Source organism: Micromonospora parva (assembly GCF_040649675.1).
Classification (GTDB): domain Bacteria; phylum Actinomycetota; class Actinomycetes; order Mycobacteriales; family Micromonosporaceae; genus Micromonospora; species Micromonospora parva.
The window spans coordinates 1-56531 of sequence record NZ_JBEZFX010000008.1; the positions used below are offsets into that span (position 1 = coordinate 1).

At 73.0% G+C, this 56531-nt stretch carries 54 protein-coding genes, 1 rRNA gene and 1 riboswitch (1 of these 56 running past the window's edge); of the genes, 12 read left to right on the top strand and 43 right to left on the bottom strand.

Features of this window, described 5'->3' with window-relative positions; all coding sequences use genetic code 11:
• Together AB0C03_RS20415 and tyrS are read right to left on the bottom strand one after the other, a co-directional pair.
• Positions 1–89: ribosomal RNA gene (locus AB0C03_RS20415) — 16S ribosomal RNA — on the bottom strand; the annotation flags it as partial.
• 649 nt (positions 90–738) lie between these two features.
• Positions 739–2031 carry a tyrosine--tRNA ligase gene (gene tyrS / locus AB0C03_RS20420; protein WP_030335768.1) on the bottom strand — a complete coding sequence of 431 codons (1293 nt, stop codon included), beginning with the start codon at positions 2029–2031 and terminating at the stop codon, positions 739–741.
• 100 nt (positions 2032–2131) lie between these two features.
• On the opposite strand from tyrS, the gene AB0C03_RS20425 reads away from it, so the two are divergent.
• On the top strand, positions 2132–2521 hold the full coding sequence (locus AB0C03_RS20425; RefSeq protein ID WP_030335766.1) for a PaaI family thioesterase: 390 nt from the start codon (positions 2132–2134) through the stop codon (positions 2519–2521).
• A 22-nt stretch (positions 2522–2543) separates the two neighbouring features.
• On the opposite strand, the gene AB0C03_RS20430 is transcribed toward AB0C03_RS20425, so the two are convergent.
• The 5 genes from AB0C03_RS20430 to AB0C03_RS20450 all read right to left on the bottom strand — a co-directional run bounded on the left by AB0C03_RS20430 (position 2544) and on the right by AB0C03_RS20450 (position 7278).
• Entirely contained in the window at positions 2544–3875 is a 1332-nt protein-coding gene (locus AB0C03_RS20430) for a hemolysin family protein (protein WP_030335764.1), read from the bottom strand.
• 152 nt (positions 3876–4027) lie between these two features.
• Complete coding sequence (locus tag AB0C03_RS20435) at positions 4028–4669, bottom strand: hypothetical protein (RefSeq protein WP_030335762.1); 642 nt, start codon at positions 4667–4669, stop codon at positions 4028–4030.
• Between the two features lie 9 nt (positions 4670–4678).
• Positions 4679–5179 (bottom strand): GNAT family N-acetyltransferase, encoded by a 501-nt coding sequence (locus tag AB0C03_RS20440; RefSeq protein WP_030335760.1) that lies wholly within the window; start codon positions 5177–5179, stop codon positions 4679–4681.
• Positions 5180–5217: 38 nt separating this feature from the next.
• Positions 5218–6693 (bottom strand): serine hydrolase domain-containing protein, encoded by a 1476-nt coding sequence (locus AB0C03_RS20445; RefSeq protein ID WP_357638389.1) that lies wholly within the window; start codon positions 6691–6693, stop codon positions 5218–5220.
• A gap of 69 nt (positions 6694–6762) precedes the next feature.
• Complete coding sequence (locus tag AB0C03_RS20450) at positions 6763–7278, bottom strand: ArsR/SmtB family transcription factor (RefSeq protein WP_357638391.1); 516 nt, start codon at positions 7276–7278, stop codon at positions 6763–6765.
• Between the two features lie 170 nt (positions 7279–7448).
• On the opposite strand from AB0C03_RS20450, the gene AB0C03_RS20455 reads away from it, so the two are divergent.
• The 3 genes from AB0C03_RS20455 (at position 7449) to AB0C03_RS20465 (ending at position 12042) form a co-directional block, all read left to right on the top strand.
• Positions 7449–10064, top strand: coding sequence for a cation-translocating P-type ATPase (locus AB0C03_RS20455; RefSeq protein ID WP_307857898.1), 2616 nt, complete (start codon positions 7449–7451; stop codon positions 10062–10064).
• 54 nt (positions 10065–10118) lie between these two features.
• Positions 10119–11009: a universal stress protein gene (locus AB0C03_RS20460; RefSeq protein ID WP_030335753.1), complete on the top strand. Its 891-nt coding sequence runs from the start codon at positions 10119–10121 to the stop codon at positions 11007–11009.
• Between the two features lie 154 nt (positions 11010–11163).
• Positions 11164–12042 (top strand): universal stress protein, encoded by an 879-nt coding sequence (locus AB0C03_RS20465; RefSeq protein WP_030335751.1) that lies wholly within the window; start codon positions 11164–11166, stop codon positions 12040–12042.
• On the opposite strand, the gene AB0C03_RS20470 is transcribed toward AB0C03_RS20465, so the two are convergent.
• The 5 genes from AB0C03_RS20470 to AB0C03_RS20490 all read right to left on the bottom strand — a co-directional run bounded on the left by AB0C03_RS20470 (position 12035) and on the right by AB0C03_RS20490 (position 16067).
• A complete protein-coding gene (locus AB0C03_RS20470) occupies positions 12035–12670 on the bottom strand; it encodes an FMN reductase (RefSeq protein WP_030335749.1) in 636 nt (211 codons plus the stop codon). The genes AB0C03_RS20465 and AB0C03_RS20470 overlap by 8 nt on opposite strands.
• Positions 12667–13809: an LLM class flavin-dependent oxidoreductase gene (locus AB0C03_RS20475; protein ID WP_030335748.1), complete on the bottom strand. Its 1143-nt coding sequence runs from the start codon at positions 13807–13809 to the stop codon at positions 12667–12669. Before AB0C03_RS20475 ends, AB0C03_RS20470 begins: the two co-directional genes overlap by 4 nt.
• Before the next feature lie 164 nt (positions 13810–13973).
• Positions 13974–14249, bottom strand: coding sequence for a ubiquitin-like small modifier protein 1 (locus AB0C03_RS20480; protein ID WP_030335746.1), 276 nt, complete (start codon positions 14247–14249; stop codon positions 13974–13976).
• Between the two features lie 2 nt (positions 14250–14251).
• Positions 14252–15337 (bottom strand): WD40/YVTN/BNR-like repeat-containing protein, encoded by a 1086-nt coding sequence (locus tag AB0C03_RS20485; RefSeq protein WP_210861121.1) that lies wholly within the window; start codon positions 15335–15337, stop codon positions 14252–14254.
• Between the two features lie 88 nt (positions 15338–15425).
• Positions 15426–16067, bottom strand: coding sequence for a DNA-3-methyladenine glycosylase (locus AB0C03_RS20490; RefSeq protein ID WP_357638394.1), 642 nt, complete (start codon positions 16065–16067; stop codon positions 15426–15428).
• 133 nt (positions 16068–16200) lie between these two features.
• On the opposite strand from AB0C03_RS20490, the gene AB0C03_RS20495 reads away from it, so the two are divergent.
• Complete coding sequence (locus tag AB0C03_RS20495; RefSeq protein ID WP_036412188.1) at positions 16201–16641, top strand: hypothetical protein; 441 nt, start codon at positions 16201–16203, stop codon at positions 16639–16641.
• 77 nt (positions 16642–16718) lie between these two features.
• Positions 16719–17072, top strand: coding sequence for an MmcQ/YjbR family DNA-binding protein (locus AB0C03_RS20500; RefSeq protein ID WP_030335740.1), 354 nt, complete (start codon positions 16719–16721; stop codon positions 17070–17072).
• Positions 17073–17116: 44 nt separating this feature from the next.
• Here the strand turns inward: AB0C03_RS20500 and argH are convergent, their stop codons facing one another.
• The 16 genes from argH to AB0C03_RS20580 form a co-directional block, all read right to left on the bottom strand.
• Positions 17117–18580, bottom strand: coding sequence for an argininosuccinate lyase (gene argH, locus AB0C03_RS20505; RefSeq protein ID WP_357638397.1), 1464 nt, complete (start codon positions 18578–18580; stop codon positions 17117–17119).
• A 76-nt stretch (positions 18581–18656) separates the two neighbouring features.
• Complete coding sequence (locus AB0C03_RS20510) at positions 18657–19172, bottom strand: arginine repressor (protein WP_210863518.1); 516 nt, start codon at positions 19170–19172, stop codon at positions 18657–18659.
• Positions 19169–20107, bottom strand: coding sequence for an ornithine carbamoyltransferase (argF, locus tag AB0C03_RS20515; protein ID WP_030335733.1), 939 nt, complete (start codon positions 20105–20107; stop codon positions 19169–19171). The genes AB0C03_RS20510 and argF overlap by 4 nt, the downstream gene beginning before the upstream one ends.
• Positions 20104–21333 (bottom strand): acetylornithine transaminase, encoded by a 1230-nt coding sequence (locus AB0C03_RS20520; RefSeq protein WP_030335731.1) that lies wholly within the window; start codon positions 21331–21333, stop codon positions 20104–20106. The genes argF and AB0C03_RS20520 overlap by 4 nt, the downstream gene beginning before the upstream one ends.
• Positions 21330–22235 (bottom strand): acetylglutamate kinase, encoded by a 906-nt coding sequence (argB, locus tag AB0C03_RS20525; protein WP_357638400.1) that lies wholly within the window; start codon positions 22233–22235, stop codon positions 21330–21332. Before argB ends, AB0C03_RS20520 begins: the two co-directional genes overlap by 4 nt.
• Positions 22236–22290: 55 nt before the next feature.
• The gene (gene argJ / locus AB0C03_RS20530) at positions 22291–23463 is read right to left on the bottom strand and encodes a bifunctional glutamate N-acetyltransferase/amino-acid acetyltransferase ArgJ (RefSeq protein WP_357638402.1); all 1173 of its coding nucleotides are present in this window, start codon (positions 23461–23463) and stop codon (positions 22291–22293) included.
• A complete protein-coding gene (gene argC, locus AB0C03_RS20535; RefSeq protein ID WP_030335725.1) occupies positions 23460–24461 on the bottom strand; it encodes an N-acetyl-gamma-glutamyl-phosphate reductase in 1002 nt (333 codons plus the stop codon). The genes argJ and argC overlap by 4 nt, the downstream gene beginning before the upstream one ends.
• 204 nt (positions 24462–24665) lie before the next feature.
• A complete protein-coding gene (gene pheT, locus AB0C03_RS20540) occupies positions 24666–27215 on the bottom strand; it encodes a phenylalanine--tRNA ligase subunit beta (protein ID WP_357638405.1) in 2550 nt (849 codons plus the stop codon).
• Between the two features lie 40 nt (positions 27216–27255).
• Positions 27256–28323: a phenylalanine--tRNA ligase subunit alpha gene (gene pheS, locus AB0C03_RS20545; RefSeq protein ID WP_030335722.1), complete on the bottom strand. Its 1068-nt coding sequence runs from the start codon at positions 28321–28323 to the stop codon at positions 27256–27258.
• A 218-nt stretch (positions 28324–28541) separates the two neighbouring features.
• Positions 28542–29339: a TrmH family RNA methyltransferase gene (locus AB0C03_RS20550; protein WP_051708749.1), complete on the bottom strand. Its 798-nt coding sequence runs from the start codon at positions 29337–29339 to the stop codon at positions 28542–28544.
• Between the two features lie 83 nt (positions 29340–29422).
• Entirely contained in the window at positions 29423–29815 is a 393-nt protein-coding gene (gene rplT / locus AB0C03_RS20555) for a 50S ribosomal protein L20 (protein ID WP_030335718.1), read from the bottom strand.
• 32 nt (positions 29816–29847) lie between these two features.
• Complete coding sequence (gene rpmI / locus AB0C03_RS20560) at positions 29848–30042, bottom strand: 50S ribosomal protein L35 (protein WP_007458415.1); 195 nt, start codon at positions 30040–30042, stop codon at positions 29848–29850.
• A gap of 20 nt (positions 30043–30062) precedes the next feature.
• Positions 30063–30710, bottom strand: coding sequence for a translation initiation factor IF-3 (gene infC / locus AB0C03_RS20565; protein WP_030335715.1), 648 nt, complete (start codon positions 30708–30710; stop codon positions 30063–30065).
• A gap of 557 nt (positions 30711–31267) precedes the next feature.
• Complete coding sequence (locus AB0C03_RS20570) at positions 31268–31741, bottom strand: PH domain-containing protein (protein ID WP_210859252.1); 474 nt, start codon at positions 31739–31741, stop codon at positions 31268–31270.
• A gap of 467 nt (positions 31742–32208) precedes the next feature.
• The gene (gene hisG / locus AB0C03_RS20575) at positions 32209–33054 is read right to left on the bottom strand and encodes an ATP phosphoribosyltransferase (RefSeq protein WP_030335711.1); all 846 of its coding nucleotides are present in this window, start codon (positions 33052–33054) and stop codon (positions 32209–32211) included.
• Between the two features lie 48 nt (positions 33055–33102).
• A complete protein-coding gene (locus AB0C03_RS20580) occupies positions 33103–33366 on the bottom strand; it encodes a phosphoribosyl-ATP diphosphatase (protein WP_030335709.1) in 264 nt (87 codons plus the stop codon).
• A gap of 133 nt (positions 33367–33499) precedes the next feature.
• Here AB0C03_RS20580 and AB0C03_RS20585 point away from each other — a divergent pair, with 133 nt between their 5' ends.
• Genes AB0C03_RS20585 through AB0C03_RS20595 form a run of 3 tightly spaced genes read left to right on the top strand, consistent with a single transcriptional unit; the run spans position 33500 to position 35952 of the window.
• Positions 33500–34363, top strand: coding sequence for an ABC transporter substrate-binding protein (locus AB0C03_RS20585; RefSeq protein WP_030335707.1), 864 nt, complete (start codon positions 33500–33502; stop codon positions 34361–34363).
• Entirely contained in the window at positions 34360–35205 is an 846-nt protein-coding gene (locus AB0C03_RS20590; protein WP_374224328.1) for an amino acid ABC transporter permease, read from the top strand. The genes AB0C03_RS20585 and AB0C03_RS20590 overlap by 4 nt, the downstream gene beginning before the upstream one ends.
• A gap of 3 nt (positions 35206–35208) precedes the next feature.
• The gene (locus tag AB0C03_RS20595) at positions 35209–35952 is read left to right on the top strand and encodes an amino acid ABC transporter ATP-binding protein (RefSeq protein WP_030335704.1); all 744 of its coding nucleotides are present in this window, start codon (positions 35209–35211) and stop codon (positions 35950–35952) included.
• A gap of 17 nt (positions 35953–35969) precedes the next feature.
• Here AB0C03_RS20595 and ribH read toward each other — a convergent pair whose 3' ends face one another.
• From ribH to rpe, 7 genes are all read right to left on the bottom strand, one after another.
• Positions 35970–36470, bottom strand: a complete 501-nt coding sequence (gene ribH / locus AB0C03_RS20600) for a 6,7-dimethyl-8-ribityllumazine synthase (RefSeq protein WP_030335701.1) — start codon at positions 36468–36470, stop codon at positions 35970–35972.
• A 2-nt stretch (positions 36471–36472) separates the two neighbouring features.
• Positions 36473–37738: a bifunctional 3,4-dihydroxy-2-butanone-4-phosphate synthase/GTP cyclohydrolase II gene (locus AB0C03_RS20605; RefSeq protein WP_030335699.1), complete on the bottom strand. Its 1266-nt coding sequence runs from the start codon at positions 37736–37738 to the stop codon at positions 36473–36475.
• Positions 37735–38418 (bottom strand): nicotinamide riboside transporter PnuC, encoded by a 684-nt coding sequence (gene pnuC, locus AB0C03_RS20610; protein WP_210859248.1) that lies wholly within the window; start codon positions 38416–38418, stop codon positions 37735–37737. The genes AB0C03_RS20605 and pnuC overlap by 4 nt, the downstream gene beginning before the upstream one ends.
• On the bottom strand, positions 38418–39062 hold the full coding sequence (locus tag AB0C03_RS20615) for a riboflavin synthase (RefSeq protein ID WP_357638411.1): 645 nt from the start codon (positions 39060–39062) through the stop codon (positions 38418–38420). The genes pnuC and AB0C03_RS20615 overlap by 1 nt, the downstream gene beginning before the upstream one ends.
• A 1-nt stretch (position 39063) precedes the next feature.
• Positions 39064–40125, bottom strand: a complete 1062-nt coding sequence (gene ribD / locus AB0C03_RS20620; RefSeq protein WP_357638413.1) for a bifunctional diaminohydroxyphosphoribosylaminopyrimidine deaminase/5-amino-6-(5-phosphoribosylamino)uracil reductase RibD — start codon at positions 40123–40125, stop codon at positions 39064–39066.
• 167 nt (positions 40126–40292) lie between these two features.
• Positions 40293–40463: riboswitch (FMN riboswitch) on the bottom strand.
• Positions 40464–40541: 78 nt separating this feature from the next.
• Entirely contained in the window at positions 40542–41498 is a 957-nt protein-coding gene (locus tag AB0C03_RS20625) for a GGDEF domain-containing response regulator (RefSeq protein ID WP_030335691.1), read from the bottom strand.
• Position 41499: 1 nt separating this feature from the next.
• The gene (gene rpe / locus AB0C03_RS20630; RefSeq protein ID WP_030335689.1) at positions 41500–42180 is read right to left on the bottom strand and encodes a ribulose-phosphate 3-epimerase; all 681 of its coding nucleotides are present in this window, start codon (positions 42178–42180) and stop codon (positions 41500–41502) included.
• A gap of 253 nt (positions 42181–42433) precedes the next feature.
• Here rpe and AB0C03_RS20635 point away from each other — a divergent pair, with 253 nt between their 5' ends.
• The gene (locus AB0C03_RS20635; RefSeq protein WP_030335687.1) at positions 42434–43327 is read left to right on the top strand and encodes a septum formation family protein; all 894 of its coding nucleotides are present in this window, start codon (positions 42434–42436) and stop codon (positions 43325–43327) included.
• Positions 43328–43409: 82 nt separating this feature from the next.
• Complete coding sequence (locus tag AB0C03_RS20640; protein ID WP_030335686.1) at positions 43410–44300, top strand: septum formation family protein; 891 nt, start codon at positions 43410–43412, stop codon at positions 44298–44300.
• Positions 44301–44349: 49 nt separating this feature from the next.
• On the opposite strand, the gene AB0C03_RS20645 is transcribed toward AB0C03_RS20640, so the two are convergent.
• From AB0C03_RS20645 to AB0C03_RS20660, 4 genes are all read right to left on the bottom strand, one after another.
• Positions 44350–45828 carry an RsmB/NOP family class I SAM-dependent RNA methyltransferase gene (locus AB0C03_RS20645; RefSeq protein WP_435823376.1) on the bottom strand — a complete coding sequence of 493 codons (1479 nt, stop codon included), beginning with the start codon at positions 45826–45828 and terminating at the stop codon, positions 44350–44352.
• Entirely contained in the window at positions 45783–46709 is a 927-nt protein-coding gene (fmt, locus tag AB0C03_RS20650) for a methionyl-tRNA formyltransferase (protein WP_030335684.1), read from the bottom strand. Before fmt ends, AB0C03_RS20645 begins: the two co-directional genes overlap by 46 nt.
• Positions 46710–46714: 5 nt before the next feature.
• A complete protein-coding gene (gene def / locus AB0C03_RS20655) occupies positions 46715–47272 on the bottom strand; it encodes a peptide deformylase (protein ID WP_030335682.1) in 558 nt (185 codons plus the stop codon).
• A gap of 111 nt (positions 47273–47383) precedes the next feature.
• Positions 47384–49849, bottom strand: coding sequence for an ATP-binding protein (locus AB0C03_RS20660; RefSeq protein WP_357638419.1), 2466 nt, complete (start codon positions 49847–49849; stop codon positions 47384–47386).
• 238 nt (positions 49850–50087) lie between these two features.
• On the opposite strand from AB0C03_RS20660, the gene AB0C03_RS20665 reads away from it, so the two are divergent.
• On the top strand, positions 50088–51368 hold the full coding sequence (locus AB0C03_RS20665; protein ID WP_357638421.1) for a chymotrypsin family serine protease: 1281 nt from the start codon (positions 50088–50090) through the stop codon (positions 51366–51368).
• Between the two features lie 79 nt (positions 51369–51447).
• Here AB0C03_RS20665 and AB0C03_RS20670 read toward each other — a convergent pair whose 3' ends face one another.
• From AB0C03_RS20670 to coaBC, 4 genes are all read right to left on the bottom strand, one after another.
• The gene (locus AB0C03_RS20670) at positions 51448–52431 is read right to left on the bottom strand and encodes an AAA family ATPase (RefSeq protein WP_030335676.1); all 984 of its coding nucleotides are present in this window, start codon (positions 52429–52431) and stop codon (positions 51448–51450) included.
• A gap of 256 nt (positions 52432–52687) precedes the next feature.
• Entirely contained in the window at positions 52688–54661 is a 1974-nt protein-coding gene (locus tag AB0C03_RS20675) for a primosomal protein N' (protein ID WP_435823377.1), read from the bottom strand.
• On the bottom strand, positions 54658–55851 hold the full coding sequence (gene metK, locus AB0C03_RS20680; RefSeq protein ID WP_030335671.1) for a methionine adenosyltransferase: 1194 nt from the start codon (positions 55849–55851) through the stop codon (positions 54658–54660). The genes AB0C03_RS20675 and metK overlap by 4 nt, the downstream gene beginning before the upstream one ends.
• A gap of 87 nt (positions 55852–55938) precedes the next feature.
• Positions 55939–56531: the 3' end of a bifunctional phosphopantothenoylcysteine decarboxylase/phosphopantothenate--cysteine ligase CoaBC gene (gene coaBC / locus AB0C03_RS20685; protein WP_030335668.1), read on the bottom strand. 616 nt of this gene lie beyond the right edge of the window; the window shows 593 of its 1209 coding nt (coding positions 617–1209); the start codon falls outside the window, past its right edge; the stop codon is at positions 55939–55941.

Sequence of the window (56531 nt, forward strand, 5' to 3'; positions counted from 1 at the left end):
GAGTACCCCGAAGGGCCTTTCCGCTCGACTTGCATGTGTTAAGCACGCCGCCAGCGTTCGTCCTGAGCCAGGATCAAACTCTCCAACAAAAAATTAGTTGAACAGCTATCCCGACAACAAACAAATTGTTGCCAAAGGAATCCCAACCAGCCAAACCAAAAGGCCTGACCAGTCCGGGGTATAAATCATAATTGGCACTGGCTTTACAAGCACCCTGTTGAGTTCTCAAAGAACAACCACACACCAGCCGCAAGCCCCACCCAAGTGGAACCCCAACCGGGGCATTTCCCGCTCTCACACCCGGCGCTTTCAGCACCAGGCACTTTTACTACGTTACCCGCTCGTTTCCACCCTGTCAAACCGATATTTCGCGGTTCGTCATGCTTCAACAATATTGCGGGCACCATGTCGCTACCGGCTTGCGCCGTTCTCGTCATGGATTCGACAGGCCGGCCAGTCGCGATTTCCCGCGACCCGCCCGGTGCCCCGCCGGCTCGTAACCATACCCGGTCGGTTTCGCCGCGCCAAATCCGCCTCGCGGCGTTTCTGGTGGCACCTCCCGGTCGGGGGTTCCGGTGGGCGAGCCCGCCCGACCCCCAGGCCGTTGGCCCGCGCTCCGGCCGTTTCAGGCTTTCGCCTGTTTCGTCCGTTCCGCGCTGGCAGAGAGAAAGTTACGCGTCCGGCGGGATGATCGTCAAATCCGCCGGACGCGTCCCCCGTCACATCGTCGACAGACGACTATTCACCCAGCTCAACGCCCGCGAACGAGCGCTTCCCCCGGCGCAGCACCAGGTATCGGCCATGCAGCAGATCGGCCGGCGACACCACAGCGTCCACAGCGGTCACCCGGTTGTTGTTGACGTAGGCGCCGCCCTCGGCGATCACCCGTCGGGCTTCCTTGAGGCCGGTCACCAGGCCGGAGTCCCGCAGCAGACCCGCCACATCCGGCAATTCGCCGGTGAGGCGTACGAGGCCCGCCTCGGTCAGGGCCGCGCGCAGGGTCTCCGGCGCCAGGTCGTCCAGTGAGCCGCGGCCGAAGAGCGCCTGGCTGGCGGCGATCGCCTGTCGGGCCTCGTCGGCGCCGTGCACCAGGGTGGTCAGCTCCTCGGCGAGCGCCCGCTGCGCCAACCGGGCCGCCGGCCGTTCGGCGGTCGCCTTCGCCAGCTCCTCCAGCTCATCACGGGAGCGGAAGCTGAAGTACCGCAGGTAGCGGTCGACCTCCTGGTCCTCCACGTTGAGCCAGAACTGGTAGAACGCGTACGGGCTGGTCATCGTCGGGTCGAGCCAGACCGCACCGCCCTCGCTCTTGCCGAACTTCGTACCGTCGGCCTTGGTGACCAGCGGCGTGGTGAACGCCTGCACCGGCCCCACCCCCCGCCGGCGCACGTAGTCGACGCCGGCGGTGATGTTGCCCCACTGGTCGGAGCCGCCGAACTGGAGCTGACAGCCGTGCCGGCGGTGCAGCTCGTAGAAGTCGTTGGCCTGCAACAGCTGGTAGCTGAACTCGGTGAAGCTGATGCCGGTCTCCAGTCGGGCCCGCACCACCTCCCGCGCGAGCATCTTGTTCACCGGGAAGTGCTTGCCGACGTCGCGGAGGAACTCGACGATCGACATCTCGCCGGTCCAGTCCAGGTTGTTGACAAGCTGCGCAGCGTTGTCCCCGGTGTACGACACGAAGGGCGCGAGCTGCTCGCGGATCCGCTCGACCCAACCGGCGATCACCTCGGTCGGGTTGAGCGCCCGCTCGGCGCTCTCTTTCGGGTCGCCGATCTGCCCGGTGGCCCCGCCGACCAACAGCAACGGGCGATGACCGGCGAGTTGCAGCCGGCGGGCCATGAGGACCTGCATGAGGTTGCCGACGTGCAGGCTCGGCGCGGTGGGGTCGAAGCCCACGTAATAGGTGGCGGCACTCCCACCGTCGAGCAGCTCGCGCAGCTCGTCGAGGCCGGTCGAGTCCTGGATCAGGCCACGCCAGAGCAGGTCATCGGTCAGGGAGGCCCGCCCGGGGGGCGGGAGGCTGCTGTCGGTCACGGTCACCGATTCTCCCCCATCGCCGGCACGGACCCGTACCGGGTTTGGCCCAACCCGCCCCGGCTAGGCTTGCGCCGCGTTGATCGAGGAGGGCTTTGCCATGGAGATTCCGGATCTGACGGGTGGCCTGGTCGCCCTGCTCGGCCTCACGTTCGAGGAGGCGAGCGCCGACCGGGTGGTCATCAGCTGGCAGGTCCGCCCGGAGTTGCACCAGCCGTTCGGCATCCAGCACGGCGGGGTGTACTGCGCCGTCGTGGAGTCCGCGGCCAGCGTGGGTGGTGCCCTCTGGCTGGCCGACCGGGGCACCGTGGTCGGGGTGTCGAACCAGACCGACTTCCTGCGGGCCGTGCGGGACGGCGAGCTGACCGCCGTCGGCACCCCGGTGCACCGGGGTCGCAGCCAGCAGCTCTGGCAGGTGGAGATCACCGACGCCGACGAGCGGCTGGTCGCCCGTGGTCAGGTCCGGTTGCAGAACCTCTCGCCCGCCTGAACGTCCGGCCGCACCGGACGGGTCAGCTGCGGGCCTCGTCCAACACCGGTTCCGCGGCCTCGTCGACGTCCGCGTCGGTGTCCTCGGGTACGCGGCTGAGCCGTACCTCGGTGATCGCCCGGTGGTCGATGCCGGCCACCATCAGCACCCAACCGTCCAGCGTGACGTCCTCCCCGGCGACGGTGGGGATGTGCCCGAGCCGGGCCAGCACCAGCCCCGCGACTGTGGTGTAGTCACCGGCCGGTCGCGACGGCAGCTCCACGCCGATGTCGGGAAGGTCGTGCACCGGGAAGGTGCCGGGCAGCAGCAGCGCGCCGTCGGCGTCGCGGCGTACCGAGTAGCCGTCCCGGTCGGTCTCGTCGTAGATCTCGCCGACGATCTCCTCCAGGATGTCCTCCAGCGTCACGATCCCGTCGACGGCGCCGCGCTCGTCCACGACGAGCGCGATGTGCTGACGCTCGGCCTTGAACTGACGCAGCGCGTCCACCACCGGAAGCGAGTCCGGCAGCAGCATCGGCGGTCGGGCGATCTCGTCGACCGGCCGGTCGTCGGGCACACCCACCAGGTCACGCAGGTGGATCACTCCGGCCGTGTCGTCCAGGCCGCCGTGACGCACAACCGGGGCCCGGGAGTGCCCGGTGGCGGCCAGCACGAGCCGCGCGGCCTCCGCGGTGGTCCCGCTGTCGAGCGTGAAGACCTGCAACCGGGGTACGAGCACAGCCCGCAGCCGTCGGTCGGCGATCTCCACAGCGCCCGCGATGATGGTGCGCTGCTCCTTGGTGAAGCCGTGGTTGCCGGCGACGATGTCGCGCAGCTCGTCCGGGCCGATCTCCTCCGGCTCGTGCTTCGGGTTGAGCCCGACCAGGCGGACCACCACGTCGCTGGTGGCGCCGAGCGCCCAGACGGCCGGGCGGGTGAGGCTGGCGAGCAGGTCGAGGGGGCGGGCCACCAGCAGCGCCCACCGTTCGGCGGCCTGCATGGCGATCCGCTTGGGCGCCAGCTCGCCGAAGACCAGGGTGACGAAGGTCAGCGCGAGGGTGACGATCACGATCGCCACCGTCTCGGCGGCGCCGCCGAACACGCCGAGCAGCGGCACCAGGGGTTTGGCCAGGGAGACCGCCGCGGCGGCGGAGGCCAGGAAGCCGGCGAGGGTGATGCCGATCTGGATGGTGGCCAGGAAGCGGTTCGGGTCCTTGGCGAGGCGGGCCAGCACCCGCCCGCCCCGGCTGGTGCGCTCCAACCGTTGGATCTGGCTGTCCCGCAGCGACACCAACGCCATCTCGCTGCCCGCGAAGAGCGCGTTGATCACGACCAGGACTCCGACCAGGGCCAGTTGGCTCCCGTAGCTCTGCACGCCCGGTTCGCTCCCTCGTGGTGGTGGCACCGGCCGGTACGCGCGGTACCCGCCGGTCGGCGAGCCCGCCCGGCGTAGGCGTTGTCTTTGCCCCGTCCGGTGCCGGCCGAATCCTGCCCGGGCGACGCCACGTCGAATCGGACGCGGTGACGCTACCGGGCAGGGGGCGTCGAGGACGCCGGGAGATCGAGGACGTAGGAGTCGCCCTCCGGTCGGAAGCCGAGCCGGTGGTAGTAGGGGGCGACCATCCGGGGCGGGCTGACCACCCGGTGGAAGCCGCGTTCGGTGAACAGGTGGCTGCGCCGGTAGACGAACTCGCCCGGGGTGAAGTCACGGAACTTCGGGGTGACGTAGTCCAGGTCGATCTGGGCGACGCCGGGCGCCTCGGCGTGCGACAGCACCACCCCGACCACCTCGTCGGCAGTGACCACGAGGAACGCCGAGCGCCCGGGCGCGTCCGGATCCCAGTGGAAGCCGGGGTTGAACCGGGCGATGTCGGCGGCGTGCACCCGCAGCGTGTGCGCGAGGAACTGGTCGTCGACGCCGACCTCCACCACCTGGTACGTCGTGTCGTCGTGCCGGGTGGCGAGCATCCCGCGCAGGTACCAGATGTTGATCGCCGCGAGCACCACGTTGAGCCCGACCATGGGCCAGACCTCGATCGCGGCGTTGTAGCCGATCAGCACGACGCAGCCGACGAGGTTGATCGCGCGCAGTCGCAGGACGCGCGACTGCAGCAGCGACCAGACCAGCACCGCGGAGCCGGCCCAGCCGACGAGATCCAACCAGTTCACGCCGCGAGACTAGTGCCCGCCCAGGTCAGGAGCGTCGGCGGGCAGCTCCAGCAGCCACTCCTCGACGTCTTCGCCGCGGCCGTTGGCGTACCCCGAGTCTTCACCGACCACCACGAACCCGCACTTGCGCAGCACCGCGAGCGAGGCGGCGTTGTCCTTGGCGGCGCGGGCGTGCACCGGCCGGGGCAGCTCGCGCAGCAGGGCGGCCAGGGCCGCCGTGGCGTGCCCCCGACCCCAGCGTGCCGGGTCGATCCAGTAGCTGACCTCGGTCTGCTGGTCGACCGGGAAGGCGCTCACGTAGCCGACCACGTCGCCGTCGACCTCGACGGTGCGGACCAGGTTCGCCGGGTTGGTGAGCACCCGGGCCCAGTGCGCGGCGAACTCCCGGCGGTCGGACGGGTCCTTCGGGCCGAACGCGGCCATCCGGTTGGCCTCCGGGTCCTGCTGGTGCCGGAAGAACTCGACGAGGTCGTCCTCACCGACCGGGCGCAGCCGCAGATCAGACGTCATCGGCCGAGGGTACGCAACGGCGGGCCGGCGCGGCTCGCTCAGTCGCTCACGGCGGCGAGCGCCAGCACGGCGGCGAGCAGGGAGCTGGCCACCGACAGCAGGCGACGCCACGGCACTCGCGCGTCGACCACCGGCAGGGCGGACCAGCGGGTCACGGCCACTGTCGCTGCCGCCACGGACAGACCGGCCCCGAGCGGCCACAGCCACGCCGGCACCACCGACCAGTCGCCCATCCGGTGCGCCAACCCGAGATAGGCGAACGCCCACACCACCGCCGCCACCACTGTGACCCGGTCCAATTCGCGGCGGCGGGCGGTGCGGAGCAGGGACAGGCCGCCGAGGAAGGTGAACGCCACCGCGAGGCCCGCGCCGATCCAGACGGGAGCCACCGGTGCCGCGTCCCCCGCCTCCTCCTCCGGTACGCCGAGCAGTCGCCGGCCGATCGGCTCGACTCCCTTGTCGGTGTTGCCGAGCACCACCACGGCCCGGCCGGTGGCCCGTTCGAGCCCGAGGTAGGACCGGAACCCGCTCGTCGCGCCGTTGTGCCAGATGACCTCGTGGTCGCCGTGGCGGGTGGTGAACCAGCCGTACCCGACGCGGTTGTTCTCGTCCTCGCGGAAGCGGGCGGTGGTGGCGTCGGCACCGGGCGCGGCGCCGGCGAGGGTCGCGGCGGCCAGCCGGCCGAGGTCCTCGGCGGTGGACCAGGGGCCGACGCCGGCCGGCGCGTACCCCACCCCCGACCAGGGGTCGAGCGGCCGGCCAGCGGCCCGGCCGCCGTGGGCGCGGCCGGCCGGCAGGTCGTCGGCGTGGGTGGCGATCACCGTGGCGTTCATGCCGAGCGGCTGGAGCAGCCGCGCCCGCAGCAGATCGGGGTACGCGACGCCCGCCCTGGCGGCGAGGGCGTGGCCGAGCAGGGACGGCCCGAGGTTGGAGTAGTGGACCTCGCCGCGCTCGTCGGCGTCGGGGCTGACCCGGTCGGCGGCGTTCCGGATGGTGTCGATGTCCTGCCCGGCGTAGGGGTTGCCGCCGGAGACGTTGGACCAGAGGATGCGCGCCCAGCCCAGCACGGAGCCGGGGGCGAGCCGGGGCAGGCCGGCGCGGTGGCTGGCCAGCTCGGCGAGCGTCACGGCGCGGGCGGGTCCGGTGAGGGCGGGCCAGGTGGCGCCGAGCCGGTCGTCGGGGTGGACGACGCCGGCGGCGGCCTGGTCGGCCAGGAGCATGCCGGTGAGGACCTTGGTGACCGAGCCGATCTCGAACGCGGTGCCGGCCTCGACGGGTTGGCCGTCGGCGTCCCGGTCGCCCAGGCCGGCGGTGCGGATCCGGCCGTTCTCGACCAGGGCGACGGCGAGCCCGCGGTGCCCCTTCGGGTCGGGCACTGCCATCCGGGCGAGGCGGGCGAGGTCGTCGTCACCGGTGACCTGCGCGCCGAGGCGGGGAACGCGGGGCATCAGCGCCGCCCCGACGAGGCTGGCGGCGAGCGCGACGACGAGGGCGATGACGACTGTTCTCCGCATGGGGGTCCTTCGGTCGAGCGGGCTGTGCGGGTCGGTGGCGCGACGATCGGTGCGGCGACCGGGCCGGCGTCAGCGGCCGGCGGCGGCGGCGAGGATGGCCAGCAGTGGCACCACGCGTTCGGCGGGCACGGCGTAGCGGCCCCGGCCGACGCTGCGCAGCCAACCGGCTGCGGTGAGCTGGCGCAGGTGGTGGTGCAGCTGACCGGTGGTGCCCAGGTCCTCGATCTCGGCCAGCTCGCCGGTGCCCTGCCGTCCACCGAGGACCTCCCGTAGCAGCCGCAGCCGCACCGTGTGCGCCAGCGCGGAGAGTGCGCCGGCCAGTTCCGTCCAGTCGGCGGCGAGCAGGTCGTCGACGGTGCGCCCGTACTGCCAGTCGTAGTGCTGGTCCGCGACGCGAACCGTGCCGGTGTAGAGCACGGCGCCGGTGCCGTCGGCCGGCAGGCGCTGCTTGAGGCCGTCGAGGGCCCAGAACGTGCCCTCCGGCGTGGGCGGCGCGTCGGACGGCGCGGGGGCCGACGTCACGTGCTCGGTCAGGGCGGCGACCTGTGCCTCCAGCGCGGAGAGTCGCTCTTCCACGGTGCTCATACGTCGATACTACGTACATACGTACTTCCACACAAGGGAGGGTGTCGCGGACGGGTCTTTGGTCCCGGGCGCCACAGGTGCAAACGCCTCTGCCCGGGGGTGGTCGGGCAGCGCCATGGTGGGACCCGACGGCGGCCGGTGGCCCGCCGCGAGCGACGGGGAGGTCACTGGTGACGACGATCGGCGGACGGGACGGGATCCTGGTGGACCCCGTTGACCGGGACGTGTCGGTGGGGCTCGACGCGGCCGAGGCAGCCGCCCGTCTGCGCGCCACCGGCCCCAACACCGTCGCTGCGCCACCGCGCCAGCCGGTGACCGCACGGGTCCTGCACCAGCTCACCGACCCGTTGGTGGCGTTGCTGCTCGCCGCGGCGGCCGTCACCGCGGCGCTCGGCGACTACCCGGACACCGCGGTGATCTTCCTGGTCGTCCTGGTGAACACCGTGATCGGCGTGGTGCAGGAGGTACGCGCCGACCGCGCCATCGCCGCGCTGGACCAACTCGCCGCGCCCACCGCACGGGTGGTCCGCGACGGCCGGGAACTGGTGGTGCCCGCCGCCGACATCGTGCGCGGTGATCTGGTCCGGGTCGAGGCGGGCGACGTCGTCCCGGCCGACCTGTCCCTGATCGAGGCGAGCCGGCTGCACCTGGACGAGTCCGCACTGACCGGCGAGTCGGTGACGGTCGGACGTGTCGCCGGTGAGGAGGCGCTGGCCGGGACGGTCGTCACCATCGGCCGGGCGACCGGCACCGTGCTGCGCACGGGAGCGGCGAGCGCCCTCGGTCGGATCAGCGCCCTGGTCGCGGGCACCCGGCCGACCGGCACTCCGCTGCAACGCCGACTCTCCGCCCTGGGTCGGGTGCTCGGCCTGGTCGCGGTGGCAGTGTCCGGGTTGGTCTTCGCCATCGGGGTGGTCGGCGGCCGGCCCGTTGTCGACATGGCGATCACAGCGGTGAGCCTGGTGGTCGCCGCGGTGCCCGAGTCGCTCCCGGCGGTGGTGACGCTGGCCCTGGCCCTGGGCGCACGTCGGATGGCTGCCGCACACGCCATCCCCCGTCAACTGCACGCGGTCGAGACTCTCGGCTCGGTCACGGTGATCGCCTCCGACAAGACCGGCACCCTCACCGAGGGGCGGATGGCGGTGCAGCAGGCGGTCACCGGCGACGGCGCCCGGTACGGGGTCACCGGCAGCGGGTACGCCCCGACCGGCACCGTGCACCGGGACGGGCAGGCGGTGGCCGTACCGGACGGGCTGCGCCACCTGGCGCGGGCCGGGCTGCTCTGCAACGACGCCGCGCTGTCGCCGCCGGACGACGAGCGACCCGAGTGGGGCGCGGTGGGTGACCCGCTCGAAGCGGCGCTCGTCGCCTTCGCCGCCCGCTGTGGCCTCGACCCGCAGGCCACCCGCACGGCGTGGCCCCGGGTCGCCGAGCACCCCTTCGACCAGGCGCAACGCCGGATGGTCACCGTGCACCGCTCCTGCGACCAGCGCTACCTGGTGGTCTGCAAGGGCGCCCCGGAGAGTGTCCTCGGCGCACCGCTGCTCGACGCCACCGACGAGGAGATCGCCGAACTGACCAGCACCGCCCACCGGTTGGCCACCGAAGGGTTGCGGGTGCTCGCCGTGGCCGCCGCCCTGGTGGAGACCGTGCCCGACCCCGCCTCCCCCACCGGGTTGCGGCCGGTGGGACTGGTCGCCGTGGGCGACCCGCTGCGCGAGGGCGCCGCGCGGGTCGCGGACAGCTTCGACACCGCCGGGGTACGGCTGCTGCTGATCACCGGAGACCACCCGGCCACGGCCACCGCGATCGGTGGTCGTCTCGGCCTCTGGCGCGCCGGCGACCCCCTCGCCAACGGCGACGACGACCAGGCGGCGCACCCGGACACCCGGATCTTCGCCCGGACCCAGCCGGAGCAGAAGCTCGACATCATCGCCGGTCTGCAGGCCCGCGGCGAGGTGGTGGCGATGACCGGCGACGGGGTCAACGACGCGCCAGCGCTGCGCCGCGCCGACATCGGGGTGGCCATGGGAGGCGGCACCGAGGTCGCCCGGCAGGCGGCCGACCTGGTGCTCGTCGACGACGAACTGAGCACAGTGGCCAACGCGATCGGCGAGGGCCGGCGCATCTACGACAACATCCGCAGGTTCCTGCGGTACGCCCTCTCCGGTGGGGTGGCGGAGATCCTGGTGATGCTGATCGGTCCGCTGTTCGGTCTGCCCGTACCGCTGCTGCCCGCCCAGATCCTCTGGATCAACCTGCTGACCCACGGGGTCCCCGGGGTGGCACTCGGCGCGGAGCCGGCCGAACCCGGGACGCTACGCCGAGCACCACGCTCACCGCAGGAATCGGTGCTCGGCGCCGGGCTCGGTCGCGACGTCCTGCTCACCGGCGCGCTGATCGCCGCCGTCGTGCTCGGCGCCGGGGTGTTCGCCGCCCAGCGGGAGCTGCCCTGGCAGTCGGTGGTCTTCGTGGTGCTCGGGCTCGCCCAACTCGGTGTGGCGCTGGCCGTCCGGGCACCCCGGCCGGCGGGCACCCGAAGCGGGAACCCCGGCCTGCTCGTCGCGGTCGCGGTGTCGGCGCTGCTGCAGGTCGGTGGGGTGCTGCTCGCTCCGCTGCGGGACCTGCTCGGCACCGAAGCGCTGGCACCGAGCGTGCTGCTGGCCTGCGCGGCGGTCAGCGTACTGCCGGGGCTGGTGCTGCGGCTGACCCGATCGTCGGCCACCGACGCCGACCGGGGCGATGACGGGACCAACGGCCCCCGCCCCCTTACCGTCCGCCCCTGATCGTCGGGCCGGCACGCGGCGAGGATGAAGACGGACGAAACGAAGGAGGACGTGATGACCAGCAGATCCGGTGCCCCCGTGGTGGTGGCCGTGGACGGTTCGACATCCGCGCTGGAGGCGGTGCGGGTCGCCGCCCGGGAAGCCGGGACGCGAGGCCGCCCGCTGCGGGTGGTGCACGCGTTCATCTGGCCGCTCTACGACGTGTCGCTCGCGCCGGCGCCGGGCGCTCCCCCGCACGCCGGGCTTCGCCAACAGGCCGAGCAGGTGGTCGCCGAGGCGGTGACCGAGGCCGGCAAGGTCACGCCGGACGTCGCCGTCACCGGCGCGGTGGTCGACGGCGCGGCCACGCCGGTGCTTCTGGCCGAGGCCCGGGACGCGGCGCTGCTGGTGCTCGGAAGCCGGGGCCTGGGCGGCTTCGGCGGACTGCTGATGGGTTCGGTCGCGGTGCAGGTCTCCGCCCACGCCGACTGCCCGGTGCTCGTCGTCAAGGGTGAGGCCCGCGCCGACGGGCCGGTCCTGGTCGGGGTGGACGGCTCGCCCCGGTCCGACCAGGCGCTGGGTTTCGCCTTCGACGAGGCCTCGTTGCGGGGTACCGAGCTGCTCGCCGTGCACGCCTGGATCATGCCGGTCCCGCCGAGCGACCTCCTGCCGGTGGCGTACGACGTGGAAGCGCTCGCCGCCGAGGAGGAGCGGGTGCTCGCCGAGGCCCTCGCCGGCTGGTGCGAGCGGTACCCGGACGTGCCGGTGCGGCGCCGCGTCACGTACGGCGGGCCGGCGAAGGTCCTCGTCGAGGAGTCGGCCGCCGCGCAGCTCACCGTGGTCGGGGCGCGCGGTCGGGGCGCGCTGGCCGGCATGCTGCTCGGCTCGGTGAGCCACGCGGTGCTGCATCACGCGCACAGCCCGGTGGTGGTCGTCCGGCGTCGCCGCGAGGGTCGGCAGAGCTGACACCGCACGGCCCGGGCGGCGCGCACCGGTGCTCCGACGCCGGCTCCGGGTGCTCCGACGCGGGCTCAGGCGGCGGCGGTCGGTCGGCCCGGGCCGGCGCGTTCCACGGCGCGGCGGCCGGGCAACGCCGACAATGACCTGACCGACCCAGGGAGTGCCGATGAACCGACCTGTCGTGGTGGGTGTGGACGGATCGCCGTCCAGCCTCGTCGCCGCCGAGCACGCGGCCCGGGCCGCGCAGCTCCGATCCCGGCCGCTGCTGGTGGTGCACGGTTACCTGCATCCGTTCGGCTACGGCGTGCCGCTCAACCCGTACGAGATCGGCGTGCCGGCGCCCTCCGAGGAGGCGCAGAAGATGCTGGAGCGCACCGCGGCCGAGCTGGGCGAGCGGTGGCCCCGCCTCGCTGTCGAGGCGCGTCAGGTCACCGGGGGCCCGGGCGCCACCCTGATCGAGGAGTCCCGCCGGGCGGAGCTGGTGGTGGTGGGCAGCCGCGGCCGGGGCGGGTTCGCCGGGCTGCTCCTCGGCTCGGTCGGCGCGCAGGTGGCGGCGCACGCGCACTGCCCGGTGCTGGTGGTCCGCCCGGACGAGCAGCCGATCCCGGTGGACGGTCCGGTGCTGGTCGGCGTCGACGGGTCCGAGTCGTCAGGCCTCGCCGTGAGCGTCGGCGCCGACGAGGCGGCGCTGCGGGACGTGCCGCTGGTGCTGGTGCACGTCGTTGCGGCGGACGGCGGCCGGACGGTGCCGGAGGAGATCGAGGAGTCGCAGGCCGCGCACCAGGCCGAGGCGGTGCGGCTGCTGGCCGACGCCTCCGCCGTGGTGCGCGCCCGGCATCCCGACCTGGTGGTGCGGGAGCATCCGGTCTGGGCGGCCGGCGCGGCCCAGGGGCTCATCGAGGCCAGCGGCGCGGCGGCGCTGCTGGTCGTGGGCACCCGGGGCCGGGCCGGGTTCACCGGTCTGCTGCTCGGGTCGGTGAGTCAGGCGGCGATCCAGCACGCGCACTGCCCGGTGCTGGTCGCCCACCCGGTCAGCTGACCGTCGGGCCGTCGCCCCGGCCGAGCATCTGCAGGAAATCGGTCGTCAGGGCGAACGGGTCGGCCGGCCCGGTGGCCGGTGGTCGGCGCTCGATCTGGTCGGCCAACTCCCCGGCGGCACGCCGGATCCGTGCGCGCAGCGCGCCGTCGGCGGTGCCGTCGGACCAGTCCTCCGGGGCGGCGAAGACCGCCGTCGGGACCACCACCGACCGGAGGTAGGCGAACATCGGGCGGACGGCGTGCTCCAGAGCGAGGGAGTGTCGGGCGGTGCCGCCGGTGGCGCCGATCAGCACCGGGCGGTCGATCAGCGACTCGGCATCCAGCACGTCGAAGAAGGACTTGAACAGCCCGTTGTACGAGGCACTGAAGATCGGGGTGACGGCGATGATCCCGTCCGCCCCGGTCACCGTGTCGATGACCTCGCGCAGCGCCGCGGGTGCGAACCCGGTGAGCATGTTGTTCACCACGTCGTGGGCGTACTCGCGCAGGTCGACGACGTGCAGCTGCACCTCGGAGCCGCGCCGGACCAGCTCGTCGCGGGTGGCCGCGGCGAGCTGGTCGGCGAGCAGCCGGGTCGACGAGGGCTGACTCAGCCCCGCCGAGATGACGGCCAGGCTGCGGCGGGTCATCGGGTCGCCCCCTCCGGTGCCTTGCCGGTCACGTCGTCGACGGCGTGCACGGTGCTGTCCTTGGCGCCGCCGGCGGCGGCGACCAGCGAGGCGTGCGTCGGCGCGGCCGGCACGTGCGCCGGACGCAGCGCGTCGAACTCCTTGCGCAGCACCGGCACGACCTCCTCGCCGAGCAGGTCGAGCTGCTCCAGCACGGTCTTCAGCGGCAGACCCGCGTGGTCCATCAGAAACAGCTGCCGCTGGTAGTCACCGACGTACTCGCGGAAGCCGAGGGTGCGGTCGATGACCTGCTGCGGGCTGCCCACGGTCAGCGGCGTCTCCCGGGTGAACTCCTCCAGCGACGGCCCGTGCCCGTAGACCGGGGCGTTGTCGAAGTAGGGCCGGAACTCCCGGACCGCGTCCTGCGAGTTGCGGCGCATGAACACCTGCCCGCCGAGGCCGACGATCGCCTGGTCGGCGGAGCCGTGGCCGTAGTGCGCGAACCGCTGGCGGTAGAGCCCGATCATCCGCTGGGTGTGCTCCTTGGGCCAGAAGATGTGGTTGGCGAAGAAGCCGTCACCGTAGTAGGCGGCCTGCTCGGCGATCTCCGGGCTGCGGATCGAGCCGTGCCAGACGAACGGGGGCACGCCGTCGAGCGGGCGCGGCGTCGAGGTGAACGACTGCAACGGGGTGCGGTACTTGCCCTTCCAGTCGACCACGTCCTCGCGCCACAGCCGGTGCAGCAGGTCGTAGTTCTCGATGGCCAGCGGGATGCCGGCGCGGATGTCCTTGCCGAACCACGGGTAGACCGGGCCGGTGTTGCCGCGGCCCATCATGAGGTCCACCCGGCCACCGGACAGGTGCTGGAGCATCGCGTAGTCCTCGGCGATCTTCACCGGGTCGTTGGTGGTGATCAGCGTGGTGGCGGTGGACAGCAGCAGGCGTTCGGTACGCGCCGCGATGTAGCCGAGCATGGTGGTCGGTGACGACGGCACGAACGGCGGGTTGTGGTGCTCGCCGGTGGCGAAGACGTCCAGGCCGACCTCCTCGGCCTTCAACGCGATCGCGACCATCGCCTTGATCCGCTCATGCTCGGTCGGCTCCCGACCGGTGGTCGGATCGACAGTGACGTCACCGACGGTGAAGATTCCGAACTGCATGACCAGCTCCTCGCGTGTCAACCAGGTGCCGTCGTGGTACCCGGACGCAGGCCACAACTTATTTGACGACGCAACTATTCCGCCGGCGGGACACCCCGCAGTGGCGCCGGTCACTCGCCGCAACCCGACATCCAGGTCGACACCGCCCGGCGGTGCCGGCGCGGTCAGCCGCCCGCGACCGAGGGCAACACCTGCACCTCCGCGCCGTCGCTGACCGGGGTGGCCAGACCGCCGGAGTGCCGGCAGTCCTCCCCGTCGACGAAGACGTTGACGTAGCGGCGCAGCTCGCCACGCTCGTCGCGGATGCGCCGAGCCAGCCGGGGGTGCGCGACGGCCATTTCGTCGAGGACCGCCCGCAGCGTCCCGGCGGCGGTGACGCTCAGCCGACTCGCACCTCCGGCCTCGCCGCGTAGCGGGCCGGGCAACAGCACGGTGACCATGCTCAGACCTCCGCGGCGCGAACGCAGAGCACGTCGGGCAGGTGCGCCGCGACCGTCGACCAGGAGTCACCCTCGTCGCGGCTGGCGAAGACCGAACCGGAGCGGGTGCCGAAGTAGACCCCGCCGGGGCTGGCGTCATCGGCGCACATCGCGTCACGCAGCACCGCCGGATAGAACGGCCCCTCGGGCAGCCCGACCGACAGCGGCTCCCACTTGCCGCCCGCGTCGGCGGAGCGGAACACCCGGCAGCGGTGATCGGTCGGGAACCGCTCCCCGTCGGCCACCAGCGGGAAGGTCCACACCGTGCCGGCGCGCCCCGGGTGGGCCACCATCGGGAAGCCGAAGTCGCTGGGCAGCCCGTCGGCGATCGAGGACCAGGTGCGGCCGTCGTCGTCGGAGCGGTAGACGCCGTGGTGGTTCTGCGCGTACAGCCGCTCGGGGTTGCCGGCGTCCCGGGCGACCTTGTGCACGCACTGGCCGAACTCCGGCCACTCGTCGGGCATGAAGTAGGCGCGGATGCCGGTGTTACCCGGCGTCCAGCTCGCCCCGGCGTCCTCCGAGCGGTAGACCCCACCGGTGGACATGGCGACCAGCAGCCGAGCCCTGTCACGCGGGTGGGGCAGCACGGTGTGCACGGCCTGACCGCCGAAGCCGGCCTCCCACTGCGGACGGTGCGGGTGGTCCCAGAGGGAACGGACCAGCTCGAAGCTGCGGCCACCGTCGGTCGACTTGAACAACGCCGAGGGCTCGGTGCCGGCCCAGACCACGTCCGGCTCGTCGGGGCCGGCCGGCGTCAACTGCCAGACCCGCCCGAGGGAGACGCCGGTGTCGGCCGGGAACGCGACCGGCGCCTGGTCGGGCTCGTCCCAGGAAGCACCGAGGTCGTCGCTGGTGGCGACACTCGGGCCGAAGTGTGAGCTGGTCATGCCGGCGAGCAGCCGTGGGGTGGGACGGCGGGTGTCGATAGCCACCGCGTAGACACCGGTCATCGGAAAGTGTGGACCGGTGATCTCCCAACTGCGCCGGTCGTCAGTGCTGGTGGCGAGAAACAACCCCTTCGCCGTGCCGATCGCGAGCAGCGTTGCCATGGCGTCCTCCGTACCGTCGGTGAGCAGGTCCGGTGATTATGGCCACACCCACTGACACACTCCGCCGCTCACACGCCGCCGGGCGCGTTCAGCGCCGGACGCGGGGCACGTGCCGGCGATACGCGCTCACAGTGGGATCGCCGTCCAGCCAGAACCGCCAGGGCAGGTCGTGCGCGCCGGTCACGCCCACCCGGGGACCCGCCGCCACCGCCTCCTGCGGCACCGGCCGGGCCGGCGGCCGCAGCCGGACCGGGCCGTCGCCGAGCAGGTACGCGCCGTACGCCTCACGGTCGATGCCGAGCGCGGAGCAGAGCCGGGCGGGCCCCCGGGCCAGGTCCACGTCCCGTCGGATGGCCGGCCGGCGCTCCCGTGCGGTGGCCAGCCCGTCGACCACCTCACCGGCGCGCAGCAGCACGGCGGTGGCCGTCCCCTCGACCCCGGTGACCACGTTGACGCACCAGTGCATGCCGTAGGTGAAGTAGACGTAGGCGTACCCGGCGGGGCCGAACATCACGGCGTTGCGTGGAGTGCGGCCCCGATGGGCGTGCGAAGCGGGATCGCCGCCGGTTCCCGCGTACGCCTCGACCTCGGTGATCCGGACGGTGACCCCGCCGGCGTGCAGGCGGCAGCCCAGCAGCCCGCGCGCCGCCGGCAGCAGGGGCCCGGCGAGCAGGTCAGCCAGGGCCGCCAGGTCGGGGTCGCTGGTGCGGTCACCGGGCGGCAGGGGCATGCCCCCGACGGTACCCATCCCGCCGAGCCGGCAGCCGAGCGGGCGATGCGCCCGGGGGTCGGCCGCGAGGGGACCCACGACGAGATTTGAACGTTCTGTTGACAACCGGGCGTTGATGATGTGTGCTCGGGGTATGACGACGGACGATCCGTTCACCGCGCCCCACCCGGCCCGCGCCCGCGCCCACCGCACGCACGAGGCGTTGCACCGGATCGCCGAGCGGCACGCCGGCACCGACGCCCAGCGGGGCCGCTGGGCCCACCCGTACGTGCTGGACCCGTGGGAGGCGGTCGCCCTGGTCACCGCGCTGGCCGCCGGCGGGGCCGAACGCGAACCGACGGAGGAGCCGGTCGACGCCGCCGACCTGACCGCCGCGCTGACCCTGCTGCCTCACGTCCGCGCCGAGCTGGACGCCCTGGAAGCCGGCCTGTTGACACTGGCCCGCGACCGGGGGCTGACCTGGCAGGCGATCGCGTACGGGTTGGGGTTGGGCAGCGCACAGGCGGCCCGACAGCGCTACGAGCGGGTCGCCGCCCGCTCGTCCGAGCAGACCGCCGGATCCGGCGCGTCCTGAGCACACACCCGGATCGGCACGTCGCGCCCGCGACGGCGGTCGGGCGGGCACACTGTGCGCACGACGAGGAGGCACCCATGGAGCGCGCGGAGATGCTGGCGTACTGCCTGGCCAAGCCGGGAGCATGGCTGGACCAGCCGTGGGAGGGCGACGAGGTGGTGAAGGTGGGCAGCCGGATCTTCGCGTTCCTCGGCAGCGCCGGGGGCAAACCGACGGTCGGCGTCAAGTGCGGGCCGACCCGGGAGGTCGCCGACGAGTGGCTGCACCGGCACCCCGGCGACGCCAGCGTGATGGCCTACATCGGCCGGTCCGGGTGGAACACGCTGCGCCTGGACGGCGGGATCGGCGACGAGGAGCTGACCGAGGCGGTCGACTCGTCGTACGACATGGTGGTGGCGAAGCTCCCCAAGCGGGAGCGCCCGACGGCCTGAACCAGCCGTGGCGCCGGCGGCCGACGCCGACGCCACGGCACAGCTCAGCGCGGAACGACCCGCTCGGCGGCCCACTCCCGCCAAGTGGCCAACCGGTCCGCCGCGGCGGCGAGCTGGTCGGCGACCGGGCCGGGACCGGTGGACCCGGGGGTGGTCCGGGCCGCGAGAGCCGAACGGACCGAGAGCACGTCGCGCACCGACGGGTCGAGGTGCCCGCTGATCGTGGCCAGGTCCTCGTCGGAGACATCGTTCAGCTCGCACTCGCGAGCCGCGCAGAGCGCCACCAGCTGGCCGGTGATCTCGTGCGCGTCCCGGAACGGCACGTTGCGTCGGACCAGCCAGTCGGCGACCTCGGTGGCGAGGGAGAAACCGACCGGGGCGGCGGCGACGAGGCGGTCCACCCGGACCGTCATCGTGGAGATCATTCCCGCCAGGGCCGGAAGCAGCAGCTCCAGGGTGTCGACCGCGTCGAAGGCCGGCTCCTTGTCCTCCTGCATGTCCCGGTCGTAGGTCATCGGCAGGCCCTTGAGCATGGTCAGCACTGTCATCAGGCCGCCGACCAGCCGCCCGGACTTGCCCCGGGCCAGCTCGGCGATGTCCGCGTTCTTCTTCTGCGGCATGATCGACGAGCCGGTGGCGAACGAGTCGTCCAGCTCCACCCAGCCGAACTCGTGCGAGGTCCAGAGCACCACCTCCTCGCCGAGGCGGGACAGGTGCACCCCGATCAACGCGGTGGTGAAGAGGAACTCGGCGACGAAGTCCCGGTCGGCGACCGCGTCCATCGAGTTGGCGAACGACGTCCGGAAACCCAGCTCCTTGGCCACCGCCACCGGGTCCAACGGCAGCCCGGAACCGGCCAGCGCGCCCGCGCCGAGCGGGCTGATCGCCGCCCGGTGGTCCCAGTCGCGCAGCCGCTCCAGGTCGCGCAGCAGCGGCTGCACGTGCGCCAGCAGCCAGTGCCCGAAGGTGACCGGCTGAGCGTGCTGGAGGTGGGTCATGCCCGGCGCGGCGGTGTCGACGTGCCGCTCGGCCTGTTCCACCAGCGCCTCCGCCAGCTCGACCAGCCGGCTGGCCACGCCCCGCGCGTGATCCCGCAGGTAGAGCCGCAGGTCGGTGGCGACCTGGTCGTTGCGGGACCGGCCGGCGCGCAGCTTGCCACCGAGGCTGCCGAGGCGCTCCAGCAGGCCACGCTCCAGCGCGGTGTGCACGTCCTCGTCGTCGATGGTGGGCCGGAACGCCCCGGAGGCGCAGGCGGCCTCCAGGTCGTCCAGCGCGGCCAGCATCCGGCCCAGCTCCTCCGGGTCGAGCAGGCCGGCACCGGCGAGGACCCGGGCGTGCGCCCGGGAACCGGCGATGTCGTACGGGGCCAGCCGCCAGTCGAACTGCACGCTCACCGACAGTCGGGCGAGCGCCTCGGCGGGGCCGCCCGCGAACCGGCCACCCCAGAGGCTCGTCCGGTTGGTGGCGGCACTGTTCTCGGTCAGGCTCTTGTCGTCCACGTCGCCCATCATTGCTCTGGTTGCCTTTCGCTCGCGACTGCGGGGCTCACTCGCCGCGCTCGGTCACTCTTCACGCTCCGCCGCGTCATGAGGCGGTGGTCCCGTCGATGGTGTCGTCGCGGCGGGCCCAGCCGGCGAGCTTCTCCCCCAGCGCCGCCCCGCCGACGGCCTCACGGGCCACGACGAGGATGGTGTCGTCGCCGGCGATGGTGCCGACGATCTCGGGCAGACCCGCCCGGTCCAACGCGCTGGCCAGGTACTGGGCCGCGCCCGGCGGGGTCCGCAGAACGGCGATGTTGCCGCTGGAGTCGACCCCGTTGAGCAGTTCGCGCAGCAGTCGTACCAGCCGGGCCGGAGCGGCCTCGGCGTCGCGCAACGGTCGCTGACCGTCCTCGGGGATCAGGTAGACGGCCGGACCGTCGCCGCCGCGCACCTTGACCGCGCCCAACTCCTCCAGGTCCCGCGAGAGAGTGGCCTGGGTGACGCCCACGCCGTCGGCGGCGAGCAGGTCGGCCAGCTCGGTCTGCGACCGGATCGCCCGGTCGCGGATCAGCTCCACGATCCGGGCGTGCCGGGCCGCGCGGGTCAACGGTGCGGTCATCGGGACTCCCCGGTCGCGGCGTCCAGCAGGAACGTCAGCAGCGCCTTCTGGGCGTGCAGCCGGTTCTCCGCCTGGTCGAAGACCGCGCTCTGCGGGCCGTCGAGCACCTCGTCGGTGATCTCCTCGCCGCGGTGCGCCGGCAGGCAGTGCAGCACGATAGCGTCCGGCGCGGCCTGGCCGAGCAACTCCTTGTTCACCTGGTACGGCAGGAACGGCGTGACCCGGTCCAACCCGTCGGACTCCTGCCCCATCGACGTCCAGGTGTCGGTGGCCAGCACGTCGGCGTCGCGTACCGCCTGGACCGGGTCGGTCAGCACCCGCACCGACCCGCCGGTCTGGGCCGCGATCCGCGCGGCCCGTTGCACCACCGCCGCGTCCGGCGCGAACCCGGACGGGCCGGCGATCCGCACGTGCATCCCGGCCGTCGCCCCGGCCAGCAGGTACGACTGCGCCATGTTGTTCGCGCCGTCCCCCACGTACGCCAGGGTGCGACCGGCCGTGCCACCGCACCGCTCCCGGACGGTGAGCAGGTCGGCCAGCAACTGGCACGGGTGGAAACCGTCGGTGAGCGCGTTGACCACGGGCACACTGGCCCCCGCCGCCACCTCGGCGATCCGCTCGTCACCGTGGGTCCGTAGCACGATCGCCGCGACGTAGCGGGACAGCACGCGCCCCGCGTCGGCGAGGGACTCACCCCGACCGAAGTGGGTGACCTGCGTGTCCACCACGAGCGGGTGCCCGCCCAGCTCGGCGATCCCGGCGTCGAACGAGATCCGGGTCCGCAGGCTCTGCTTGTCGAACAGCACCGCCACCGAGCGGGGGCCGACCAGTGGCCGGTGACCGAACCGGTCCGCCTTCATCCGGGCCGCCAGGTCGAGGACCGCTGACTGTTCGGCGGGCGAAAGGTCGTCGTCGCGCAGGAAGTGCCGGGTCATCGAGTCGTCCCCGTCGTGGTGGTCACTGTGGCTGGTGCGGTGTCCGCGCCGGCCGCTGCCGGGGCGGTCGCGTCCAGTGCGGCCGGCAACGCCGCGAGGAAGGTGTCCGCCTGGGCGGCGGTGAGGATCAGCGGCGGCGCCAACCGGACCACACCCGGCTGCACCGGGTTGACCAGGAAGCCGGCCTCGCGCAGGGCCTCGGCCAGCACCGGCGCCACCGGCGCGGTGAGCACCACGCCGAGCAGCAGACCGGCGCCGCGTACCCCGGCGACCAGCGGGTGGCCCAGCGCCTCGATGCCGCGACGCAACCGCTCACCGACCCGCTTGACGTTGTCGAGCAGACCCTCGTTGGCGATGGTCGCCACCACGGCGAGCGCCGCCGCGCAGCTGACCGGGTTGCCGCCGAACGTGGTGCCGTGCGAGCCGGGAGTGAGCAGGTCCGCGGCGGGGCCGAACGCCAGCGTCGCCCCGATGGGCAGCCCGCCACCCAACCCCTTGGCCAGGGTGACCACGTCCGGCTCCACGCCCTCGGCCTGGTGCGCGAACCAGTGCCCGGTGCGCCCGATGCCGGTCTGCACCTCGTCGAGGACCAGCAGCGCGCCGTGCCGGGCGGTGATCCGCCGGGCCGCCGCGAGATAACCGGCCGGCGGGACGAGCACGCCGTTCTCACCCTGAACGGGTTCCAGGATCACCATCGCGGTGGCGTCGGAGACGGCCGCGTCGAGGGCGGCGACATCGCCGTAGTCGACGTGGGTCACCTCGCCGGGCAACGGCCGGAACGGGTCGGCCTTCGCCGGTTGGCCGGTCAACGCGAGAGCACCCATGGTACGGCCGTGGAAGCCACCCCTGGTGGCCACCACCTGGGTGCGGCCGGTGCGCCGGGACAGCTTGAACGCCGCCTCGTTCGCCTCCGCGCCCGAGTTGGCGAAGAAGACCCGCCCCGGTCGGCCGGCGAGCGCCAACAGCAGCTCGGCGAGGGCGACCGGCGGCTCGGCCACATAGAGGTTGGAGACGTGCCCGAGGGTCGCGACCTGCTTCGACACCGCCGCCACCACCGCCGGATGGGCGTGACCGAGAGCGTTGACAGCGATGCCACCCACCAGGTCCAGGTACTCCCGGCCCGCGTCGTCGACCACCACCGCTCCGGCGCCGGAGACCAACGCCAACGGCGGCGTGCCGTAGTTGTCCATCATGGACTGCTTCCACCGCTGCGCCAACGTGCTCATGTCGCGTCCGTCCCGTCTCCCGGCACCACCATCGTTCCGAACCCTTCCGAGGTGAACACCTCAAGCAACGTGGAATGCGCCACCCGACCGTCGACGACGTGCGCGGCGGGCACTCCCCCACGCACCGCCCGCAGGCAGGCCTCCATCTTCGGCACCATCCCCGACTCGAGGCTGGGCAGCAGCTTGGCCAGGTCGTCCGCGGCGATCTCGGAGACCAGGCTGGTGGTGTCCGGCCAGTCGGCGTACAGACCGGCCACATCGGTGAGCACCACCAGTTTGCGGGCCCGCAACGCGACCGCCAGAGCGGCGGCGGCAGTGTCCGCGTTGAGGTTGTGCAACACCCCGTCGACGTCCGGCGCGACCGTCGAGATCACCGGGATCCGGCCGGCGTCGATCAGATCCGTCACCGCCGACACGTCCACCGACTCGACGTCGCCGACCTGGCCGACGTCCACAGCCTGCCCGTCCACGTACGCCGGGCGGCGCACCGCGGTGAACAACCGGGCGTCCTCCCCCGACAGGCCGACAGCGAACGGACCGTGCGAGTTGATCAAACCCACCAGCTCCCGGCCCACCTGACCGACCAGCACCATCCGGACCACGTCCATCGCCTCGGCGGTGGTCACCCGCAGACCACCACGGAACTCACTTGCGATGCCGAGACGACCCAGCATGGCGGAGATCTGCGGACCACCGCCGTGCACCACCACGGGCTTCAGGCCCGCGTACCGCAGGAAAACCATGTCGGCCGCGAACGCCTGCTGCAACAGTGGATCGGTCATCGCGTTGCCGCCGTACTTGACCACGACCGTCGAGCCGGAGAAACGCGCCAACCAGGGCAACGCCTCGATCAGCGTCTCCGCCTTGGCCTGCGCACGAGCCAGATCGCTACTGAGGCTCACAGTGCCGGCCTTTCGTTCGCGACTGCGGGACTCCGCTGCGCTACGTTCCTCGCGCTCACGTTGAATACGCCGAGTTCTCGTGCACGTACGCGTGCGACAGATCGTTGGTCCAGATGGTGGCGGCCGACGTACCCGCGTGCAGGTCGATCCGGATCGTCACGTCCCGACCGCTCAGGTCGACCTTCGAACGGTCCTCGGCGCCGGCACCGCCCCGGCACACCCACACCCCGTTGACCGCCACGTCCACCTCGTCCGGATCGAACGCGGCGGCCGTGGTGCCGACGGCGGCGAGGATCCGACCCCAGTTGGGGTCGTTGCCGAACAGCGCCGTCTTGACCAGGTTGTTGCGGGCCACCGAACGGCCCACCTCGACCGCCTCGTCCTCGTCCGCCGCGCCGACCACGTCGATGGCGACCTGCTTCGTCGCGCCCTCGGCGTCGGCCACCAACTGCTGGGCCAGGTCGTGACAGGCCGCGGTGACCGCGGCGGCCAGCTCGGCCGGCGTCGGCTCGATGCCGCTCGCACCACTGGCCAGCAACAGCACCGTGTCGTTGGTGGACATGCAGCCGTCGGAATCGACCCGGTCGAAGGTGACCCGGGTCGCCGCGCGCAGCGCCTCGTCCAGCACCGCCGGCCCTGCCACCGCGTCGGTGGTGAGCACGCAGAGCATGGTGGCCATCCCCGGCGCGAGCATCCCCGCGCCCTTGGCCATGCCACCGACAGTCCACCCGCTGCCCCGCGCCACAGTGGTCTTCGAGCGGGTGTCCGTGGTCATGATCGCCTCGGCGGCGGCCACGCCACCGTCGCGGGACAGCCCACGGATCGCCGAACTGACCCCCGGCAGCAGCTTCGGCATCGGCAGCCGCTCACCGATCAGGCCCGTCGAGCAGACCGCGACCTCACCGGCGCCGAGGATCAACCGTGGGCTCACCGAGGTCAGCGCGGCGGCGGTGTGCTCGGCGGTGGCGTGGGTGTCCTGGAAGCCGGCCGGGCCGGTGCAGGCGTTGGCACCACCGGAGTTGAGCACCACCGCGCGGACCACGCCGCCCTGCACGACCTGCTGCGTCCAGAGCACCGGCGCGGCCTTGACCCGATTCGTGGTGAAGACACCGGCCACGCCGGCGTCCGGGCCGTCGTTGACGACCAGTGCGACGTCCGCGCCGCCGCTGGCCTTGAGGCCGGCGGCCACACCGGCCGCCCGGAACCCCCGAGGGGTGGTGACGCTCAAGGGGTGACTCCCCACATCGACAGGCCCGTCGTCTCCGGCAGGCCGAGCATGAGATTGGCGTTCTGTACGGCCTGGCCGGCGGCGCCCTTACCCAGGTTGTCCAGTGCGCTCAGCACGATCAGACGACCCGAGTCGACGTCGACGGTGGCCTGCAGGTGACACGAGTTGGAGCCCAGCGTGGCGGCGGTGTGCGGCCAGCGGCCCTCCGGAAGCACGTGCACGAACGGCGCGTCCGCGTACGCCCGCGCCAGCACCTCCTGCGGGTCGACGCCGCGCGCCGGCGTCGCGGTGACAGTGGCGAGGATGCCGCGCGGCATCGGCGCCAGCACCGGGGTGAACGACAGACCCGTCGCACCGGTGGCCTGCTTGATCTCCGGGACGTGCTGGTGGGTGCCGACCCGGTACGGCGACAGGTCGCCCATCACCTCGCTGGCCAGCAGGTGCGGCTTCGCCGCCCGCCCCGCGCCCGAGGTGCCGGAGGCGGCCACGACCACCACGTCGGCGGGGCTGGCCGCGCCGTCGGCGATCAACGGCGCGAGCGCCAGGGTGATCGCGGCGGCGTAGCAGCCGGTGTTCGCCACCCGGGTGGAGCCGGCGATCAGCTCCCGCTGACCGGGCAGCTCGGGCAGCCCGTAGGTCCACTGCCCGGCGTGCGTGCCGCCGTAGTACTGCGCCCAGGCGTACGGGTCGGCCAACCGGTGGTCGGCGCCCAGGTCGACGATCCGCACCTCGGCCGGCAGTTGCGCCGCGAGGGCGGCCGACTCGCCGTGCGGCAGGGCCAGAAAGACCAGGTCCGCGTCGGCCAGCGTGGTCGGATCGGTCGTGCCGAGCACCAGGTCGAGCCCGGTGAGCTGCGGGTGCACCACGTCGACGCGGTGCCCGGCCTGGCTGTGGGCGGTGGCAGCGACCAGGTCGAACTCCGGGTGCCCGGCGATCAGGCGCAGCAGTTCACCCCCGGCGTACCCGCTCGCTCCGGCGACCGCGACTCGAATCCCCATACCCACCTCCGCATGACTATGCAGCGAAGATTAACAAGGGCGACCCGATTCCTGCAAGTTAATACAGCCCCCTGCATGATGATGTAGGAACCCCGCCCCACCCTCGCGATCTTGCACTTACTGCGCCCGCATAGCCGACCAAAGGTGCGAATCGGCAACACAAACTGCAAGATCGCGAGGGTGGGAGCGGGGGTGGGGTGGGGGTTAGGCGCCGCGCAGGGTGGCGCCGAGGCGTTCGGCCGCGACGGCGACCGCCGCGTCCCGTGCCGCAACCGCCTCCTCGACGGTGAGGGTCCGGTCCGGTGCCCGGAAGGTCAGCTTGTACGCCAACGACCGGCGGCCCTCGCCGAGCTGCGCGCCGGAGTACACGTCGAACAGCCGCACGTCCTCCAGCAGCTCACCGGCGCCCGCCTCCAGCGCCCGGCGCACCTGCTCCGCCGGCACCGAGTCGTCCACCACCAGGGCCACGTCGATCAGCGCCGGCGGGAAACCGGAGACCGTCGGCGCGGGCGTCACCGGGGTCGGCGGCAGCGTGTCGAGGTTCAGCTCCATCGCGCTGGTGCGACGAGGCAGTTCCAGCGCCGCGACCACCGCCGGGTGCAGCTCACCGGCGTGCCCGACGACCGCGTCGTCGACCCGCAGCTCGGCGCAGCGGCCCGGGTGCCACGGGGCGTGCTCGGCGGCACGCACCTCGACCCGCTCGTCGGGGATCCCGGCGGCGGCCAGCACGTCCCGGGCCGCCTCGATCGCGTCCGCCCAGCCGGCCTGCCGACCCGGCCCCCACCAGCCGGCCGGGTCGATGTCCCCGGCGAGCACCACCGCGACGTGCACCGGTTGCGCCGGCACCACCGCGTCGGCGGCCGCGAACTCCTCGTCGGTGGGCCGCCGGTCCACGCCCATCGCGGGCGGGCTGCCGGCGCCGACGCGCGGGTGGAAGACCGCGCCGATCTCGTAGAGGGCGAGGTCGCGGTGACCCCGGCCGAGGTTGCGCTTGAGGGTGCCGAGCAGCGGGCCGAGCAGCGTGGTGCGCAGCAGCGGCTCCTCCTCGGACAGTGGGTTGGCCAGCCGCACCGCGGGCCGACGCGGGTCGTCGGCCGGCAGGCCGAGCTGGTCGGCCAGCTCCGGCGACACGAACGGGTGCGCGAGCACCTCCACGTACCCCCGCTCGGCCAGCGAGTCGGCGACCGCCCGGCGGCGACGCTGCCGGGGGGTCAGACCACGACCGGGGGGCGCGGTCGGCAGCACCGACGGCACCTTGTCGTACCCGTCGAGGCGGACCACCTCCTCGACCAGGTCGGCCGGGTCGGTCAGGTCGGGCCGCCAGGTCGGCGGGGTGACGCTCAGCACCGTCCCCACGCCGCTGGCCACACCGACCGCGCCCGGGTCCTCGGACAACCGGTCCGCGCCCTGCGCGACGGTGCAGCCGACCCGCTCCAGCAGGGCGACCACCCGCGCCGGCGGGTACTCGACGCCGACCCGCCGGGTCGGCAGGTCCGCCGGCAGGCTGATCGGGGTACGCGGACGGACGTGGTCGATGTCCAGGATCTCCGCGCTCGGGGTGCCCCCGCCGTGCTCGGTGAGCAGCCGCACGGCACGCTCCAGCGCGACCAGCGCCACGGCCGGGTCGACGCCCCGCTCCCAGCGCTTCGCGGCCTCGCTGAACAGCTTGTGCCGGCGGGCGGTCCGCCCGACCATCGCCGGGTCCCAGTGCGCCGCCTCGAAGAGCACGTTCGTGGTGCCGCCGGTGACGACCTCGCTGGTCTCGCCGCCCATCACCGCCGCCAGGGAGATCGGCCCAGTGTCGTCGCAGATCACCATGTCGTCGGCGGTGAGCACCCGGTTGACGCCGTCGAGGGTGGTCAGCTTCTCCCCCGCCTCGGCGCGGCGGACCACCAGCGGCCCGACGATCCGGTCGGCGTCGAACGCGTGCATCGGCTGGCCCAGCTCCAGCATCACGTAGTTGGTGATGTCCACCGGCAGCGAGATGCTGCGGATGCCGGCGGTGACGAGCCGCTGAGCCATCCACGACGGGGTGGGCGCGGTCGGGTCGACCCCGCGGACCAGGCGGGCGGTGAACCGGTCGCAGCCGACCGGGTCGCGGACCTCCACCGGGTACGCGGGCGTCTCGGTGCCGCCCGGTGCCGGCGTCAGGGCCGGGTCGCGCAACGGCACCTCGAACGCGTGCGACAGCTCCCGGGCCAGGCCGCGCAGGCTCAGCGCGTACCCCCGGTCGGGGGTGATCTCCAGATCGAGCACGACGTCGTCCAGGCCGACCACCGGGCGCGCGTCGTCACCCGGCTTGGCCGTCACGTCCGGCCCCAGCACGATGATGCCGGAGTGGTCGTCGCCCAGGCCCAGCTCCTTGGCCGAGCAGATCATGCCCGCCGAGTTGTGCCCGTACGTCTTGCGGGCGCCGATGGCGAAGCCGCCGGGCAGCACGCCGCCGGGCAGGATCACCACCACCCGGTCACCGACGGCGAAGTTGCGCGCCCCGCAGACGATCTCCTGCGGCTCACCGATGCCGTTGGCGGCACCCACGTCGACCCGGCAGAACCGGATCGGCTTCTTGAAACCGGTCAGCTCCTCGATCTCGCGGACCTCACCGACGACCAACTGGCCGGTGACCGACGCGGCCAGGTCCACCACGGACTCGACCTCGATGCCGAGGTCGACCAGGGCCTGCTCCAGGTCACCGGTGGGCAGGTCGGCGGGGAGATCGACGTACTCCCGCAGCCAACTGACAGAAACTCGCATGACTTCAGACCACCGTTCCCGTGTCTCGTACCCGCATCGCCTACGCCCCGGTCCCCAGCGCGCGGCTGAACCGCACGTCGCCCTCGAAGAGATGGCGGATGTCGCTGACCCCGTGCCGGACCATCAGGGTCCGGTCGATGCCCATACCGAAGGCGAATCCGGAGTAGACCTCCGGGTCGACGCCGCAGGCGCGCAGCACCCGCGGGTTGACCATGCCGCAGCCGCCCCACTCGACCCACTGCGGGCCGTCCCGGTGCTCCGGGAACCACACGTCGAACTCCGCCGACGGCTCGGTGAACGGGAAGTAGTGCGGCCGCCACCGGGTCTTCGCCTCCGGGCCGAACATCGCGCGGGCGAAGTGGTCGAGCGTGCCGCGCAGGTGCGCCATCGTGATGCCCTTGTCGACGACCAGGCCCTCGGCCTGGTGGAACACCGGGCTGTGGGTGGCGTCGATCTCGTCGGTGCGGTAGACGCGGCCCGGCACGATCACGTAGATCGGCGGCTTGCGGCTGAGCATGGTGCGGGTCTGCACCGTCGACGTGTGCGTGCGCAGCACCAGGCCGGAGCCCTCCGGTGCGATGTGGAAGGTGTCCATCAACCCGCGCGCCGGGTGGTCGGCGGGGATGTTCAACGCGTCGAAGTTGACCCACTCCAGGTCGACCTCGGGCCCCTCGGCCACCTCGTAGCCCATCCCGACGAACAGGTCGCTGATGGACTCCATCAGGGTGCTCAGTGGGTGTCGCGCACCGCGCGGACGCCTGTCGTAGGGCAGCGTGACGTCCACCCGCTCCTCGACCAGCACCCGCTCGGCCTGCTCGCGCTCCACCACCTCGGCGCGCTCGGCGTACGCGGACTCGATGGCCCGGCGGGCCTCGTTGACCCGCTTACCGGCGTCGGACTTCGCGGCCGGTGGCAGCGCGCCGATCTCCCGGCGGGCGAGGGAGACCGGTGACCGGTCACCCAGGTGCACCGAACGCAGCGCGGTCAGCGCGTCCGGGTCGGCGGCGGCCTCGAACGCCTTCGTGGCGTCCGCGACGGCCTCGGCCAGGGCAGCGGGGTCGAGCAGGGCGACCTGCTTCGGGTCGTACGGATCGTTGCGGTAGCTCATGGCGTACGGGCACTCCCTCACGGCGGCGCCAGCCCTCCACGGGCGGCTAGGCGAGTCTACGGACGCGCGGCTGTGCCGCAGCCCGCCGGTAGGAGTTGCGCAGGGAGCAGGTCAGGCCCGCCGCCCGCCGACACCGGCGGGCTGGCTAAACGAACGCCGTGTCGCGTTCATGGACGGAGCATCTCCCCTGCTGTCAGTCGCGCCGGGTGTGGACACCGTCAGCGCTGTGCTCTCGCTGAAGCGTACAGGCAGACCGCGGCAGCCGCAGCCAGGTTCAGGCTCTCCGCGCGCCCGTACAGCGGCACCCGCACCCGCGCGTCGGCGGCGGCGGTCAACTCCTCGGGCAGGCCGTGCGCCTCGGATCCGAACAGCCAGGCCGTGGGCCCGACGAGCCGCCCGTAGTCGGTCAGGTCGTCCAGATCGCTGTCGCCGTACCCCGTGGTGGCGAAGATCGACAGCCCGGCGGCGCGCAGCGCCTCGACCACCGCGACCGGGTCGGGGGCGCGCACCACGTCGACGTGGAAGAGGCTGCCGGCCGAGGCCCGCACACACTTGCCGTTGTAGGGGTCGACGGCGTCTCCGGCGAAGACCACCGCACCCGCGCCGGCCGCGTCGGCGGTGCGCAGCACCGTGCCGGCGTTGCCCGGGTCGCGGATCTCGGCGAGCACCGCCACCAGCCGGGGCGCACCGGCGAGGGCCTGCTCCAACGACACGTCCAGGTGCCGGCAGACGGCCACCAGGCCCTGCGGGGCGACGGTCTCGGCCAGCGCGGCGAGGGCGTCGTCGGTCACCTCCGAGACCGGCACGTCGGCGCGGGCCGCCGTGGCGGCCAACTCCGGGTACCGGTCGAGCGCGGTGGTCGTACCGAACAGTTCGGTGACCACCCCCGGCCGCGCGAGGGCCTCGCGGACCGCCTGCGGGCCCTCGGCCAGGAAACGGCCGGTGGCGTCGCGGTCCCGGCGGCGTTGCAGGCGGCGGGCGGCGACAACCCTGGGGGTACGCGGGGTGAAGGCCATGATGTGCGCTCCTCCGGCACGATTGAGGCGCCCCCCGGACGGCGGTGCCGACACGGGAGACGCCTCGCTCTGGTGCGTGGGGATCAGGCGGCCTGAGCCGCCGCGCCGCCGGTGCCCTCGGCCGCGACCGCGGCCCGGGCCAGCTCGACGATCGCCGCGAAGGCGGCGGCGTCGTTGACAGCCAGGTCGGCCAGGATCTTGCGGTCGACCTCGATGCCGGCCAGACGCAGGCCCTGGATCAGACGGTTGTAGGTCATCCCGTTGGCCCGGGCGCCCGCGTTGATCCGCTGAATCCACAGCTGCCGGAAGTCGCCCTTGCGGTCGCGACGGTCCCGGTAGGCGTACTGCATCGAGTGCAGCACCTGCTCCTTGGCCTTGCGGTACAGGCGGGAGCGCTGACCGCGGTAACCACTCGCGGTCTCCAGCAGGGTACGACGCTTCTTCTGGGCGTTTACAGCCCGCTTGACGCGTGCCATCTCAACTCCTTCTTACGTAAAGGTGGCGCGCGTCAGCGGCCGAGCAGCTTCTTGATGCGCTTGACGTCGGCCTTGGCCAGCACGACCGTGCCGGTCAGCCGGCGGGTCTGGGTGGAGGGCTTCTTCTCCAGGTTGTGGCGCAGGCCGGCCTGCTGGGCAACGATCTTGCCCTTGCCGGTCACCTTGACCCGCTTACCCATACCCGTGTGGCTCTTCATCTTCGGCATGTGGAACGTCTTCTCCCCTGTTACTCGCCGCTGGTGGCGGCGGTGCCGGTGTCGCCGGCTGCTGCGGTCTCGCCGACCGCCGCGGTCTCATCGGCTGCCGGAGCGGCGGACTCGTCCCCAGCCCGGTCCCGAGGACCACCGCGGGACGCCGTGGCGGCGACCGCGGAAGCCTTGACGGCCCGGTGCGGAGCGAGAACCATGATCATGTTTCGGCCGTCCTGCTTGGGAGCGGCCTCGACGTATCCCAGGTCCGTGATCTCGGACTCGAGCCGGCGCAGGAGCCGGTAACCCAGCTCCGGGCGGCTCTGCTCGCGACCGCGGAACATGATCGTCACCTTGACCTTGTCGCCCGCCTTGAGGAACCGCACCACGTGACCCTTCTTGGTCTCGTAGTCGTGCGGGTCGATCTTCGGCCGAAGCTTCATTTCCTTGATGACGGTCTGCTGCTGGTTACGCCGCGCTTCGCGCGCCTTGAGTGCGCTCTCGTACTTGAACTTGCCGAAGTCCATGAGCTTGCACACCGGCGGGCGCGCCATCGGCGCAACCTCGACCAGGTCCAGATCGACGTCCGCGGCCAGCTGAAGAGCGCGCTCCAGCGGGACGATGCCCACCTGCTCACCCTCTGGGCCGACCAGTCGGACCTCACGTGCCCGGATCTGCTCGTTCACGCGTGGTTCGACGCTGATGGGGCCTCCTCGAGTCGTTTCTGCCGTGTCGCCGACCCCTGCGGCTCCCGGGAGGGAACCGACTCGAAAAGCAGAAGGCCCCGGCGTATGCCAGGGCCCGCTCGACCGGTCGGCACGATCACAAGGATCGCGCATCCAGCGCCGGGACATGCCCGGAACCGGTGACCGGACCCGGCCACCGTAGCGGTGACTCAGGTGGGAGCAGGCGCTCCGCTTTCAAGGCTGTCTGCTCGCACGCGGAGACAGCCTGGTCGACTCGACAACACTACACCGGCGCCCCGGTCACCCCCAAACCGGGACACCCGGGGCAGCGTCCGGGACGCCGTGCCACCCCTGCGCGGCCCTCACGCGCCTGGCGACGCTTCAAGATCCGCGCACTTTCCCTGAAACTGCCGCCTCCCGGCGCCGTGATGCAGCAGTTTCAGGGAAGTTGTCCAGATCTTGGCGAGGGGCGCGCGGCATGCCTGGCCGCTGGGCGGCGACGCGAGGTCGACGGTCGGCGGTTCGGCCGCGGACCGGCGTGGGCGGTGTCGCTGGGGTCAGCGGCCGACGGCGCGTTCGGCGAGACGGGCCTGGTGGGCCTCGTGCAGGCGGCGCAGCGCGCGGACCCCGTCGACTGCCGACTCCTTGTCGGCGGCCTGCAGGGCGACCATCGGCAGCAGGTCGTCGTCGTGCAGCTCCAGGCTGGCCCACGGCGCGCCCCGGTCGAAGCGCACGCCCCGGACAACCTCCCAGGGCAGCTCGTAGGAGCCGACGATGTTGCGCACCCGGATCCCCCGCGCGTCCGCCTCCACCCGGGGACGGGTGAACAGCAGGCAACCCAGCGCCCCGAAGACGCCCAGGCCGATCATGGCGATCTGGTCGCCGCGCTGGAAGCTGCCGTAACCATCACCGGTCGGGCCACTCAGCGACGTCGCGACCAGACCGAACACCACCACCAGGGCGACCGCCGCCGACCAGCAGACCGCGCGGATGCGGCGGGGCTTCAGGCGGACCAGCTCGGTATCACTCACCCCACCAGTCTGCCACCCGCACTCGTCCCGCAGACGCACCACCCGCCGAGCCAGCACCCGCCAAGCCGCCGCCCGCCCGACGATCGCCGGCCGCCTGCCGGCGTTCTAGCCGCGCACCCGCGCACCCGCGCATCGCGCACCGCGCACCCGCGCACCCGCGCACCCGCAAGATCCACTCGGGTTCATGAAAACGGGGGTGTCCGCACGCCAGGGACACCCCCGTTTCCTGAAACCCGAGTGGATCAGCCGCTGGGGCCGCCCCATGGACGCGGACTGGGCCGGGAAAGGGACGGGACACGGACGGCGGCGGGCGGCGACCGCCACCTCGCCAGAGACGGAGACGGACACGGGACCGCAACGCAGACGGGCCGCGCCGCGGACGGGAACGGAGACGGAACGCAGACGGGCCGCGCCGCGGACGGGAACGGAGACGGAACGCAGACGGCCGCGATTCGGGAGAAGGACGGTCAGAGGCGACAGGCGTGGATGTTGGTGACGAGGATGGCGCGGGCACCCAACTCGTACAGCTCGTCCATGATGCGGTGCACGTCGTCGCGGAGCACCATCGCCTGCACCGCCACCCAGCCCTCCCGGTGCAGCGGCGAGACGGTGGGCGACTCGATGCCCGGGGTGAGCCCGCTGGCCCGGTCCAGCAGACCGGCCGGCACGTCGTAGGCGAGCATCACGTAGCGGCGGGCCACCAGCACCCCGTGCAGGCGGCGCAGCAACTGCTCGGCCTGCGCGTGCGCGGGCGCGCCGGCCCGCCGGACCAGCACCGCCGACGAGCGCAGCAGCGGCTCGCCGAAGACCACCAGGCCCGCCTGGCGCAGGGTCGCGCCGGTCTCCACCACGTCCGCGATCACGTCGGCGACGCCGAGGCGTACGGCGTTCTCCACCGCGCCGTCGAGACGGATCACGTCGGCCTTGACTCCCACCTCGCCGAGGTGCCGCTCGACCAGCCCCGGGTACGCGGTGGCGATCCGGTGACCGCCCAGCTCCTGGACGGAGGCGATGTCGTCGGGGCGGGCGGCGAACCGGAAGGTGGCCCGGCCGAAGGCCAGGTCGACGACCTCCTCGGCCGGCGCTGCCGAGTCGATCAGCAGGTCCCGGCCGGTGATCCCGAGGTCGAGGTCACCGGAGCCGACGTAGGTGGCGATGTCCTTCGGGCGCAGGTAGAAGAATTCGACGTCGTTGGCCTCGTCCCGGCAGACGAGGTCCTTGGGGTCGGTGCGCTGGCGGTAGCCCGCCTCGCGCAGCATCTGGGCGGCCGGTTCGGCCAGGGTGCCCTTGTTGGGAATGGCGACACGCAGCATGACGGAGTGCTCCTTCGATCCGGATGGCGATCAACGGGGTGGGGGCACTCACAGATGTCGGTAGACGTCCTTGAGCTCGAGACCACTGGCGAGCATCAGCACCTGGACCTGGTAGAGCAGCTGGGAGATCTCCTCGGCGGTGCGCTCCGGCCCCTCGTGCTCGGCGGCCATCCACGACTCGGCCGCCTCCTCGACGACCTTCTTGCCGATGAAGTGCACGCCCTTGTCCAGCGCGGCGACGGTGCCCGAGCCCGGGGTGCCGGCGGCGGCCTTGGCCTGCAGCTCGGCGAACAACTCCTCGAACGTCTTCACGGGAAGCGATTCTTCCAGCCTCCCCGGCAGGGCCCCGCGTCCGGGTCCGCCCGAATCCCGCAAACGGACAATTCCCTACCAACATGGTGGGACAATTGTCGATCGATGCTCATGGAGCCCTACGCTGTCGGCCATGGCCAGCAGATCACGTCTTCTCGCGCTCCCCCTCGCCGGCGCCGTCGTGGTAGCCACCGCCGGATGCGCGCCACAGGACGAGAAACCCACCCCCACTGTCACCGCCACGGCGTCCTGCGCCAAGGACAGCCTGCCCACGCGTACGCCGGGCAAGCTGACCATCGCCACCGACCAGCCCGCGTACGAGCCGTGGTTCTCCGACGACAAGCCCGACAACGGTGAGGGCTTCGAATCCGCCGTCGCGTACGCGGTGGCCGAGCAGCTCGGCTACGCCCGCGCCGACGTCACCTGGACCCGGATCAAGTTCGACACCGCGATCGCGCCCGGCCCGAAGGACTTCGACTTCGACATCAACCAGTTCTCCATCACCGAGGAGCGCAAGCAGGCGGTCGACTTCTCCGCGCCGTACTACCTGGTGCGACAGACCGTCATCGCGTTGAAGTCCTCGAAGATCGCCGGCAGGACGTCGCTGGCCGAGCTGCGCGACGCCCGGCTCGGCGCGCAGGTCGGCACCACCAGCTACCAGGCGATCACCGACGTGATCAAGCCGACCGCGAAGCCGCAGGTCTACAACAGCAACGACGACGCCAAGAAGGCACTGCAGAACGGGCAGCTGGACGGTCTGGTGGTGGACCTGCCGACCGCCTTCTACATCACCGGCGCGGAGATCACCGACGCGACGATCGTCGGGCAGGTGCCGCAGGTCGGTACGCCCGAGGCGTTCGGGTTGCTGCTCGACAAGAACTCCCCACTGACCCCGTGCGTGAGCGACGCGGTCGGTCAGCTCAGCACGGCGGGCACCCTGAAGCAGTTGGAGCAGAAGTGGCTCGCTCAGGCGGCGGGGGCGGCCGAACTGCGGTGACACTTCTGGATCGTGTGCCGTCCGAGGCGCAGCTGCGGCGCACGGCGTACCGGCGTCGGCAGACCGTCTACAGCGTGCTCGTCGCGGCCTGCTCGACGGCGGCGCTCGGCACGCTGCTGGTGATCGCGGTGACCGGGGCGCCGGGCTGGGACCGGGTCCGGCGCTCGTTCCTGGATCCGGCGATCGCCCGCGACGCGCTGCCGACGGTGCTGAGCGGGCTCTGGCTCAACGTCCGGCTGCTGGTGTGCTGTGCGTTCGGCGCGCTGCTGCTCGGGCTGGTGATCGCCGTGCTGCGGACGCTGCGCGGGCCGGTCTTCTTCCCGGTCCGCGCGCTGGCCGCCGGCTACACCTACACCTTCCGGGGCCTGCCGCTGATCATCGTGCTCTACCTGCTCACCCTCGGCGTGCCGGGGCTGCGGTTGCAGGGCATGCCGCCGGTGCTGGTGCTGGGCGGGATCGCGCTGGTCCTCACCTACGGCGGCTACCTCGCCGAGGTGTTCCGGGCCGGCATCGAGTCGGTGCACCACAGCCAGCTCGCGGCGGCCCGCTCGTTGGGCCTGACCCACCGGCAGACGATGCGCCACGTGGTCCTGCCGCAGGCCGTCCGCCGGGTGGCGCCGCCCCTGCTCAACGACGTGGTGGCGTTGCAGAAGGACGTGGGGCTGGTGTCGCTCGCCGGGCCGATCGACGCGGTCCGCGCCGCGCAGATCGCCACCGCACAGACCTTCAACTACACGCCGTACATCGTGGCGGGGGTGCTCTTCGTGCTGCTCGCGATCCCGCTGATCGCGGTCACCGACTGGGTGACGCTGCGCGCGGCCCGCCGGCAGTCGGGAGGCTGAGCCATGGCACTGCTGCGCTGTCGGGGCCTGCGCAAGGAGTTCGGCGGGCACACCGTGCTCGACCAGCTCGACCTGACCGTCACCGAGCACCAGGTGGTGGCGGTGATCGGCGCGTCCGGTTCCGGCAAGTCGACACTGCTGCGCTGCGTCAACCTGCTGGAGGAACTCGACGACGGCACCATCGAGTTGGACGGCGAGGACATCTCCGATCCCCGGGTGGACCCGGACCAGGTCCGTCGGCGCATCGGCATGGTGTTCCAGGCGTACAACCTCTTTCCGCACCTGAGCGTGTTGGACAACATCACCCTCGCGCCGCGGCGCGTACACCGTCGTGGCCGCGCGGAGGCGGAGGCGCAGGCCCGGGAGTTGCTCGACCGGGTGGGGCTCGGCGCGAAGGCGGACGCCTACCCGGACCGGCTCTCCGGCGGGCAGCAGCAAAGGGTGGCGATCGTCCGGGCGCTGGCGAACTCACCCCGGCTGATGCTGCTGGACGAGATCACCTCAGCACTGGACCCGGAGCTCGTCGGCGAGGTGCTGTCGATGGTCCGCGACCTGAAGGCCGACGGGATGACCATGGTGCTGGCCACCCACGAGATGGGCTTCGCCCGGGAGGTCGCCGACGAGGTGTGCTTCCTCGACGCCGGGCGGGTCGTCGAGAGCGGCCCGCCCGAACAGGTGCTCGGCGAGCCGACGCAGCCCCGGACCCGGCAGTTCCTGCGCCGGATCATCGAGGCCGGTCGGCTCTGAGCCTGCAAGGGGGTGCCTCAGCCGCCGAAGCCGACCCGCTGGGCGTTGCCCGCCGCCACGGTCCGCACGGCCAGTGCCGCGTCGAGGGCCGCGACCGTGGCGGCCCAGCCCTTGTCCTCCGCCGAACCGGGCAGGCCGGCCCGGTCGCGGGCCTGCTCGATGGTCTCCACCGTCAACACCCCGTGCGCCACCGGCTTGCCCTCGTCCAACGCCACCCGGGTCAACCCGTCGGTGACCGAGCGGCAGACGTAGTCGAAGTGGGCGGTGGCGCCACGGACCACCACGCCGAGGGCGACCACCACGTCGCAGCGGCGGGCCAGGGCCTGCGCCACCACCGGCAGCTCGACCGAGCCGGCGACCCGGGCGACCACGGAACGAGCGCCGCACGCCTCGGCGGCGGCCACCGCCCGCTCCAGCATGTGGTCGGTCAGCTCACCGTGCCAGCGGGCGGCGACGACCCCGACCGTCAGTCCTGCGGCGTCGACCGCCTCGACCCCCGGCTCACCGAAACCCGCCATCGTCATGCTCCGATCTCGTCGTTGGCGACCGGACGCCCCAGCGGCGCCTCGGACTCCTCGTCCAACTCGTCCAGCAGGTGACCCATCCGGTCCCGCTTGGTGCGCAGGTAGCGCATGTTCTCCGGGTGCGCGCCGACCGGCAGGCTCTCCCGGCCGGTGATCGTCAACCCGTACCCCTCCAGCCCAGCCCGCTTGGCCGGGTTGTTGGTCAGCAACCGCATCGACCGCACGCCCAGGTCGTAGAGGATCTGCGCGCCGGTGCCGTAGTCGCGGGCGTCGGCCGGCAGGCCCAGGTCGAGGTTGGCGTCGACGGTGTCGCGGCCCAGGTCCTGCAGCTGGTACGCCTGCAGCTTGTGCAGCAGCCCGATGCCGCGCCCCTCGTGCCCACGGACGTAGAGCACCACGCCCCGGCCTTCCTTCCCGACCCGGGCCAGCGCGGCGTCCAGCTGCGGCCCGCAGTCGCAGCGCAGCGAGCCGAACACGTCCCCGGTCAGGCACTCGGAGTGCACCCGGACCAGCACGTCCTGGCCGTCACCGAGGTCACCCAGCACCATCGCGACGTGTTCGGCCGGGTCGTGCTCGGCGCGGTAGCCGAGCGCCCGGAACACCCCGTGCCGGGTCGGCATCCGGGCGTCGGCGACCAGTTCGACCTGCTTCTCGGTACGCCGCCGGTAGGCGATCAGGTCGGCGATGGTGACCAACGTGAGGCCGTGCTCGGCGGAGAACTTCTCCAGGTCCGGCAGGCGCATCATGGTGCCGTCGTCGTTGACCAGCTCGCAGAGCACGCCGGCCGGCCGCAGCCCGGCCAACCGGGTCAGGTCGATGCCCGCCTCGGTGTGCCCCGGCCGGCGCAGCACCCCGCCCTCGCGGGCGCGCAGCGGCACCACGTGCCCGGGGCGGGCCAGGTCGGTCGGGTCGGTCGTCGCGGCGGCGAGCAGCCGGCTGGTGTGCGCGCGGTCGGCCGCCGAGATGCCGGTGCTGACCCCCTCGCGGGCGTCCACCGTCACCGTGTACGCGGTGCCGCGCCGGTCCTGGTTGGTGTGGTGCATCGGCGGCAGGTCGAGCCGGTCGGCTTCGCTCTCGGTCAGCGCCACGCAGACGTATCCGGAGGTGTAGCGCACCATGAACGCCATCAGCTCCGGCGTGGCCAGCTCGGCCGCGAAGATCAGGTCGCCCTCGTTCTCCCGGTCCGCGTCGTCGACCACCACGACCGGCCGGCCGGCCGCGATGTCTGCGACCGCCTGCTCGATATCCCCAAAACTGGTCATGCGACGGCCTCCCGGTAGATGGGCTGACGGACGGTGGCCGTGGCACGCGAGGTGCGCCACCAGGCGGCGAAGCCCCAGACGCAGAGGGCGCCGTAGATCAGGTACATGACGGCCGACGGGTAGAACCCGCCGCGCAGCAGCAGCGGCACGCCGACCGCGTCCACCGCGATCCAGAGCAGCCAGAACTCCACCCACCCGCGGGCCATGCCGTAGGTGGCCAGCAGGCTGCCGGTGAGGATCCAGGCGTCCGGCAGCGGACCCCACGAGCCCAGGGCCTTGAGCAGCGGGTACGCCGCGGCGGTGCCGACCACGGCGGCCAGCAGCAGCATCAGCCGCTCCCGTCCGGTGGCCCAGCGCGGGACGACGGCCGCCTGCCCGGCGTCGCCGCGACGGTTGCGCTGCCAGCGCCACCAGCCGTAGACGCTGACCGCGAAGAAGAACACCTGTCGGCCGGCCTGCCCGTACAGGTCGTGCGCCTGCGGGGTGGTGAACACCCCGCCGAGGAAGACGGTGAGCAGCAGCGCGTTACCGATCATGCCGACCGGCCACGCCCAGACCAGCCGGCGCAGCCCGAGCAGCGCCGAGATCAGCCCGAACGCGTTGCCGACGATCTCCCGGGCCAGCACCGGCGAACCGGCGATGTGCACCTGGGCGTCCAGTAGCCAGCTGAGCGGGCCCATCAGGCCACCCCGCCCAGGTTCGCGGCCACGCCGCGCACGTCGGCCTGGGTGAGCCGGTCGCCGAGCAGCCGTTCGACGTACTTGGCCAGCACGTCGACCTCCAGGTTGACCGGGTCGCCGACGCCCTTCGCGCCGAGCGTGGTCAGCTTCAGCGTGGTCGGGATCAGCCCGACGGCGAACTCGTCCGCGCCGACGGCGGCCACCGTCAACGAGACACCGTCGATGGTGATCGAGCCCTTCTCCACCACGTACCGGGACAGGCTGGCGGGCAGCCGGAAGCGGACCGTCTCCCACTGCTCGGCCGGCTCCCGGGAGATCAGTTCACCGACGCCGTCGACGTGGCCCTGCACCAGGTGCCCGCCGAGCCGGCTGCCGAGCGCGGCGGCCCGCTCCAGGTTGACCGGGTCGCCGGGGCGCAGCGCGCCCAGCGCGGAGCGGCGCAGCGTCTCCCCCATCACGTCGGCGGTGAAGACCCCGTCGGCCACCTCCACGACGGTCAGGCAGACACCGTTGACGGCGATCGAGTCGCCGTGCCGGGCGTCGGAGGTGACCAGTGGGCCGCGGACGCCGAGCAGCGCCGAATCGCCAGCCGTGGGCGCCACCCGGACGATCTCGCCCATTTCCTCGATAATGCCGGTGAACATCTCAGCCCTCCCTTTTGCGGGGCAAAGCGGTGATCCGGAGATCCGGACCGACCTGCGTAACGTCGACGAACTCCAGATCGATGGCCTCGGCGATGGTGGTCACTCCCGCGTCGACCAGAGCGGTCGGGCCGGCGCCGAGCAACCGCGGCGCGACGTACCCGACGATCTTGTCGACCAGGCCGGCGGCCAGGAACGCGCCGGCCAGCCGGGGGCCGCCCTCCAGCAGCACCGCGCGGACCCCGCGCTGGTGCAGCGCCGCGAGCAGCGCCGGCAGGTCGACCCGGCCGTCCGCGTCGGCGCCGACCTCGTCGGCGGTCGCGATCCACGTCCGTGCCGCGCCGTCGCGGACCCGGGCGTCAGCCGGGGTACGCCCCGAGCTGTCCACCACCACCCGCAGCGGCTGCCGGATGGCCAGGCTGCCGTCGCGCAGGTTGCGGGCGGTCAACCGGGGGTCGTCGGCGAGCACGGTGCCCACCCCGGCGATGACCGCGTCGACGGTGCCGCGCAGCGCGTGCACGTCGATCCGGGCCGCCTCCGACGTGATCCACATGCTGGTGCCGTCCGCCGCGGCGGACCGCCCGTCGAGCGTGGCGGCGTACTTCCAGATCACGTACGGCCAGCCCCGGCGCATCGAGGTCAGCCACGCGATGTTGCCGGCCTCGGCCTCCTCGCCGCGTACCCCCAGATCGACCCGCACCCCGGCGGCGCGCAAGGTGGCGGCGCCCCCGGACGCGACCGGGTTGGGGTCGGGCACGGCGATGACCACCCGACCCACCCCGGCCTGGACGAGCGCGGAACTGCAGGGGCCGGTGCGGCCGGTGTGATCGCAGGGTTCCAGGGTGACGACAGCGGTGCCGCCCTTGGCCCGCCGGCCGGCCTGCGCCAGGGCGACGATCTCGGCGTGCGGGCCACCGGCGTACGCGTGGAAGCCCTCGCCCACGACCTCGCCGTCGGAGTCGAGCAGCACGCACCCGACCACCGGGTTGGGGCTGGTGGTGCCGAGCCCGCGCGCCGCCAACTCGATCGCACGCCGCATCGCCTCGTCAACGGAGACGCTGGCCATCGCCCTGCCCCTGCCCTCTCACTCGCCGGTCCGCGCGCGGGCGGTCAGGGAGGCGGTGGCCATGGGGCCACGGGCAGGCGGTGGCGGAATCCGGGAACGGCACAGCCGCCCCCGGAGGGCCGGCACGGCACGCTGACGCCAGCGGTCGGCTCGGACCCGTCCGTCCCGCGCGCTGTCTCCCATCCGGACTGTCTGGGCGCGGACGAACCGCCCCCAACCGTCGGCCCCGGATTTTCACCAGGTCCACCGGGCGGCAGAGCCGTCCGGGTCGCGGGCTGACCACGGTTGGACCGTGGATCACCGCCGGTTCGGAATTTCACCGAGTCCCGCCAGCGCGTGGTGGGTACACGGGAAGTCTTACACGCCGATCCGGCTCCGCCGCCACCTAGGCGAGCTACTTCACAGCGGTATCACGCTCAGGTGACGCCGCGACGCCGGTCCACCGCCACGTACGAGCCCGGTTGACTCTTGGCGACCGTCTTCATCTCCGAGGCCATCGCGATCGCCTCGAGAGGGTCGGAGAACCGCTTGCCGGCGTCGGAGAGGGAGACCCCGATGGAGAGGGTGACCAGGGCGGCCCGCCGGATGGTGCCCCGCCGGTCCTTCAACTCGACGAAGCCGCGTTCCCGGTCGGTCGGGTCGTAGAGCGTGTCGGCGGCGTTCTCGAAGTCGACCACCGCCTGGGACGTCAACGGGCGCACCTGGTCCGGGGCGCAGACGATGACGAAGTCGTCACCGCCGACGTGACCGAGGAAGGCCGGTGGCAGCCCGACGCCCACCACCGCCCGGTGCAGGCTGCGGGCCAGCGCGGAGATGAAGTCGTCGCCACGGACGAAGCCGTACCGGTCGTTGACGCTCTTGAACCGGTCGATGTCGACGTAGCCGACCGCGTAGTCCACGCCCTGTCGGACCCGGTCGCTGATCTCCCGACGGATCCGGCTGTTGCCGGGCAGCCCGGTCAGCGGGGAGACCTCCCGGAACTCCTTGTTGCGGCGCAACGTGGACGACACCCGGGCCACCAGCTCGGCGGTGTCGAACGGCTTGACCAGGTAGTCGTCCGCGCCGGCGCTGAGCCCGTGCACCTTGTCGACGGTCATCCCCTTGGCCGTCAGCATGATCACCGGCAGGGCGGAGGTCATCGGGTCGGCGCGCAGCCGCCGGGTCAGCTCCAGCCCGTCGATCCGGGGCATCATGAGGTCGACCACCGCCAGATCCGGCCGCTGGCGCTCGATGACCTCCAGGGCCTCCTGGCCGTCACCGGCGTGGATCACCTCGAAGCCGTGCAGCCGCAGGTTGAAGTCGACGAAACGAGCGATGTCCTCGTCGTCGTCCACGACGAGGATGACGTCCTTGCGGTCGGCCTCGGGCTCCACCTCAGGCCCCGGGAGCCGCGCGTTCCGCCAGTGCCCGCAGGTGCCGTACCGCCTCCGCCGGATCGGCGGCCCCGTACACGGCGGTGCCGGCCACGAACGCGTCGGCGCCCGCCGCGGCCGCCTGCTCGATGGTGTCGGCGGCGATCCCGCCGTCCACCTCGATGCGCAGCTCCAGGTGCCCGGCCGACACGTGCCGCCGGGCCGTGCGCACCTTCTCCAGCAGCTGCGGAATGAACCGCTGCCCACCGAAGCCCGCCTTGATCGTCATGATCAGCAGGGTGTCGAAGCTGGGCAGCAGGTCCAGATAGGGCTCGATCGGGGTGTCCCGGTCGATGGCCAGGCCCGCCTTCGCACCGGCCGAGCGCAGGTCCTTGGCCAGCGCCACCGGGTCGTCGGAAGCCTCCGCGTGGAAGGTGACGTTGTACGCCCCGGCGTCGGCGTACCCGGGCGCCCACCGGCGCGGGTCCTCGATCATCAGGTGCACGTCGAACGGCATCGCCGTGACAGCCCGCAGGCTCTGCACCACGGGCAGCCCAATGGTCAGGTTCGGCACGAAGTGGTTGTCCATCACGTCGACGTGCAACCAGTCCGCGGCGTCCTCGACGGCACGGACCTCTTCGGCGAGGCGGGCGAAATCGGCGGCCAGGATGCTCGGCGCGACGATCGGCGGCGGTACGGTCACCGGGCCAGTGTACGAACGTGGCCACCCGCCACCGGCATCGCGGCACCAACTCCGACGCGCTGTGACCCAGCAGTGACCAGTGGTGCAGAATTGGACGCTCCGGATTCCTGAATCCGGACGAACAGACATCGGCGGCTGGCCGAACGACGGAAACGCGACGACACTCCAAGCGGGACGGTGCCGTAGGCTGCACGCCCGCCGGGGTCTCGCCGCGGGGCGCGGTGACCGGCCGCCAGCTCCCGGGAGGCAGACGATGCGACGGTGGCTTCCAGCGCTGGTGCTGGCCGGCGTCACGACGATGCTGCTGCTGACCGGCTGCACGCCGGCCCGGGGCGCGGACGGTGATCTCACCGACGACTGGCCGACGCTGCGGGTGCCCAAGCCGTTCACCCCCGCCACCGACACCTGCCTGCCGCGGATCGCCACCGTCGTGCAGGCCAGCACGTACGAGACGGTGGACTGCGCGCGCAACCACCTGGCCGAGACCATCCACGTCGGCACCTTCGTCGGCCCCGACGCGCTGACCGAGACCCGACCGGAACCCGGATCGTCGGCGCTGCGCACGGCCCGCGCCGAATGCGACCAGCGGGCCCGCGAGGTGCTCGGCGGTGACTGGCACACCGCCCGACTCGCGCTGTCCCTCGCGCTGCCGTCCGCGCCCGCCTGGGCCGGCGGCGCCCGCTGGTTCCGCTGCGACCTCAGCGAGACCGGCAGCATCGACAACACCCGCCCGGTGAACCGCACCGGCAGCCTGCGCGGGGCGTTGATCGGCGACGCGCCCCTGACGCACCGCTGCTTCGACCCGAAGCTGATCGGCGACAACCTCAACTACATGGCGCCGGTGCTCTGCACCGAGCCGCACCGCGCCGAGTTCGTCGGCGTCTACCAGGAGCGGGACATGAGTTGGGCGGAGTTCACCAAATCCGCCGAGCAGGCGCACCAGCGCTGCATGGCGTTGATCGCCGAGTACGCGGCGGTGCCCAACAACAGCGAGTTGCCGTACCGGGCCGGGTCCATCTACTACCCGCCCTCGCAGCGGGAGTGGGAGGAGGGCGACCGTGGAGTGCGCTGTTTCCTGTGGAGCGACGACCGCAAACTCACCCGCTCGATGCGCGGGGTCGGCCCCGAGGGACTGCCCGCGATCTGAGCATCGGTGCCGTATGCTGCTGCGCCGTGGCGCTACCGACCGGTTGGGTCCGGTCGGGGGCCACCGGCGGCGGGAGGTCGGGATGCGACGGTGGTTGGCGACGTTGGCCGGGGGCGGGGCGCTGGCCCTGGCGCTGGCCGGGTGCGGCGCACCCGCCGGAGTCGACAGTGACCTCACCGACGACTGGCCGGCGCCCGTCGCGGCGCAACAGTTCGTCCCCGCCGCCGACGTGTGCCACCAGAGCTCCCAGCAGGTCGGCTTCCTGACCGGCTACAACCCGACGCCGTGCACCGAGGCGCACCGGGTGGAGACCATGCACGTCGGCACCCTCACCGGCCCGGGCGCCGACGGCGGCGCGCCCCCGCAGCCCGGCTCGGCCGGCATGCGGTCCGCGCAGGCCGGGTGCGACACCGCGGTCAACAAGGCGGTGGGCGCCGACTGGCGTTCCGGGCGGCTCGGCCTGACCGTCGTGCTGCCGTCGCCGCAGGCCTGGTCGGGCGGGGCCCGCTGGTACCGCTGCGACGTCACCGAGATCGCCAGCATCGACGACACCGCCGTCGACCTGCGCACCGGCAGCCTCCGGGGCGCGTTGTCCGGCGCGGCCCCGCTGGCGTACCGCTGCTTCAACCCGAAGATGGTCAAGGACGACATCGACGAGATGGTGCCGGTCTCCTGCACCGCCAAGCACCACGCCGAGTTCGTCGGCGTCTGGCAGGCCCCGGACGTCAGCTACGCCAGGTTCACCAGCGACGTCAAGCGGACCCACCGGGCCTGCCAGACGATGATCGCCAAGTACGCCAAGGTTCCGGACAACTCCCAGCTGGACTTCCGCGCCGGGACGATCTACTACCAGCCGTACGAGGAGGAGTGGCGCAACGGCAACCGGGGCGTGCAGTGCTTCCTCTGGATCTCCGACCGGAACCTGACCCGGTCGATGAAGAACGCCGGCACCAAGGGCCTTCCGGTCACCTAGGCCAACGGCGTCCGGCCGGTCGGGTGACCGGCCGGACGCGTGGGTCGGATCAGCCCCGGCGTAGGACGGCGAGGAACATCGCGTCGGTGCCGTGGCGGTGTGGCCACAGCTGCACGGTCGGCCCGTCGCCGAGACCGGGCATGCCGGCCGGCAACAGCGGCCGGGCGTCCACGAAATCCACCGGAACCCCACTGCGGCGGGCCGCCTCGGTCACCGTCACGTGCGTCTCGACGGTGTGCGGCGAGCAGGTGACGTAGGCGACCAGGCCGCCCGGGCGGACCGCCCGCAGCGCCGCGCCGAGCAACTCCCGTTGCAGCCGGGTCAGCGGCGGCAGGTCGGACGGTTGGCGACGCCAGCGCGACTCCGGCCGACGACGCAGCGAGCCCAGCCCCGTGCACGGCGCGTCCACCAGCACCCGGTCGAAGTGCTGCTCCGGCACCTTCGGGTCGCTGCCGACATCCCGGCCGTCCATGGTCAGCACTGCCACCGGAAGATCCCGGGTCGCCAGCGAGACCAGCCGGGCCCGGTGCTCGGCCACCTCGACAGCTGTCACCCGGGCACCCCGCTGCGCGGCCAGCGCGCCGAGCAGGCCGGCCTTGCCACCCGGGCCGGCGCACAGGTCCAGCCACCGGCCGTCCGGGCCGTCCAACGGCGCGTCGGCGAGCGCGGCGGCCACCAACTGGGAGCCCTCGTCCTGGACGTGGGCACGGCCGTCGACCACCGCCGGGATGTCGCCCGGCGCGCCACCGGGCAGATAGACGGCGTACGGCGAGAAGGCGCCGGGCGCACCGCCGACCTGGTCGGCCAGCTCGATCGGATCGATCAGGCCGGGCCGGGCGCACAGGTGCACCGGCGGGCGCTCATTGTCCTCGATCAGGAGGCGGGCCGTCTCCCCCAGGTCGCCGCCGAGCGCCTCGGAGAAGGCCCGCACGATCCACTGCGGATGGCTGTACGCCAAGGCGAGGTGCCCGACCGGGTCGGTCTCCATCGGTGGGGCGAGCTTCGCCACCCAGGCGTCCGCGTCCCGGCTGGACACCTCACGCAGCACCGCGTTGGCGAAGCCGGTGGCCCCCGGTGCGACCGAGCGGACCAGGTCCACCGTGGACGAGACCGCGGCGTGCGCCGGCACCCGGGTGTGCAGGAGTTGGTACGCCCCGAGCCGCAGCGCGTCACGGACCGGCGGGTCGATCCGGGCCACGTCCCGGCCGGCCGCGTCGGTCAGGATCGCGTCCAGCGTGCCCAGGTTGCGCAGGGTGCCGTAGGTCAGCTCGGTGGCGAAGGCCGCGTCCCGACCGAACAGCCCCTCCTCGCGCAGGATGGTCGGCAGCACCAGGTTGGCGAACGCGTCGTCCCGGTGCACCGCCGCCACCGCCTCGTACGCGGCGCGACGCGGTCGGTCCAGTGGTGGCCGGGTCGGGCGGCGATCCCCGCCCCGGCCGGTCGACGGGCCGGAGCGCGTCGGGCGGGTTCCCTCCGGTGCCGTCACGCGAATTCCTCTCCAGCGCCGACCCGGACGCCGCGCGCCCAGTCGGTCGCGCCCATGGCCCGCTTGCCCGCGGCGCGGACCTCACCGAGACGCACCGGCACTGTCGCCGTGCCGACCAGCACCCGGGACTTCTCCACCAGCAACTGCCCCGGCTTCAGCTCGGGGCCGTCAGGCACCGGGGACACCGGGCCGAGCTTCACCCGCTCGTCGCGGAACGTGGTCCAGCCGCCCGGCGCGGGCGTGCAGGCCCGGATCCGCCGGTCCACGGCGAAGGCCGGGTCGCCCCAGCGCACCCGCGCGTCATCCACTGTCAGCTTCGGTGCCAGCGACACCCCGTCGGCGGGCTGCGGCTCGGCGCGGGCGGTGCCGTCGGCGATCGCGTCGAGCACCGCCACCAGCAGCCCGGCGCCGGAGTCGGCGAGCCGCTCCAACAGGTCACCGGAGGTGTCGGCGGGGCGGATCTCGTCGGTCAGCGTGCCGTAGACCGGCCCGGTGTCCAGGCCCTCCTCCAACTGGAAGACGCTGGCCCCGGTCAGCTCGTCGCCGTGCAGCACGGCGTGCTGCACCGGCGCGGCGCCACGCCACGCGGGCAGCAGGGAGAAGTGCAGGTTGATCCAGCCGTGCCGGGGGATCTCCAGGGCCGCCGGCGGCACCAGTGCGCCGTAGGCGACCACCGGCACGCAGTCCGGCTCCAGCTCGCGCAGCCGGTCGAGGAACTCCGGGTCGCGGGGGCGGGCCGGGGTGAGCACCTCCACGCCATGCTCGTCGGCCCACGCGCCGACCGGGGAACGGGACAGACCGCGGCCACGCCCGGCGGGCGCGTCGGGCCGGGTGACCACGGCCACCAGCTCGTGCCGGGAGGCGGCGACGGCGGCCAGGGCGGGCACGGCGACGGCCGGCGTACCGGCGAAGATCACGCGCATCCGGGTCAGCGCCCCAGACCGAAGGGGTCGCTGATGTGCGGGCTGAGCTTGACAGTGGGCGGGGCCGCCGCGTCGTACCACTCGGCCTGGCGGATCGCCTTCATGGCTTCCTTGCGCCCCTCCGGGTCCAGTCGGTCCAGGAAGAGCACCCCGTCGAGGTGGTCGGTCTCGTGCTGCACGCAGCGCGCCATCAGACCGGTGCCGACGATCTGCACCGGGTCGCCGAACGAGCTGAAGCCCTTGGCGACCACGTTCTGCCGGCGCTTGGTGTCGAAGTACAGCCCGGGGATCGACAGGCAGCCCTCGGGGCCGTCCTGTTCCTCCTCGTCGGGGAACTCCAGCACCGGGTTGATCAGGTGCCCGAGGACGTCGTCGACGTCGAAGGTGAACACCCGCAGGCTCACACCGAGCTGCGGCGCGGCCAGGCCGGCGCCGTTCTGCTCACGCATCGTGTCGGTGAGGTCGGCGACGAGCCGACGGAGCTCGGCGTCGAAGTCGACCACCGGATCGGCCGGCGTGCGCAGCACCGGATCCCCAAACAGACGGATGGGCTGGACGGTCACGCGGGACGGCTCCTTCTTCGGGGTGGACGAGCGGTGCCGTACCAGTCTACGGAGTGCCCGGCCGGACGCCGGGCGGCGCACCTCGATCAACCACCGCCGGTGTGCCCAGCGTCACCGGGCGGCCCGGTCGAGCAGGTCACGCACCCGCTCGGCGTCCGGGTGGCCGAGGTCGTCGAGGATGCCCAGGGCCCGCCGCCAGGTGCGCGCGGCACCGGCCGCGTCCCCCACCGCCTGGCGGCTCTCGCCGAGCCGGGACAGGGTGTCCGCCTCGTCGTAGCGGTCGCTGACCCGCCGGTACAGCCCGAGCGCCCGCTGGAAGCAGCGGATCGCGGCCCGGTGTTCACCGAGCCGGGCGTGGATGAAGCCGAGGCTGTCCCAGGTGTTCGCCTCACCGTGCCGGTCGCCTGTCGTCCGCAGCAGCGCCAACGCCTCCCGGCAGTGGCTGAGCGCCGGCGGGTACCGACCGAGCTGGGCGTACGCCCACCCCACCGCGTTGCGGGCGCTGGCCTCCCCGGCGACGTGGCCGGCGCTGCGGTACAGCGCCAGGGCGCGCTCGCTCTGCTCCAGCGACTCGGCGTGCCGGCCGAGCCCGTCGAGCATCGCGCCGAAGGCCCGGTGGGTGCGCGCCTGCCCGGTGTGGTCACCCAGCTCGGCGAAGATCGTCAGGGCCTGGCGGTAGTTCCTCGCCGCCTCGTTGACCCGACCCAGCCGGGACAGCACCCGGGCGAGGTCGCGGTGGGCGTTCGCCTGCCCGGGTCGGTCGCCGCTGCGCTGCGCCCCGGCCAGGGCGTTGCGCTGGGCCACGGCCAGGTCCGGCCACCGCCCCCGACGTTGCAGGAAGTCCACGAGTGTCCAGGCCAGCTGCCAGGCGTGGCCGTCGAACCCGGTCCGCCTCGCGTGGGCGACCGCCGCCAGCAGCACCGGGTACTCGGCGGTGAACCAGGCGAGCGCCGAAGCGAGGTCGCTGATCTCCTCGGGCACCACGCCCGGTGCCGCGGCGGCGAGGGTGACCGGATCGCGGCCCGGTTGCAGCAGCAGGGCCGCCGCGTGCGCGGTGTGCAGGTAGTGGTCCAGCCCACGCCGGATCGCGGCCCGCCGGGCCGGCGCCGGTTCGAGCCGTTCGACCTGCTCGGCCGCGTACGCCCGGAGCAGGTCGTGCGCGCCGAACCGGCCGGGGGCGTGCTCGGTGACGAGGTGGGCGTGGGCCAGCTCCGCCAGCAGTCGGGGCGCCTGGGCCCGGGGCAGTCCGGCCAGGCTGGCCGCCGCCGCGAACCCGATGTCCGGTCCGGGGTGGCAGCCGATGAGCCGGAACAGCCGCGCCGCCGCCGGGGTGAGGCTCCGGTACGACCAGGAGAAGACGGCCTGCACGTCGGTGCCGGCGTCCCCACCGTCGAACGAGTCGAGTGGTCGCGGCGCCGCCCGCAGCTCGGCGGCGAGCACGGCCAGTGGGAACTCCGGCTTCTCCGCGCCTCTCGCGGCGAGCACCGCCAGCGCCAGCGGCAGCCGGGCGCACCGTTCGATGATCTCGTCCACCGCCTGTGGCTCGGCCGCCAACCGGTCCGCGCCGAGCCGCCGCGCCAACAGTTGCCAGGCCTCGGCGGTGCTGAGCAGGTCGACGCCGATCGGCCGGGCACCGTCGGCGGCGATCAGGCCGGCGAGCCGGTTGCGACTGGTGACCAGGACCAGGCAGCTCGGGCTGCCGACCAGCAGGGGCCGGACCTGGTCGGCGTCGCGGGCGTTGTCCAGCAGCACCAGCATCCGGCGGCCCGCGAGCAGGCTGCGGTAGAGGCCCACCTGCGCGGGCAGGTGGGTGGGGATGCGCTCGGGCGGCACCTCGAGCGCCTCCAGGAAGCCCCGAACCACCTCGACGGCCGTCACCACCGTCCCGGTCGAGTCGAACCCGCGCAGGTCGACGTAGAGCTGACCGTCCGGGAAGCGATCGGCGACCCGGTGCGCCCAGTTGACGGCGAGGGTCGTCTTGCCGACCCCGGCGGTGCCGGACAACGTCAGGACGGTGACCGGGGCCACGGCGTCGTCGCCGCCCGCCACGGTCCCGGCGCACTCGGCATCGAGCCGCGCGAGTTGGGTCGCGCGTCCGACGAACCCGGGCAGTGCCGGGGGCAGTTGACGGGGCACCGGGAACCGGGGGGACGTCGTTGCGGTACGCGGGCCGCCGGCCCTGGCCCGGACGACCGACCGGCCGGTGGCGGCGTGCTCCCGGTTCGGGCGTCGGCGGCATTCCTCGACCCGGTCCCGCGCGGTGGCCAGCACGCCCTGCTCGGCGGGGGTCGCCCCGAGCAGTCGGATGAGGACGTCGAACCGCTCCGGCGGCGGCAGGATGTTGCCGGCGAAGTACTCCCCGATGATCCCGCGTGACCAGCCGGTCTTCGCTGCCAGCTGCCGGTACGTCAGCAGCGTCTCGCCCTGCTGCCGCGCCTCGCGCCGACGCAGCTGGCGCAGCACCCCGGCCAACTCCGGCAGGGTCTGCGCCTCGGCGGCGGCCCGGGCCAGCTCGAACGCCAGCGGCGACCCATGTGACGTGTGATGAGCACCGGAAGGTACCCACTGGTCAGACATGCGGCCCCCACCCCCGGTCGTCCGGCCCCCCGGACACGCACGGGCAGGGTAATTCCGCCCACTCGCCGATCGATAGACAGTTGCCAATCTATGACAGTTCCACTGCGGACCGTCACCGGCCGGCGCCGTCCAGCGGTGTCCAGTCCCGTCCAGGATCCGCCCCGCGACGCGGGCGCCGGTGCCACCGTCCTGGTGCGGGCACGGCCCGCTCCACGACCCCTGGGGGAAGAGGTACCCGATGATCCGTCCACACCCGACCACCCGACGCCCGGTGGCGCTGCTGCGTCGCGTCGCCGTCGCCGCGATCGGTCTCACGCTGCTCGCCGCGGGCCTGACCACCACCCCGGCCGCCGCCGCACCGGGCGGCAAGGCCACCACCGCCGGATCCTTCGTCGACAGCACACCGGTGCCCGGTGGCTTCGCCTCCTGGTCAGAGCTGCTCCGGCTGCAGCAGCGCATGAACACCGCCGCCGAGCGGATCACGAAGGTGGCCGAACGCAGCCCGAACTCCGGCTTCGCCGGCATCGTCGCCGACCCCACCACCCGCCACCTCCAGGTCTACTGGAAGGGTGAGCCGCCGGCGAGCCTGGTGGCCACCGCCCGGGCCACCGTCGCCACCCAGGTGCTGCCCGCCGCGTACTCGCAGCGGGAACTGCTTGCCGCAGCCGATCGGCTGCGGGCGAAGGCCGGAAACGAGATCACCACGGTCGGGCCGCGCGCCGACGGGGCCGGCCTGCTCGTCGGCACGCAGGACGGGCTGCTCGGCGCGACGGCCATGGCCGGCGTGCCGGTGACCGTGCAGACCAGGGTCGCCGCCGCGCCCGCGACGCGGTGGGACGACAGCGCGCCGTGGTGGGGCGGTGCCGCCTGGCGCAACGCCACCACCGGCGGTGGCTGCTCGACCGGCTTCGGGGTCTTCAAGAACGGGAACGCGCGGATCCTCTCCGCCGCGCACTGCGGCAACCTCAACAACGTCGCGACCGACCCGACCGGCCAGTCGATGGGCACCGTCAGCACCCGCAACGCCGGCACCGACACCCTGCTGTTGTCGGCCGGCGCCGGCGGCCGGGTCTTCAACAACAGCACCGCCGCGAACGGCGACGTGGTCAGTGAGTTCAGCAACCAGGTGATCGGCGCGTCGGCCAGCCAGGTCGGCAACTGGGTGTGCACCTCCGGCGCGTACTCCGGCACCCGCTGCTCGATCCAGGTGAAGGCCCGCAACCTCTGCATCAACGTGCGCGACTTCGGTCAGGTCTGCGGCCAGGTCCAGGCGGAGAACACCACCGGCACCAACGCCGTCGGCCAGGGCGACAGCGGTGGCCCGGTGGAGATCGTGAACGCGGCGAACACGCTCCAGGTCTGGGCGACCGGAACCAACACCGCCATCGACGACACCTTCACGTCGACGGCCTGTACCGGCTACGTGAAGACCGGCCGGGTCTGCGCCTGGCGGTTCTACTACGAGGACATCTTCTCCGGCATGGCCGGCGTCGGCGCCACGGGCGTCGTCCTCGGCTGAGACGTCGCGGCGACCGCCGTACGACTCGGTGGCCGGGCCGGCGCGCGTACCCGCGCGTCGGCCCGGTCTCGCGCCGGGTTCAGACGCTGGCGCCCGGGTCCCCCGCGAGCACCGCGTCGCCACGGAGCAGCGCCGGCTCGGGCAACGGCAGTTGGATCTTGTGAGCCGCCTCCCAGTCGTAGATCAGGCCGGGGCGCACCTGGGCGGCGAAGTAGTCGATCGCGGTCATCCCACCCACCACCGGCTCGTCGACCTCGGCGACCAACTGGGCCGGGACCAGGGAGAACCCGTTCTGCAGAGCGGCGCTGAGGCGGCGGTGACCGTCGACGACGAAGAAGTACTCACCGGTGAACCCGATCTTCAGCGGTTCGAGGGCCTCGTCGCCCGCCTCGGCCACCCCACCGACGAAGTCGGTGTCCCACAGGCCCCGCAGGGTGGCGATGTCCTCGGTCGGGTAGACCCGGGCCGGGTCCAGCAGCAGCAGCGGCGGCGCGTCCCGCAGCACCTCGGCGCCGAGGGTGCCCTCGTACGCGGCCACGATGTGCTCGATCACCTCGGCGGCGGACGCCCGGGTGGTGTCGCAGATCAGGTCATAGTTGCGCAGCCGGGCCTTGTCCACCCCGTACCGGATGATGAACCGGCTCCGCTCGCTCGCGCTGCGCTCACGGAGCTTGGCCTTGGCCTCCTCCAGGGAGGCGTAGCTCTCCGCCGGCCCGGACGGTCGGGCGAGCACCCGGCGGGCCGCCTCACCCGGCTCGGTGATCATGTGCACCTTGAGCGCGTCGGTGAAGAAGTGCCAGGCCAACCGGGAGTCCATGATGAGGCGCTCACCGGAGGCGGCGATGTCCCGCTGGAGCTGGTCGACGTAGCCGTCGACGGCCTGGTCCAGCTCGGCGTGCAGGTTGAGCTGCAGCGCGGTCATCTGCCGCTGCTGCGCCATCTCCCGGTAGAGGTCCCCCACGCTGACCCGGCGCATGCCGAGCCGCTTGGCGATCTCGACCGACACGGTGCTCTTGCCGCTGCCGAGGTCGCCGTTGAAGACGATCGATTGTCCAACGGTCACGACTGGTCCACCCCTGATCACCGGCTCATTGACATCATCGACCTCGCGCCCGACGGACGCGTTTCCGCCATCGTCGCGCCATCCCGCGGCGACTCCAGCTCGGCGCGGCTGACGCCCCCTCGCGACCTGGAGCCCGTCGTACGCCTCGGCATGACGGGCGATGCTACCACTCGGCCGCCACCGGTTTGCCGGACGCGGTGTGCGAGGGCACCCCCGGTGGGCCAGCTCCCCCACCGCCGGCACCGGCCGAAACGCCTCAGAACAGGCTCAGCGGATCGACCTGGAGACGAACCGGATCGGCGGCCTTGCGGGCGGCCCGCGCACCAGCGGCCGAGTGCAACGCCTCCGCGAGCGCGCCAGCCCGGGCCCGGGGCACCCGGACCAGCATCCGCTCCCGACCCTCCTCGGCCGGCACCGGCCCGAGCACCTCGGCGTCGTCCGGCAGCCGGGCCGCGGCCAGCAGGTCCGCCACCGCCTCGGCCGGGCCGGTGACACTCGCCATCCGGACGGCCGGTGGAAAGCCCAGCTCGCGGCGCTCGGCCAGCTCCCGGCCGGCGAACCAGCCGGCGTCCCAGCGCAGCAGCGCCTGCACGGGGGCGAGCGCGCCGTCGGCGACCACCACCACCCGACCGGCCGGCGCCGGGCGGGCCAGCGCCGCCGCCGCCAGCCAGCGGCGCAGCGCCTCCTCACCGGCGCGCAGGTCGGCCCGGGTCAGCAGGGCCCACGAGTCGAGCAGCAGCACCGCGCCGTAGCCTCCCTCGGCGACCGGCTCGGCGCCCGGCGTGGCCACCACCAGGGCGGCACCACCGGGTACGTCGGTCAGCACCTCCTCGCGCCCCGAGGTGCGCACCGGGACGCCGGGGAACGCCCGGCCCAGCTCCTCGGCGGTGCGCCGGGCGCCGGTGACCGCAGCCCGCAGCCGCCGCCCACCGCACTGCGGGCAGGCGTACGCGGCCGCCACCCGGGCGCACCACCGGCAGGCCGGGGTGCCGCCGGCAGCGGGCAGCGCGAGCGGGCCGGCGCAGTGCACGCAGCGGGCCGGAGTGCGGCACTCGGCGCAGGAGATCGACGGCAGGTAGCCGCGGCGGGGCACCTGCACCAGCACCGGCAGGTCCTGGCGGAGCGCGTCGCGGGCGGCCGTCCAGGCCAGGCTGGGCAGTCGGGCGGTGGCCGCCCCGGGGTCACGGGCCAGTTGGGGGTCGTCCCCGGTCGGCGCGATGGCCGGGACCCGCGCCCGTACGGTGCTCCGGTCGGCGACCACCTCCCGCGCCCAACCGGTCTCCACCAGCAGCTGCCCCTCGGCCGTGCGGGCGTACCCGCCGACCAGCGCGCCGGCCTCGGCGAGGTGGACGCGGGTGAGCAGCACGTCGCGGGCGTGCGGGTAGGGCGCCCGGGGCTCGGAGTGCAGGTCGTCACCGTCGTCCCAGATGGCGACGAGGCCGAGTCGGGCCACCGGGGCGAACATCGCCGCCCGGGTGCCGATCACCACCGGCACCTGGCCCCGGCGAGCGGCGAGGAACGCCCGGTACCGCCGGGCCGGGCCGAGGGCCGCGGAGAGGCTGACGTGCCGCCCCGGGCCGAGCACTGTGGTGAGCGCGGCGTCGAGCCGGTCGAGGTCCCGTGCGTCGGGCACCACGACCACCGCGCCGCGCCCACCGGCGACGGTGGCCGCCACCGCATCGGCGTAGCGGGCCGCCCAGTCCTCGCCGGGCAACGCCGACCAGACCGCGCGGGGCGCCCGGCCGTCGGTGAGCGCGCGCAGCATCGCCGGGCCGGTCGGGTAGTCACGCCAACCGCGCGGGTCGACCGCCCCGGTGGGGGCGGCCGGGGTGGGCTGCTCGTCGCGGGGCTCCTTCTCCACCCGCGCGTGCCGGGGTGGCACGGCGAGCCGGAGCACGTCGGCGAGGCTGCCCGCGTAGCGGTCGGCGACCGCCCGGGCCAGCCGGGCGATCTCGGGGGCCAGCACCGGCTCCGGCGAGACCACCTTCTCCAGGTACGCGAGGCGGCCGGTGTGCCCGGAGTCGTCGGCGCGCGACAGCAGCCACCCGTCGACGAGTTGCCCGGCGAAGCGCACCTTCACCCGGGTCCCGGGCACCGCCACCTCGTCCAGCTCCGCCGGCACCAGGTAGTCGAACGGCCGGTCCAGGTGCGCCAGGCCGACATCCACGCAGACGCGCGCGACCGGCGACCCATCCGCGGGTCGCCGGTCGCTGCGCTTGGTGGTGGTCAGGCTCCCGCGGCCGACTTGAGGTCGGCGGCCCGGTCGGTGCTCTCCCAGGTCAGGTCCGGCAACTCCCGGCCGAAGTGGCCGTACGCGGCGGTCTGCTGGTAGATCGGGCGGAGCAGGTTGAGGTCCCGGATGATCGCCGCCGGACGCAGGTCGAACACCTCGCCGACGGCCTTCTCGATCGAGGCGACGGGCACGGTCTCGGTGCCGAACGTCTCGATGAAGAGGCTCACCGGGTGCGCCTTGCCGATGGCGTAGGCGACCTGCGCCTCGCACCGCTCGGCCAGACCGGCGGCGACCACGTTCTTGGCCACCCAGCGCATCGCGTACGCGGCCGAGCGGTCCACCTTGGACGGGTCCTTGCCGGAGAACGCGCCGCCGCCGTGGCGGGCGTATCCGCCGTAGGTGTCGACGATGATCTTGCGACCGGTCAGCCCGGCGTCACCCATCGGGCCGCCGATCTCGAACCGGCCGGTCGGGTTGACCAGCAGCCGGTAGCCGTCGGTGTCCAGACCGAGGCTCTCCAGCTCCGGGGCGATCACGTGGTCACGAACGTCGGGGGTGAGCAGCGAGTCCAACGAGATGTCGGCGGCGTGCTGGCTGGACACCACAACGGTGTTCAGCCGGACCGGGCGCAGCCCCTCGTACTCGATGGTGACCTGGGTCTTGCCGTCCGGCCGCAGGTACGGGATCGTGCCGTCCTTGCGCACCGCCGAGAGGCGACGGGCCAGCCGGTGGGCGAGCGCGATCGGCAGCGGCATCAGCTCGGGCGTCTCCGAGCAGGCGAAGCCGAACATCATGCCCTGGTCGCCGGCGCCCTGCGCGTCCAGCGCGCTCTCCGACGCCCCGGTCCGCAGTTCGAAGGCGTTGTCCACGCCCTGCGCGATGTCCTCGGACTGCGCGCCGATGGAGACGCTGACGCCGCAGGAGGCGCCGTCGAAGCCCTTCTTCGACGAGTCGTAGCCGATGTCGAGGATGGTCCGGCGGACGATCGTCGGGATGTCGGCGTACGCCTTGGTGGTCACCTCACCGGCGATGTGTACCTGACCGGTGGTGATCATGGTCTCCACCGCCACGCGGCTGTGGGGGTCCTCGGTCAGCAGCGCGTCGAGGATGCCATCGCTGATCTGGTCAGCGATCTTGTCCGGGTGGCCTTCCGTGACCGATTCGGACGTGAAGAGACGGCGTGTCACGGCACTCCTAAGCGTGTGAGGTCGTTCCGCGGCAGTCTAATCACCACTGCGGCCGGTGTCGGGATCGGTCGCGTCCTGTTCCACCCGTCAGGAGCGGCCGGGCAGCCGCGCCACGACGAGATCCCACACGGCGTCGGCCACTGCCTCCTTGGCCTGCTCGGGCAGCCGGCTGACCGAGCCGTCGGCGCCGATGACCGTCACCGTGTTGGTGTCGGCGCCGAAGACCAGGTCCGGACCGACCTCATTGATCACGATCAGGTCGGCCCGCTTCCGGGCGAGTTTCGCCCGGCCGTTGGCCTCGGCGTCGCCGGTCTCGGCGGCGAACACCACCAGCACCTGCTCCGGTCGTTTGCGCTGGCCGAGCTCCGCCGCGATGTCCGGATTCGTGACGAGCTCGATGGTGGGCGCGACACCGTCGTCCGACTTCTTGATTTTGCCAGGCGCGTACGTCGCGGGCCGGAAATCGGCCGGAGCCGCCGCCATGACCACCGCGTCGGCGTCGACGGCGGCCTTGACCGTCGCCTCCCGCAGCTCGGCGGTGGTGCCCACCCGGATCAGGTCGACGCCGGCCGGGTCGGCGAGGTCGACGTTCGCCGCGACCACGGTGACCCGGGCACCCCGGGCGACCGCCGCGCGCGCGAACGCGTACCCCTGCTTGCCCGACGAGCGGTTACCCAGGA

Coding starts and splice junctions, on each gene's coding strand:
- hisG (WP_030335711.1), bottom strand. CDS start 33,054: ATGCTGCGTGTCGCCATTCCCAACAAGGGCACCCTGGCCGAACCGGCC.
- AB0C03_RS20500 (WP_030335740.1), top strand. CDS start 16,719: ATGGAGCGCGCGGAGATGCTGGCGTACTGCCTGGCCAAGCCGGGAGCA.
- rplT (WP_030335718.1), bottom strand. CDS start 29,815: ATGGCACGCGTCAAGCGGGCTGTAAACGCCCAGAAGAAGCGTCGTACC.
- AB0C03_RS20595 (WP_030335704.1), top strand. CDS start 35,209: ATGGCACTGCTGCGCTGTCGGGGCCTGCGCAAGGAGTTCGGCGGGCAC.
- rpmI (WP_007458415.1), bottom strand. CDS start 30,042: ATGCCGAAGATGAAGAGCCACACGGGTATGGGTAAGCGGGTCAAGGTG.
- argF (WP_030335733.1), bottom strand. CDS start 20,107: ATGACCCGGCACTTCCTGCGCGACGACGACCTTTCGCCCGCCGAACAG.
- AB0C03_RS20475 (WP_030335748.1), bottom strand. CDS start 13,809: ATGCAGTTCGGAATCTTCACCGTCGGTGACGTCACTGTCGATCCGACC.
- AB0C03_RS20605 (WP_030335699.1), bottom strand. CDS start 37,738: ATGACCAGTTTTGGGGATATCGAGCAGGCGGTCGCAGACATCGCGGCC.
- AB0C03_RS20485 (WP_210861121.1), bottom strand. CDS start 15,337: ATGGCAACGCTGCTCGCGATCGGCACGGCGAAGGGGTTGTTTCTCGCC.
- AB0C03_RS20665 (WP_357638421.1), top strand. CDS start 50,088: ATGATCCGTCCACACCCGACCACCCGACGCCCGGTGGCGCTGCTGCGT.
- AB0C03_RS20460 (WP_030335753.1), top strand. CDS start 10,119: ATGACCAGCAGATCCGGTGCCCCCGTGGTGGTGGCCGTGGACGGTTCG.
- AB0C03_RS20440 (WP_030335760.1), bottom strand. CDS start 5,179: ATGACGTCTGATCTGCGGCTGCGCCCGGTCGGTGAGGACGACCTCGTC.
- argC (WP_030335725.1), bottom strand. CDS start 24,461: ATGGGGATTCGAGTCGCGGTCGCCGGAGCGAGCGGGTACGCCGGGGGT.
- AB0C03_RS20615 (WP_357638411.1), bottom strand. CDS start 39,062: ATGTTCACCGGCATTATCGAGGAAATGGGCGAGATCGTCCGGGTGGCG.
- AB0C03_RS20550 (WP_051708749.1), bottom strand. CDS start 29,339: ATGGCCTTCACCCCGCGTACCCCCAGGGTTGTCGCCGCCCGCCGCCTG.
- AB0C03_RS20510 (WP_210863518.1), bottom strand. CDS start 19,172: ATGACCGCACCGTTGACCCGCGCGGCCCGGCACGCCCGGATCGTGGAG.
- pnuC (WP_210859248.1), bottom strand. CDS start 38,418: ATGGGCCCGCTCAGCTGGCTACTGGACGCCCAGGTGCACATCGCCGGT.
- ribH (WP_030335701.1), bottom strand. CDS start 36,470: ATGGCGGGTTTCGGTGAGCCGGGGGTCGAGGCGGTCGACGCCGCAGGA.
- AB0C03_RS20445 (WP_357638389.1), bottom strand. CDS start 6,693: ATGCGGAGAACAGTCGTCATCGCCCTCGTCGTCGCGCTCGCCGCCAGC.
- pheS (WP_030335722.1), bottom strand. CDS start 28,323: ATGAGCTACCGCAACGATCCGTACGACCCGAAGCAGGTCGCCCTGCTC.
- ribD (WP_357638413.1), bottom strand. CDS start 40,125: ATGGCCAGCGTCTCCGTTGACGAGGCGATGCGGCGTGCGATCGAGTTG.
- AB0C03_RS20480 (WP_030335746.1), bottom strand. CDS start 14,249: ATGGTCACCGTGCTGTTGCCCGGCCCGCTACGCGGCGAGGCCGGAGGT.
- AB0C03_RS20470 (WP_030335749.1), bottom strand. CDS start 12,670: ATGACCCGCCGCAGCCTGGCCGTCATCTCGGCGGGGCTGAGTCAGCCC.
- argH (WP_357638397.1), bottom strand. CDS start 18,580: ATGGGCGACGTGGACGACAAGAGCCTGACCGAGAACAGTGCCGCCACC.
- pheT (WP_357638405.1), bottom strand. CDS start 27,215: ATGCGAGTTTCTGTCAGTTGGCTGCGGGAGTACGTCGATCTCCCCGCC.
- AB0C03_RS20450 (WP_357638391.1), bottom strand. CDS start 7,278: ATGAGCACCGTGGAAGAGCGACTCTCCGCGCTGGAGGCACAGGTCGCC.
- AB0C03_RS20640 (WP_030335686.1), top strand. CDS start 43,410: ATGCGACGGTGGTTGGCGACGTTGGCCGGGGGCGGGGCGCTGGCCCTG.
- AB0C03_RS20585 (WP_030335707.1), top strand. CDS start 33,500: ATGGCCAGCAGATCACGTCTTCTCGCGCTCCCCCTCGCCGGCGCCGTC.
- fmt (WP_030335684.1), bottom strand. CDS start 46,709: ATGCGCGTGATCTTCGCCGGTACGCCGGCCGTCGCCGTGCCCGCCCTG.
- AB0C03_RS20635 (WP_030335687.1), top strand. CDS start 42,434: ATGCGACGGTGGCTTCCAGCGCTGGTGCTGGCCGGCGTCACGACGATG.
- AB0C03_RS20495 (WP_036412188.1), top strand. CDS start 16,201: ATGACGACGGACGATCCGTTCACCGCGCCCCACCCGGCCCGCGCCCGC.
- AB0C03_RS20660 (WP_357638419.1), bottom strand. CDS start 49,849: ATGTCTGACCAGTGGGTACCTTCCGGTGCTCATCACACGTCACATGGG.
- AB0C03_RS20490 (WP_357638394.1), bottom strand. CDS start 16,067: ATGCCCCTGCCGCCCGGTGACCGCACCAGCGACCCCGACCTGGCGGCC.
- AB0C03_RS20425 (WP_030335766.1), top strand. CDS start 2,132: ATGGAGATTCCGGATCTGACGGGTGGCCTGGTCGCCCTGCTCGGCCTC.
- AB0C03_RS20520 (WP_030335731.1), bottom strand. CDS start 21,333: ATGAGCACGTTGGCGCAGCGGTGGAAGCAGTCCATGATGGACAACTAC.